Source organism: Aquamicrobium sp. LC103, from assembly GCF_001014615.2.
Taxonomy (GTDB): Bacteria; Pseudomonadota; Alphaproteobacteria; order Rhizobiales; family Rhizobiaceae; genus LBCQ02.
Genome location: NZ_LBCQ02000007.1, coordinates 1 through 55,851 on the forward strand (window position 1 = coordinate 1; position 55,851 = coordinate 55,851).

53 protein-coding genes, 2 tRNA genes and 2 riboswitches (1 of these 57 only partly in view) are annotated in these 55,851 nt (G+C 65.7%); of the genes, 32 read left to right on the forward strand and 23 right to left on the reverse strand.

Annotated features, from left to right (window positions below; genetic code table 11):
- The first annotated feature begins 233 nt into the window (after positions 1–233).
- Positions 234–584: a cupin domain-containing protein gene (locus XW59_RS14480; RefSeq protein ID WP_047146350.1), complete on the forward strand. Its 351-nt coding sequence runs from the start codon at positions 234–236 to the stop codon at positions 582–584.
- A gap of 55 nt (positions 585–639) precedes the next feature.
- Here the strand turns inward: XW59_RS14480 and XW59_RS14485 are convergent, their stop codons facing one another.
- Positions 640–1,896, reverse strand: coding sequence for a cytochrome P450 (locus XW59_RS14485; RefSeq protein WP_047146349.1), 1,257 nt, complete (start codon positions 1,894–1,896; stop codon positions 640–642).
- 83 nt (positions 1,897–1,979) lie between these two features.
- Here XW59_RS14485 and XW59_RS14490 point away from each other — a divergent pair, with 83 nt between their 5' ends.
- From XW59_RS14490 to hupB, 5 genes are all read left to right on the forward strand, one after another.
- Positions 1,980–3,083 (forward strand): FAD-dependent oxidoreductase, encoded by a 1,104-nt coding sequence (locus tag XW59_RS14490; RefSeq protein ID WP_047146348.1) that lies wholly within the window; start codon positions 1,980–1,982, stop codon positions 3,081–3,083.
- Between the two features lie 151 nt (positions 3,084–3,234).
- Positions 3,235–3,867: an ATP-dependent Clp protease proteolytic subunit gene (locus tag XW59_RS14495; protein ID WP_047146347.1), complete on the forward strand. Its 633-nt coding sequence runs from the start codon at positions 3,235–3,237 to the stop codon at positions 3,865–3,867.
- A gap of 293 nt (positions 3,868–4,160) precedes the next feature.
- Positions 4,161–5,435 carry an ATP-dependent Clp protease ATP-binding subunit ClpX gene (gene clpX, locus XW59_RS14500; protein WP_047146346.1) on the forward strand — a complete coding sequence of 425 codons (1,275 nt, stop codon included), beginning with the start codon at positions 4,161–4,163 and terminating at the stop codon, positions 5,433–5,435.
- A 229-nt stretch (positions 5,436–5,664) separates the two neighbouring features.
- Positions 5,665–8,073 carry an endopeptidase La gene (gene lon, locus XW59_RS14505; protein ID WP_047146345.1) on the forward strand — a complete coding sequence of 803 codons (2,409 nt, stop codon included), beginning with the start codon at positions 5,665–5,667 and terminating at the stop codon, positions 8,071–8,073.
- A 194-nt stretch (positions 8,074–8,267) separates the two neighbouring features.
- Positions 8,268–8,540, forward strand: coding sequence for a DNA-binding protein HupB (gene hupB, locus XW59_RS14510; protein WP_047146344.1), 273 nt, complete (start codon positions 8,268–8,270; stop codon positions 8,538–8,540).
- A gap of 143 nt (positions 8,541–8,683) precedes the next feature.
- Here the strand turns inward: hupB and XW59_RS14515 are convergent.
- Positions 8,684–8,759: transfer RNA gene (locus XW59_RS14515), tRNA-Val, on the reverse strand.
- Between the two features lie 218 nt (positions 8,760–8,977).
- Between XW59_RS14515 and XW59_RS14520 the strand changes: the two genes are divergently transcribed.
- Positions 8,978–9,054, forward strand: a tRNA-Asp gene (locus tag XW59_RS14520).
- 226 nt (positions 9,055–9,280) lie between these two features.
- Positions 9,281–9,925 (forward strand): 5,6-dimethylbenzimidazole synthase, encoded by a 645-nt coding sequence (gene bluB / locus XW59_RS14525; protein WP_047146343.1) that lies wholly within the window; start codon positions 9,281–9,283, stop codon positions 9,923–9,925.
- 508 nt (positions 9,926–10,433) lie between these two features.
- On the opposite strand, the gene XW59_RS14535 is transcribed toward bluB, so the two are convergent.
- The 9 genes from XW59_RS14535 to XW59_RS14580 all read right to left on the reverse strand — a co-directional run bounded on the left by XW59_RS14535 (position 10,434) and on the right by XW59_RS14580 (position 18,513).
- Positions 10,434–11,111, reverse strand: a complete 678-nt coding sequence (locus tag XW59_RS14535; protein WP_047146402.1) for a hypothetical protein — start codon at positions 11,109–11,111, stop codon at positions 10,434–10,436.
- 249 nt (positions 11,112–11,360) lie between these two features.
- Positions 11,361–11,600, reverse strand: coding sequence for a PepSY domain-containing protein (locus XW59_RS14540; RefSeq protein ID WP_052958196.1), 240 nt, complete (start codon positions 11,598–11,600; stop codon positions 11,361–11,363).
- A 629-nt stretch (positions 11,601–12,229) separates the two neighbouring features.
- Positions 12,230–13,237: a nicotinate-nucleotide--dimethylbenzimidazole phosphoribosyltransferase gene (gene cobT / locus XW59_RS14550; protein WP_047146341.1), complete on the reverse strand. Its 1,008-nt coding sequence runs from the start codon at positions 13,235–13,237 to the stop codon at positions 12,230–12,232.
- A 20-nt stretch (positions 13,238–13,257) separates the two neighbouring features.
- On the reverse strand, positions 13,258–14,022 hold the full coding sequence (cobS, locus tag XW59_RS14555) for an adenosylcobinamide-GDP ribazoletransferase (RefSeq protein ID WP_047146340.1): 765 nt from the start codon (positions 14,020–14,022) through the stop codon (positions 13,258–13,260).
- Between the two features lies 1 nt (position 14,023).
- Positions 14,024–15,337: a cobyrinate a,c-diamide synthase gene (locus XW59_RS14560; protein WP_047146339.1), complete on the reverse strand. Its 1,314-nt coding sequence runs from the start codon at positions 15,335–15,337 to the stop codon at positions 14,024–14,026.
- Positions 15,334–16,140, reverse strand: a complete 807-nt coding sequence (gene cobA / locus XW59_RS14565) for a uroporphyrinogen-III C-methyltransferase (RefSeq protein ID WP_047146338.1) — start codon at positions 16,138–16,140, stop codon at positions 15,334–15,336. The genes XW59_RS14560 and cobA overlap by 4 nt, the downstream gene beginning before the upstream one ends.
- Positions 16,137–16,898 carry a precorrin-4 C(11)-methyltransferase gene (gene cobM / locus XW59_RS14570; protein ID WP_047146337.1) on the reverse strand — a complete coding sequence of 254 codons (762 nt, stop codon included), beginning with the start codon at positions 16,896–16,898 and terminating at the stop codon, positions 16,137–16,139. Before cobM ends, cobA begins: the two co-directional genes overlap by 4 nt.
- Complete coding sequence (locus tag XW59_RS14575) at positions 16,895–17,293, reverse strand: cobalamin biosynthesis protein (RefSeq protein WP_246666098.1); 399 nt, start codon at positions 17,291–17,293, stop codon at positions 16,895–16,897. Before XW59_RS14575 ends, cobM begins: the two co-directional genes overlap by 4 nt.
- On the reverse strand, positions 17,272–18,513 hold the full coding sequence (locus XW59_RS14580) for a bifunctional cobalt-precorrin-7 (C(5))-methyltransferase/cobalt-precorrin-6B (C(15))-methyltransferase (RefSeq protein WP_047146335.1): 1,242 nt from the start codon (positions 18,511–18,513) through the stop codon (positions 17,272–17,274). Before XW59_RS14580 ends, XW59_RS14575 begins: the two co-directional genes overlap by 22 nt.
- Before the next feature lies 1 nt (position 18,514).
- Between XW59_RS14580 and XW59_RS14585 the strand changes: the two genes are divergently transcribed.
- Positions 18,515–19,282 (forward strand): cobalt-precorrin-6A reductase, encoded by a 768-nt coding sequence (locus XW59_RS14585; protein WP_047146401.1) that lies wholly within the window; start codon positions 18,515–18,517, stop codon positions 19,280–19,282.
- On the opposite strand, the gene XW59_RS14590 is transcribed toward XW59_RS14585, so the two are convergent.
- The 7 genes from XW59_RS14590 to XW59_RS14620 are packed head-to-tail and all read right to left on the reverse strand — an operon-like array spanning position 19,246 to position 27,522.
- Entirely contained in the window at positions 19,246–20,010 is a 765-nt protein-coding gene (locus XW59_RS14590; RefSeq protein WP_047146334.1) for a precorrin-3B C(17)-methyltransferase, read from the reverse strand. The genes XW59_RS14585 and XW59_RS14590 overlap by 37 nt on opposite strands.
- The gene (locus tag XW59_RS14595; protein ID WP_047146333.1) at positions 20,007–20,744 is read right to left on the reverse strand and encodes a precorrin-2 C(20)-methyltransferase; all 738 of its coding nucleotides are present in this window, start codon (positions 20,742–20,744) and stop codon (positions 20,007–20,009) included. Before XW59_RS14595 ends, XW59_RS14590 begins: the two co-directional genes overlap by 4 nt.
- On the reverse strand, positions 20,741–21,376 hold the full coding sequence (locus XW59_RS14600) for a precorrin-8X methylmutase (protein ID WP_047146332.1): 636 nt from the start codon (positions 21,374–21,376) through the stop codon (positions 20,741–20,743). Before XW59_RS14600 ends, XW59_RS14595 begins: the two co-directional genes overlap by 4 nt.
- Complete coding sequence (gene cobG / locus XW59_RS14605; RefSeq protein WP_047146331.1) at positions 21,373–22,713, reverse strand: precorrin-3B synthase; 1,341 nt, start codon at positions 22,711–22,713, stop codon at positions 21,373–21,375. The genes XW59_RS14600 and cobG overlap by 4 nt, the downstream gene beginning before the upstream one ends.
- Positions 22,710–26,045 (reverse strand): cobaltochelatase subunit CobN, encoded by a 3,336-nt coding sequence (gene cobN / locus XW59_RS14610; protein ID WP_047146330.1) that lies wholly within the window; start codon positions 26,043–26,045, stop codon positions 22,710–22,712. Before cobN ends, cobG begins: the two co-directional genes overlap by 4 nt.
- 5 nt (positions 26,046–26,050) lie before the next feature.
- Positions 26,051–27,088: a cobalamin biosynthesis protein CobW gene (gene cobW / locus XW59_RS14615; protein ID WP_047146329.1), complete on the reverse strand. Its 1,038-nt coding sequence runs from the start codon at positions 27,086–27,088 to the stop codon at positions 26,051–26,053.
- Positions 27,085–27,522, reverse strand: coding sequence for a DUF1636 family protein (locus XW59_RS14620; RefSeq protein ID WP_348639319.1), 438 nt, complete (start codon positions 27,520–27,522; stop codon positions 27,085–27,087). Before XW59_RS14620 ends, cobW begins: the two co-directional genes overlap by 4 nt.
- A 38-nt stretch (positions 27,523–27,560) precedes the next feature.
- Positions 27,561–27,765: riboswitch (cobalamin riboswitch) on the reverse strand.
- Between the two features lie 60 nt (positions 27,766–27,825).
- Positions 27,826–28,024, forward strand: a riboswitch (cobalamin riboswitch).
- A 33-nt stretch (positions 28,025–28,057) separates the two neighbouring features.
- Here XW59_RS14620 and XW59_RS14625 point away from each other — a divergent pair.
- The 7 genes from XW59_RS14625 (at position 28,058) to XW59_RS14655 (ending at position 33,532) form a co-directional block, all read left to right on the forward strand.
- The gene (locus XW59_RS14625) at positions 28,058–28,237 is read left to right on the forward strand and encodes a CbtB-domain containing protein (protein WP_047146328.1); all 180 of its coding nucleotides are present in this window, start codon (positions 28,058–28,060) and stop codon (positions 28,235–28,237) included.
- 15 nt (positions 28,238–28,252) lie between these two features.
- Positions 28,253–28,999 (forward strand): CbtA family protein, encoded by a 747-nt coding sequence (locus tag XW59_RS14630; RefSeq protein WP_047146327.1) that lies wholly within the window; start codon positions 28,253–28,255, stop codon positions 28,997–28,999.
- Complete coding sequence (cobU, locus tag XW59_RS14635) at positions 28,992–29,507, forward strand: bifunctional adenosylcobinamide kinase/adenosylcobinamide-phosphate guanylyltransferase (protein ID WP_246666099.1); 516 nt, start codon at positions 28,992–28,994, stop codon at positions 29,505–29,507. Before XW59_RS14630 ends, cobU begins: the two co-directional genes overlap by 8 nt.
- 1 nt (position 29,508) lies before the next feature.
- The gene (cobO, locus tag XW59_RS14640; protein WP_047146325.1) at positions 29,509–30,123 is read left to right on the forward strand and encodes a cob(I)yrinic acid a,c-diamide adenosyltransferase; all 615 of its coding nucleotides are present in this window, start codon (positions 29,509–29,511) and stop codon (positions 30,121–30,123) included.
- Between the two features lie 116 nt (positions 30,124–30,239).
- Positions 30,240–30,497: a hypothetical protein gene (locus tag XW59_RS14645; RefSeq protein WP_047146324.1), complete on the forward strand. Its 258-nt coding sequence runs from the start codon at positions 30,240–30,242 to the stop codon at positions 30,495–30,497.
- 318 nt (positions 30,498–30,815) lie between these two features.
- The gene (locus tag XW59_RS14650) at positions 30,816–32,225 is read left to right on the forward strand and encodes a DEAD/DEAH box helicase (protein WP_047146323.1); all 1,410 of its coding nucleotides are present in this window, start codon (positions 30,816–30,818) and stop codon (positions 32,223–32,225) included.
- Between the two features lie 83 nt (positions 32,226–32,308).
- Positions 32,309–33,532 carry an MFS transporter gene (locus tag XW59_RS14655; RefSeq protein ID WP_082137627.1) on the forward strand — a complete coding sequence of 408 codons (1,224 nt, stop codon included), beginning with the start codon at positions 32,309–32,311 and terminating at the stop codon, positions 33,530–33,532.
- Here the strand turns inward: XW59_RS14655 and XW59_RS14660 are convergent.
- Entirely contained in the window at positions 33,513–34,487 is a 975-nt protein-coding gene (locus XW59_RS14660) for an alpha/beta fold hydrolase (protein WP_047146321.1), read from the reverse strand. The genes XW59_RS14655 and XW59_RS14660 overlap by 20 nt on opposite strands.
- A 5-nt stretch (positions 34,488–34,492) precedes the next feature.
- The gene (locus tag XW59_RS14665) at positions 34,493–35,305 is read right to left on the reverse strand and encodes an SDR family NAD(P)-dependent oxidoreductase (RefSeq protein ID WP_047146320.1); all 813 of its coding nucleotides are present in this window, start codon (positions 35,303–35,305) and stop codon (positions 34,493–34,495) included.
- 241 nt (positions 35,306–35,546) lie between these two features.
- Between XW59_RS14665 and XW59_RS14670 the strand changes: the two genes are divergently transcribed.
- The 6 genes from XW59_RS14670 to XW59_RS14695 all read left to right on the forward strand — a co-directional run bounded on the left by XW59_RS14670 (position 35,547) and on the right by XW59_RS14695 (position 39,996).
- On the forward strand, positions 35,547–36,581 hold the full coding sequence (locus XW59_RS14670; RefSeq protein ID WP_047146399.1) for a cysteine synthase A: 1,035 nt from the start codon (positions 35,547–35,549) through the stop codon (positions 36,579–36,581).
- The gene (locus XW59_RS14675; protein ID WP_047146319.1) at positions 36,581–37,324 is read left to right on the forward strand and encodes an alanyl-tRNA editing protein; all 744 of its coding nucleotides are present in this window, start codon (positions 36,581–36,583) and stop codon (positions 37,322–37,324) included. Before XW59_RS14670 ends, XW59_RS14675 begins: the two co-directional genes overlap by 1 nt.
- A gap of 11 nt (positions 37,325–37,335) precedes the next feature.
- Entirely contained in the window at positions 37,336–38,187 is an 852-nt protein-coding gene (gene sseA, locus XW59_RS14680; protein ID WP_047146318.1) for a 3-mercaptopyruvate sulfurtransferase, read from the forward strand.
- A 1-nt stretch (position 38,188) separates the two neighbouring features.
- Positions 38,189–38,722 carry a GNAT family N-acetyltransferase gene (locus XW59_RS14685; protein WP_047146317.1) on the forward strand — a complete coding sequence of 178 codons (534 nt, stop codon included), beginning with the start codon at positions 38,189–38,191 and terminating at the stop codon, positions 38,720–38,722.
- Positions 38,723–38,842: 120 nt separating this feature from the next.
- A complete protein-coding gene (locus tag XW59_RS14690; RefSeq protein ID WP_047146316.1) occupies positions 38,843–39,397 on the forward strand; it encodes an OmpA family protein in 555 nt (184 codons plus the stop codon).
- Positions 39,398–39,522: 125 nt separating this feature from the next.
- Positions 39,523–39,996, forward strand: coding sequence for a DUF1203 domain-containing protein (locus tag XW59_RS14695; protein WP_047146315.1), 474 nt, complete (start codon positions 39,523–39,525; stop codon positions 39,994–39,996).
- A 145-nt stretch (positions 39,997–40,141) separates the two neighbouring features.
- Here XW59_RS14695 and ald read toward each other — a convergent pair whose 3' ends face one another.
- Entirely contained in the window at positions 40,142–41,257 is a 1,116-nt protein-coding gene (gene ald / locus XW59_RS14700; protein WP_047146314.1) for an alanine dehydrogenase, read from the reverse strand.
- Between the two features lie 154 nt (positions 41,258–41,411).
- Between ald and XW59_RS14705 the strand changes: the two genes are divergently transcribed.
- From XW59_RS14705 to XW59_RS14720, 4 genes are all read left to right on the forward strand, one after another.
- Positions 41,412–41,879 (forward strand): Lrp/AsnC family transcriptional regulator, encoded by a 468-nt coding sequence (locus XW59_RS14705; protein WP_047146313.1) that lies wholly within the window; start codon positions 41,412–41,414, stop codon positions 41,877–41,879.
- An 89-nt stretch (positions 41,880–41,968) separates the two neighbouring features.
- Positions 41,969–43,252 (forward strand): NAD(P)/FAD-dependent oxidoreductase, encoded by a 1,284-nt coding sequence (locus XW59_RS14710; protein ID WP_047146312.1) that lies wholly within the window; start codon positions 41,969–41,971, stop codon positions 43,250–43,252.
- Positions 43,253–43,382: 130 nt separating this feature from the next.
- Positions 43,383–45,362: a bifunctional 2',3'-cyclic-nucleotide 2'-phosphodiesterase/3'-nucleotidase gene (locus XW59_RS14715; protein ID WP_047146311.1), complete on the forward strand. Its 1,980-nt coding sequence runs from the start codon at positions 43,383–43,385 to the stop codon at positions 45,360–45,362.
- A 55-nt stretch (positions 45,363–45,417) separates the two neighbouring features.
- The gene (locus XW59_RS14720; RefSeq protein ID WP_047146310.1) at positions 45,418–46,161 is read left to right on the forward strand and encodes a sulfite exporter TauE/SafE family protein; all 744 of its coding nucleotides are present in this window, start codon (positions 45,418–45,420) and stop codon (positions 46,159–46,161) included.
- Positions 46,162–46,174: 13 nt separating this feature from the next.
- Here the strand turns inward: XW59_RS14720 and XW59_RS14725 are convergent, their stop codons facing one another.
- Positions 46,175–47,434 carry a cyclopropane-fatty-acyl-phospholipid synthase family protein gene (locus tag XW59_RS14725; RefSeq protein ID WP_047146309.1) on the reverse strand — a complete coding sequence of 420 codons (1,260 nt, stop codon included), beginning with the start codon at positions 47,432–47,434 and terminating at the stop codon, positions 46,175–46,177.
- Between the two features lie 362 nt (positions 47,435–47,796).
- Positions 47,797–48,519, reverse strand: coding sequence for a GntR family transcriptional regulator (locus XW59_RS14730; RefSeq protein WP_246666100.1), 723 nt, complete (start codon positions 48,517–48,519; stop codon positions 47,797–47,799).
- A gap of 125 nt (positions 48,520–48,644) precedes the next feature.
- Between XW59_RS14730 and XW59_RS14735 the strand changes: the two genes are divergently transcribed.
- The 6 genes from XW59_RS14735 to XW59_RS14760 all read left to right on the forward strand — a co-directional run.
- Positions 48,645–49,637 carry an ABC transporter substrate-binding protein gene (locus XW59_RS14735; RefSeq protein WP_246666108.1) on the forward strand — a complete coding sequence of 331 codons (993 nt, stop codon included), beginning with the start codon at positions 48,645–48,647 and terminating at the stop codon, positions 49,635–49,637.
- A 64-nt stretch (positions 49,638–49,701) separates the two neighbouring features.
- Positions 49,702–50,535 (forward strand): ABC transporter ATP-binding protein, encoded by an 834-nt coding sequence (locus tag XW59_RS14740; RefSeq protein ID WP_047146306.1) that lies wholly within the window; start codon positions 49,702–49,704, stop codon positions 50,533–50,535.
- Between the two features lie 7 nt (positions 50,536–50,542).
- Positions 50,543–51,388 (forward strand): ABC transporter permease, encoded by an 846-nt coding sequence (locus XW59_RS14745; protein WP_246666109.1) that lies wholly within the window; start codon positions 50,543–50,545, stop codon positions 51,386–51,388.
- Between the two features lie 22 nt (positions 51,389–51,410).
- Positions 51,411–53,150 carry an L-arabinonate dehydratase gene (araD, locus tag XW59_RS14750; protein WP_047146304.1) on the forward strand — a complete coding sequence of 580 codons (1,740 nt, stop codon included), beginning with the start codon at positions 51,411–51,413 and terminating at the stop codon, positions 53,148–53,150.
- Positions 53,151–53,194: 44 nt separating this feature from the next.
- Entirely contained in the window at positions 53,195–53,917 is a 723-nt protein-coding gene (locus tag XW59_RS14755) for a ribonuclease activity regulator RraA (RefSeq protein ID WP_047146303.1), read from the forward strand.
- A gap of 516 nt (positions 53,918–54,433) precedes the next feature.
- Positions 54,434–55,851 carry the 5' portion of a hypothetical protein gene (locus tag XW59_RS14760; RefSeq protein ID WP_052958194.1) on the forward strand. 250 nt of this gene lie beyond the right edge of the window, so the window shows 1,418 of its 1,668 coding nt (coding positions 1–1,418); its start codon is at positions 54,434–54,436; its stop codon lies off the right edge, out of view.

A 55,851-nucleotide genomic window follows, 5' to 3' on the forward strand; every position in this document is an offset into this window, starting at 1 on the left:
ATATGGCTTGGTGCGTCCTTCGAGGCTCGCTGCGCTCGCGCCTCAGGATGAGGGCGGCGGTGCTGGAACCCGCTGCGCAGTGGGTTCGATGCGTGCCGCTTGATCCCGGGCAGCATGTCTGGCGCAGGCCGGCTGTGGATTTCGAGCCCGCGAAGATATGGCTTGGTGCACGTCCTCCCTCATCCTGAGGTGCGAGCGCAGCGAGCCTCGAAGGACGCACCGGAAACACAGCGATGACAATCTCAAGATTTCTCACTCTCGACGTCTCGCAAGCCGTCGTGGAGGATGGAGCACCCGCGCTCGGTCGAATCATCTCCGGCGATCCCAGATTCCGTACCTGGAACGTCGAGGAAGCCGAGGGCGGGCTCTATGCCGGCATCTGGGAAGCGACGCCCGGCAAATGGCGCATCGAGTATGAGGAATGGGAGTTCTGCCACATCCTTTCGGGCGTCTCGGTGATAGCCGAGGAGGGTGGCGACGCGCGCACGGTCAGGGCCGGCGACAGTTTCATCCTGAGGCCCGGCTTCAAGGGAAGCTGGGAAGTCATTGAAACGACTCGCAAGGAATATGTGATCAGGCTGTAGGCGAGTTCATCTTGGGCGGCGATTGTTTACCTCAAGGTGTTTCGCGGCCCGGCTCTCACCACGCCACGGTCAGCCTTTCCAGCCCGTGGAAATGATAGATGTCGCGATAGCTCGGCTCTTCGGCGAGACGCAGGCGGGGAAGCCGCTCGAAGAGCACGGCGAGCGTGACCTGCATCTCCAGCCGTGCCAGCGGGGCGCCAACACAGAAATGGATGCCGGCGCCGAAGGAAACGTTCTTCTGGTCCGGCCGCCCCGGCAGGAACGCGCGCGGCGTCTCGAAGGCCCTGGGATCGTTGTTGGCCGCGCCGAGCAGCAGCGCGACCTGCTCGCCGGGTTTCAGGCGGGCGCCGCCTTCCAGCTCGACTTCCTCATAGGCATAGCGCGTGAACATGTGCAGCGGCGCGTCGTGGCGCAGGCATTCCTCGACCGTCGCGGCAGCGGCCTCGGGCGAGGCGAAGAAACGGCGCGGGTCGCCGCCTTGCGCGAGGATCGACCGCACGGCGTTTCCGGTCTGGTGCACGGTCGCCTCGTGACCGGCGTTGAGAAGCAGGATCGCCGAGGAGACGAGTTCGTCCTCGGAGAGCTTCTCGCCGCTCTCATGCGCCGCGATCAACACGCTGAGCAGGTCGTCGCCCGGGCTTTTGCGGCGCTCGGCGGCGTGAAAGCGGATGAATTCTGAAAACGCCTTCGCAGAGGCGTTGGCCTGCTCCTCGGTCGCGCGCGTCGGCTGGTGCATGTACATGCGCACCATGTCGTTGGACCAGGCGACGAGCTGCGGGCCGGTTTCGGCGGGCACGCCCATCATCTCGGCGATGACGGTCGCCGGGATCGGGGTCGCGAAGTCGGGAATGAGATCCGCCGAACCTTCACCCTCGAAACGGTCGATCAGCTCGTTCGTCAGCTTCTCGATGCGCGGCCGCAGGCGTTCGACCTGGCGGGAGACGAAGGCGCGGTTGACCAGCGTCCTGAGCCTCGTATGGACCGGCGGCTCCAGTTCGAGCATCGAATGGGCCTCGGCCCGGTCGAAATCGGCGAGATGGGCACGTCCGCCTTTCCGCAGGACATTCGCCATGTAGCCGCCGGGCCGCTCGCGGCCGAAGCGCCGGTCGCGAAAAAGGCGGTTCACGTCGTCGTAGGACGACAGGCACCACATGCCGTAGTCCTCCCACAAGAAGACCGGGCAGTGGCGATGGAAGAAAGCATATGCCTGGTAGGGATCCTGCACGAATTGCGGGGTGTGCGGATCGAGCCGGACGCGGCGCGTCGCAAGGTCGGCCTGGATATAGGATGGAATATCTGTCGAATTGCTCATCCTTGCTCCTTAGCCCGACTTGTTATCCCGGTTCCAGCCCGTATGTTGCCGCGACAGGCAGGCAACGGGAAGCGGAGCGGCGAATGCGGATCATCGTGGTGGGGGCGGGTATCGCGGGACTGTCGACGGCCTGGGCGTTGACTAAGCATGGCCATGAGGTCGTGCTTCTGGAGCAGGGGACGATCCCGAATCCGCTTGCCGCCTCCGGCGACTACCACCGCATCATCCGTCGTGCCTATGGCGCGACGACCGGCTACGGCAAGGCGATTACCGAGGCCTACCATGCCTGGGACGAGCTTTGGACCGATCTCGGCCAGAGCCATTACGACGCGCGCGGCTTCATGTGCGTGTCGCGCGAGGAGGGCGACGAGGCGGAGACCTATCTCGACGGTTTGAAGGCCGGCGGCTATGCGTTCGAGCTGGTCGAGCCGGACGAGGCGGCGCGTCGCTGGCCGTTCCTGGAACCCGGCAGTTTCCGCTACGCCTTCGTGTCGGAGGAAGGCGGTGCGCTGCATTGCCGCCGCATCGCAACCGGGATCGCGGAATGGCTGCGGGCGAACGGCTGCGACGTGCGGGAGAATGCGCGCGTCACGGCGGTCGATGCGGAGGCCGGCTCGGTCGAGATCGCCGACGGACAGGTGCTGGAGGCCGATCGTGTCGTCGTCACCGCCGGCGCCTGGGTGCTGAAACTCTTTCCGGAGCTGGCCGGCACGCTGACCACCTACCGCACGGCGGTCGTCTATCTCGATCCGCCGGCCGACCTCAGGGAGGCCTGGGAGGCTGCTCCCGTCATCCTCGACGTCGGCGGCGGGACCGACGGCTACATCATCCCGCCGTCCGGCGAAGGGCGTCTGAAGTTCGGCTCGGGCCTGCACAAGAGGAAAGCGGACGATCCTAACGCGGATCGCGTGGCTGCCGAAGGCGAGGGCGAGGCGATCCGCGACCTCTTCCACCCGCCGATGGCACGGCTCCGCGAATATACCGTGAGGGAAGTGATTACCTGCGCCTATACGTTCACCGACGATAAGCGCTTCTTCTGCACGCAGAAGGGCAGGGCGCTGGTGGTTTCGGCCTGCTCCGGTCACGGCTACAAATTCGGCGCGGCAGTCGGCCGGCGCGTGGCCGAAGCCGTGCAGAGCGGAAAAGGGGCCGACCTGGCGGCTTGGCTGCGCGCCGAAACCGTCTGAAACGCCGCTCGCGAAGCGGTTTCGCCGCGCAGCTTCGGCGGCGCCTCCGTCGGGCTTGCACAAGCGGGAGCCGGCATCCTATTTAACAGATGATCTGGAACCACGATTCTGCCGTCTGGCGCGCGAATCCCACCTGACAAAGGGACTATCGATGAAGCACCCCCTGGAAACCGCAATGAATCTCGTGCCGATGGTGGTCGAGCAGACCAATCGGGGCGAGCGCGCCTACGATATCTTCTCGCGACTGCTCAAGGAACGCATCATCTTCATCACCGGCCCGGTCGAGGACGGCATGGCGACGCTCGTCTGCGCGCAGCTCCTCTTCCTGGAAGCGGAGAATCCGAAAAAGGAAATCTCCCTCTACATCAATTCGCCCGGCGGCGTGGTGACGTCCGGCATGGCGATTTACGACACGATGCAGTTCATCAAGCCGGCCGTCTCGACGCTCTGCATCGGTCAGGCGGCATCGATGGGCTCCCTGCTGCTGACGGCGGGCCACCCGGACATGCGTTTCGCCACGCCCAACGCGCGCATCATGGTTCACCAGCCTTCCGGCGGCTTCTCCGGGCAGGCCTCCGACATCGAGCGCCACGCCCAGGACATCATCAAGCTGAAGCGTCGCCTCAACGAGGTCTATGTCAAGCACACCGGCAAGGATTACGAGACGATCGAACGGACGCTCGACCGCGACCATTTCATGACCGCCGACGAGGCGAAGGACTTCGGTCTCATCGACAAGGTGATCTCGTCGCGCGAGCTGATCGAGGGCGCGCCGGCCACTTGATGGAGGCCGTCCTGCGAAAGGTGACCATTTTTTGAGGACGGTGCGCCAATTCGGTCACAATTTGCTGTTCCCACGGGGCATGCCCCGCTCTACGTTAAGCCTCTGTTGAGTTTCGGCGGCTTAGCTTTTACTGGGGATTTGCGAGCCGTCAGGGCCGTTTGGGGTATGTATTTCGTTCGCAAACGGTTTCACTGGAATGGGAAGGCATTGGCAGGGATGCGTTCCCGCCATAGAGTTGAGCCTGCGGATCGGCGGTACCGGCCGGTTCGGACAGTGCCGAAAGGACTTGAAATATGAGCAAGATCAGCAACGGTGGCGGCGATTCCAAGAACACGCTGTACTGCTCGTTCTGCGGCAAGAGCCAGCACGAGGTCCGCAAGCTGATCGCGGGCCCGACCGTGTTCATCTGCGATGAATGCGTTGAGCTGTGCATGGACATCATCCGCGAGGAGAACAAGACCTCGATGGTGAAGTCCCGCGAGGGCGTGCCGACCCCGCAGGAAATACTCTCCGTGCTGGACGATTACGTGATCGGCCAGCCCTATGCGAAGCGCGTCCTGTCCGTGGCCGTGCACAACCACTACAAGCGCCTCGCCCATGCCGGCAAGAACAACGACGTCGAGCTGGCGAAATCGAACATTCTGCTGATCGGTCCGACCGGCTGCGGCAAGACGCTGCTTGCGCAGACGCTCGCCCGCATCATCGACGTGCCGTTCACCATGGCCGATGCGACGACGCTGACGGAGGCGGGTTATGTCGGCGAGGATGTCGAGAACATCATCCTCAAGCTGCTGCAGTCGGCCGACTACAACGTCGAGCGCGCCCAGCGCGGCATCGTCTACATCGACGAGATCGACAAGATCAGCCGCAAGTCGGACAACCCCTCGATCACCCGCGACGTTTCGGGCGAGGGCGTCCAGCAGGCGCTGCTGAAGATCATGGAAGGCACGGTGGCCTCGGTTCCGCCTCAGGGCGGCCGCAAGCATCCCCAGCAGGAATTCCTGCAGGTGGACACGGCCAACATCCTGTTCATCTGCGGTGGCGCCTTCGCCGGCCTCGACAAGATCATCTCCGACCGCGGCCGCAAGACGTCGATCGGCTTCGGCGCGACGGTCGCCTCTCCCGAGGATCGCCGCACCGGCGATCTGTTCCGTCAGGTCGAGCCGGAGGATCTGCTGAAGTTCGGCCTCATCCCGGAATTCGTCGGCCGCCTGCCTGTCCTGGCCACGCTCGAGGATCTCGACGAGCCGGCGCTGATCCAGATCCTGACGGAGCCGAAGAACGCGCTGGTGAAGCAGTACCAGCGGCTGTTCGAGATGGAGAATGTCGAGCTGACCTTCCACGAGGGCGCGCTCTCGGCGATCGCCAAGAAGGCGATCGAACGCAAGACCGGCGCGCGCGGCCTGCGCTCCATCATGGAAGCCATCCTGCTCGACACGATGTTCGAGCTTCCGGCGCTCGAGGGCGTTCAGGAAGTGGTGATCTCCGAAGAGGTGGTGCAGGGCAACGCCCGTCCGCTCTACATCTATGCGGAGCGTGAGAAGGAAAAGGGAAGCGCAAGCGCCTGATCGAGACCCCGGACGGCGCCCTCGCGGCGCCGTTTCGCTGTCATCGGATGTGCGTTTCCTTCGCTCTTGATCTTTGCCCTCGGTGACGCCAACTAAGCAGTGTCGGATCGTCCAGGTGATCCGTGCTGACAGCCCGCCGAGTTCTTCGGCGGTAGGCGGAAAGCCCGACGGTCGCTAATATGAGATTCGCGGTTGGCCCAAGAGCGGCCGCGAAATGAAAGGTTGGACAATGACCAAATCAACCCGGTCTTCAGGCGCAGGCGTGTTTGCGGTCTTGCCGCTTCGCGACATTGTTGTTTTCCCGCATATGATCGTTCCGCTCTTCGTAGGGCGCGAGAAGTCGATCAAGGCGCTTGAAGAGGTGATGGGCGCCGACAAGCAGATCCTGCTTGCCACGCAGAAGAACGCCGCCGACGACGATCCGTCCGCGGATGCCATCTTCGACGTCGGCACGCTCGCCAACGTTCTCCAGTTGCTGAAGCTTCCCGACGGCACCGTGAAGGTGCTGGTGGAAGGCACCGCGCGCGCGCGGATCGAAAGCTTCACCGACCGTGAGGATTTCCATGAGGCGCAGGCCGTGACGCTGGCCGAGCCGGAGGAAGAGGAAGTCGAGATCGAGGCGCTCGCGCGCTCGGTGGTTTCCGACTTCGAGAACTACGTCAAGCTGAACAAGAAGATTTCGCCCGAGGTGGTCGGCGCGGCCAGCCAGATCGACGACTATTCGAAGCTCGCCGACACCGTCGCCTCGCATCTCGCGATCAAGATCGCCGAGAAGCAGGAAATGCTCGGCACGCTCTCCGTGCGCGAGCGGCTGGAAAAGGCGATGGGCTTCATGGAAGCCGAAATCTCCGTGCTCCAGGTGGAGAAGCGCATCCGCTCGCGCGTCAAGCGCCAGATGGAGAAGACCCAGCGCGAGTACTACCTCAACGAGCAGATGAAGGCGATCCAGAAGGAGCTCGGCGAGGGCGAGGACGGCCGCGACGAGGCCGCCGAACTCGAGGAGCGCATCAAGAAGACCAAGCTGTCCAAGGAAGCGCGCGAGAAGGCCGATGCCGAGCTGAAGAAGCTGCGGACGATGTCTCCGATGTCGGCCGAGGCGACCGTCGTGCGCAATTACCTCGACTGGCTGCTTTCGATCCCGTGGGGCAAGCCGTCCAAGGTCAAGAAGGACCTCGGCTACGCCCAGGAAGTGCTCGATGCCGATCATTTCGGCCTCGACAAGGTCAAGGAGCGCATCGTCGAGTATCTCGCGGTGCAGAGCCGCCAGAAGAAGCTGAAGGGCCCGATCCTGTGCCTCGTCGGACCTCCCGGCGTGGGCAAGACCTCGCTGGGCAAGTCGATCGCCAAGGCGACCGGCCGCGAGTTCATCCGCATGGCGCTCGGCGGCGTGCGTGACGAGGCCGAAATCCGCGGTCACCGGCGCACCTATATCGGCTCGATGCCCGGCAAGGTCATCCAGTCGATGAAGAAGGCGAAGAAGTCCAATCCGCTCTTCCTGCTCGACGAGATCGACAAGATGGGCATGGACTTCCGCGGCGATCCGTCGTCGGCGCTGCTGGAGGTGCTGGATCCCGAGCAGAACTCGTCCTTCATGGATCACTATCTGGAGGTCGAATACGATCTCTCGAGCGTGATGTTCGTGACCACGGCGAATACGCTGAACATCCCGCCGGCCCTGATGGACCGCATGGAGATCATCCGCATCGCCGGCTACACCGAGGACGAGAAGGTCGAGATCGCCAAGCGGCACCTGCTGCCGAAGGCCGTGCGCGACCACGCCCTGCAGCCGAAGGAGTTCTCCGTCACCGACGAGGCGCTGCGCGCGGTCATCCAGACCTACACCCGCGAGGCGGGCGTGCGTAACCTCGAGCGCGAGCTGATGAAGCTGGCGCGCAAGGCGGTGACCGAGATCCTGCGGACCAAGAAGAAGTCAGTGAAGGTGACCGAGAAGAACCTCGCGGACTATCTCGGCGTGCCGCGCTTCCGCTTCGGCCAGGCCGAGGGCGAGGATCAGGTCGGCGTCGTCACCGGGCTTGCCTGGACCGAGGTCGGCGGCGAGCTGCTGACGATCGAAGGCGTGATGATGCCCGGCAAGGGCAGGATGACGGTGACCGGCAACCTGCGCGACGTGATGAAGGAATCGATCTCGGCGGCGGCTTCCTACGTCCGCTCGAGGGCGATCGACTTCGGCGTCGAGCCGCCGCTCTTCGACAAGCGCGACATCCACGTGCACGTGCCGGAAGGCGCGACGCCGAAGGATGGCCCGTCGGCGGGCGTGGCGATGGCCACCGCTATCGTCTCGATCCTGACCGGCATACCGGTCCGCAAGGATATCGCCATGACCGGCGAGATCACGCTGCGGGGCAGGGTGCTGCCGATCGGCGGTCTCAAGGAGAAGCTGCTTGCAGCGCTTCGCGGCGGCATCAAGAAGGTGCTGATACCGGAAGAGAACGCCAAGGACCTCGCCGACATTCCCGACAACGTGAAGAGCGGGCTGGAAATCGTTCCGGTCAGCCGCGTCGGTGAGGTGCTCCAGCATGCCCTGGTGCGCATGCCCGAGCCCATCGAATGGGTCGAGCCGGTCGATGCGCCGGCCCCGGCGGCCGAGGAGGCCGGAGCGGCACAGCTCGCGCACTGACGCTGCGTCAAGGCGAATTTTGCGGAAAGGCCGGGTCGAAAGCCCGGCCTTTTTGCTTCAAACCCGCAGAAAACCGGGAAAAACCGGGCGTTGAAGGCATATTCCCGCTTGGTTGCCCCACCCCTTTTCCCTAAACTTCGTCTCCTGCCGGTTGAGTCGAAAATCCGGCCTTTCACAGGGAAGGGAAGTTTTTTATGAACAAGAACGAACTCGTATCCGCCGTCGCCGAAGAAGCGAAGCTCTCCAAGGGAGATGCGCAGTCTGCGGTCGACGCGGTGTTTTCCGCTATCACGACTGAACTCAAGAAGGGTGGGGACGTCCGTCTCGTCGGCTTCGGCAACTTCTCGGTTTCCAAGCGCGAGGCTTCGACCGGCCGCAACCCGCAGACCGGCGCGGAAGTGAAGATTCCGGCCCGTAACGTGCCGAAATTCTCGGCCGGCAAGGGCCTCAAGGACGCGGTCAACTAAGATCGCGCATCCCTAACCTTCAAAAAGCCGGGCCTGTCCCGGCTTTTCTTTTTTGGGCCGATGAAATCGGCACGCGCTGTTCCACGAACGCGCGACGCCGGAAAGCGGCGGGCGGAGGATGTCTCGGAATGTCGCGGAAAGGATGGTGGGCGATGAGAGACTCGAACTCCCGACATCTTCGGTGTAAACGAAGCGCTCTACCAACTGAGCTAATCGCCCATCCTTGGCGGGGACGTTTAAGCGGTTAGCCGTTGTTCCGCAAGGGGCTTTCAGCGGAAAGAAGCTGCCGCAACGGCCGGTTTCACACGGCTGTGGAGAAGGTTTCGAACATCCACGCGAGAATGTCACAAATTGCGTCAGAGTGTGCTTGACACTCCACGGAGAACCACTTAATTCACGCCCACGACGAACGGCGCTGCGGCGCGAACGTCCAATGCGCGGGTGTAGCTCAGTCGGTTAGAGTGCCGGCCTGTCACGCCGGAGGTCGCGGGTTCGAGCCCCGTCACTCGCGCCATTCTTTTCAAGGGGTTGGCGAAAAGCCTCTGAAAAAGTTTCAACTCTTTTCCGATCCGAGTTTCAACTTTTTGTATTGGTTCTGTTCCGAGGCAAGGCGACGGCGGTCATGCTCGCCGGCTGGCTCATTGGTGCCTACACGTGGCTGACCGGCAGACCGCCGCCGTGAAGAACGCAATGGCTACCCATCCGCTGGCGTCATTCAGATATTCTCACTACCATAGGGCATGGAGAAATCGCTGCCTGTCCCTGTCTTTACGCAGGCGTTCCGTTATCAGCTACGTGAACTGTTCCTCTGGCGCCGGGATGTTCGGCACTTTCAGTCGAGTCCAATTGCGCCGGATGTACTCACGCACCTGCTTGAACTGACTCACTTGGCACCGTCTGTGGGCCTGAGCCAGCCCTGGCGCTTCGTGCTCGTGGATGACCCGCAACGGCGTGCCGCAATCGTTGAGAACTTTGAAGTCTGCAATGCACAAGCCTTGAGGAGCGAGCCTACTGAGCGGGCTCCTGCCTATGCCAAGCTCAAACTGGCCGGCTTGCAGGAGGCTCCAGTTCATCTGGCGGTGTTTGCCGATGACAGCACACCGCAAGGTCATGGCCTGGGGCGGCGCACCATGCCCGAGACGATGCGCTATTCAACCGTGATGGCCATTCATACCCTGTGGCTGGCGGCGCGGGCCGAGGGTATTGGGGTCGGATGGGTGTCGATTCTGGATCCCGCCGCCGTGGCCACGACCCTGGATGTGCCATCGCACTGGGCCTTCATCGGCTACCTGTGTCTGGGCTATCCCGCTCACGCCGACGACACACCGGAGCTTGAACGCCAGGGCTGGCAGGCAAGGACACCGTTGCAGATACTGCGGCGCTGACCCTGGCTACCGCCTCGATTCCGTATCCGCAGCCTACACCGGATGAATACCTAAAGTATGTTTCGCTGAGAAGTGATTGCCCCGCTGCCGAAAGGTGGCGGGGCTTCTTTTGTATTGGGGAGAGGTGAGGCCCGCCGTGGGTAAGGGGACAATCCAAGCGTTCATCGACAGCCGCGACACCTTGTCTGAGTGGTGGCAAAAACCCAGCCTGCGCCCATCAGGCTGATCTTGATATGCTGGCCCTGCGTGACCTGCTCGGGCCAGATCACGGCTCCATGCATGACGCGCTCGTGCCGAAGCTGAAGTGCTCGAATGCGGCTCCAAGAACATCGGCCTGAGACTGCATCCGCCGACGGACAGCTCCGTCATGTGGATCAATGGGAAGATGGTCGGCAAAGTGGGCAGGTAGGTTCCCCCGGCCTGTCACGCCGGAGGTCGCGGGTTCGAGCCCCGTCACTCCCGCCATTCTTTTCAACCAAATGGTGACGAGACCTTTCGAAATTTGCCGCTACCTTGAAGCAGGGTCGGCGGCTTCCGTGGTTTGCTCCCCGGCGGCTCCCAGGCCCATCCCGCCACCGCCTGCACCCATTCCTCCGCCACCTCCGCCGCCGCCGCGACCGGCGCCACCTTCGCTTCTGCCGCGGCCTCCCGAGCTCGAGGGGCGCGCGGGACCCTGAAAGGGCACTTCGAGATCGGAGGGAACCGGTGCGAGGTCCAGTGCCTCCCGAATGAAATTGCGGAGCGAAACGACGAGCAGATCCGTTCGCACCGGCTGGCCGGCGACCAGTTCACGCGCGGCCCGCTCGGCCAGTCGCACCTGCTCCTCGGTGCCGAGCAGGATGATGTCCGACAATGCCGCTTCCACCGCGTCGCGTATGCGTCGCGATCGCTCGGAACCACTCGAAAGGTCCAGGCCTTCGGCGCCTTCCTCCGCTCGTTTCGCCCGCAGATCCCTGAGATGGGTCGGATCGACCGTCAGCGTTCCGGTAAACGACCCGCCGAGCGTCTTGTAGGCCGCGATGAGCGTCTTCAGGCGCTCGTTGATCTGTCGGTTGACGCGTTCGCGCCGCTGCTGGATCGTGAACATCATGATCAGCCGGATGCCCATGCTGATCAGCGTGAACAGGGCAATGCCCACGAGCGTGAACAGCAGCCCCTGCCAGGAAGTGAAGTCAAAGCCGCGCACATCTGCCTCCAACCGACGGCATTCATCCGATCTGGAAATCTATATAGCTGCCGGCCCATGAGGAAGCCCGCAGGGGGTGACGTTTCCAAGCGCAGCGTCACAGGGGACGGAGGATCGTCTTTGACGCGGTCTCCAAGGTCGGGAGCGCGCATCGACCGTGCGTTCGAGGAAGCAGCCAGACAAAACGAAAAAGGCTCCGGTCTGAGCCGGAGCCTTGCTGGCGCATAAGGCTTGCGAGAGACGCGACGCCTATCTCACAGCCGCTCCCGTCTTGGGGTCGATCCTGATCTCGGCCTTGGCGCCGTTCTTCATGAAATATTCGATCTCGTAGTAGCCGCGGTCGTTCCAGTCGACTTCGTCGATATATTCGACGTCCGGATTTTGCTCGAGTTCGGCGATGATCTCGGACAGCTTGGCCCCTTCCGGAGGAGCGGCATATGCGCTGAGCGAGGCCAGGATCATGAGAGTGGAAGCGATGATGAAGCGCATGATGAGCTCCTCGTTGGAGTTTCGGACGGGCCCCGCGCCCCTATGGAAGATTCAATCCTGGCTAGAAGATCACACACGGCGCCGACCGACAAGCAAGCGCGCTTGTGCGCATTCCAGAATTTTCTTGAGTTCCGGCCCTTTCGGCCGGCATGCGGCCGCCAAAGCGAAATGCGGCCGGCCGCATTTCGCTGAACTCATATCTTCCGGACTGATCGGGATACTCGTCTGGAATGGCGGTTACGCTCTCGAATCAATGGCCGGCTCCGACGACGGCCCCTACGGCTGCTCCCCCGAGGCCTCCGACCACGGCTCCGCTACTTCCTGCGATAGCCGCGCCGGCCAGGGCGCCGGAGCCCGCACCGATCGCCGCACCGGTGGCGGTTCTCATGGCGGGGGTCGATCCGCAACCGGCGAGCGATAGCGCCGCGAGGGACACGATTAGAAATCGCGACATGTGTGTCTCTCCTGATGTGTGACTTGCGCGGAAAGTGGGAGCTCTAGGTTAACTTTTCCTTTCCAGGATAGCGAATGACGACCGAAACCAGCGCAGGCAGGCGATATGACGCTTCGCCCGGCTGACGAACCGACAGGGGGCTGATTGCGATGAGCCTCCTGGAGAGGGAGGGCTTTCAGGCCGTCGAGACGCCGGCCTCGGCGAAGCTCGCCATGCCGGTGTGACAGGCAAGCGCGGAGCGCAGGACATTGACCGCGAGGCAGGCGCCCGAACCCTCGCCGAGCCGCATGCCGAGGTCCAGCAGGGGATTTAGCCGCAAGGCGTCGAGAAGCCGCCGGTGGCCCGCCTCCGCCGACATATGGGCGCTGACGGCGTGCGCGAGGCCTTCCGGATGGAGGCGCGCCAGCGGCGCCGCGGCGGCCGTGCAGACGAAGCCGTCGAGCAGCACGGGGATGCGGTGATGGCGCGCGGCAAGCACCGCTCCGAGGATCGCCGCAAGCTCCCTGCCGCCGACGGCCGCGGACAGCGACAGCGGATCGCTGGAGGAGCCGGCATGCAGGGCAAGCGCGGCGTCGACCGCCTCGGCTTTTCGTCTCAGCCCGGCATCGTCGACGCCGGTTCCGCGCCCGACCCAGTCGCCGCCGCCGCCGAAGAGCGCGGCAGCGAGGGCCGCCGCCGCCGTGGTGTTGCCTATGCCCATCTCGCCGAGGCAGAGGAGGTCGCCGTCAGGAGAAACCGCCTCGTAGCCAGCCGAGACAGCGGCGAGAAACTCCGCCTCGCTCATCGCCGCGCCGGAGGTGAAATCCTTCGTCGGGCGCTCGATCTCCAGCGAAACCACCTTCAGTTCCGCTCCCGCGGCGCGCGCGAGCTGGTTGATTGCGGCACCCCCGGCGGCGAAATTGGCGACCATCTGCGCCGTCACCTCGGCCGGGAAGGCCGAGACGCCTCGCGCCGTCACGCCGTGAGAGCCGGCGAAGACGATGACCTCGGCCTTGTCGAGCCCGGGCACCGGCCGGCCCTGCCAGCGGGCCATCCAGATCGCCAGCTCTTCCAGTCGCCCGAGGCTGCCGAGCGGCTTGGTGAGCACGTTCTGCCGCGCCGCCGCCTCGGCCGCCGCTTCGCCGTTTCCGGCGGGCAGCTTGAGACAGGCGTTGCGCAATTGGGACATCGACGAAAAGGACACGGGGAAACCTCTTTGGTTGGTCAGGGCTGGGCAAGGAAGGCGCAGGCGGCGAAAAGCACGATGATTTCCGCGCCTTGCTGAAGGGTGCCGAGCACGTCGCCGGTCCGTCCGCCGATCTGCCGCCGGGCGAGGGCGGCCAGCAGCAGGAACCAGGCGGCGAGCGCGATGGCGGCGAGGATCGCCGGCCCCAGGCCGAGCGCCGCCAGGCTTGTCGTACCGAGCGCGAGGGCGCCGGTTGCGGCCGGTTTCGGAATGGCGCCGATCCCCGCGGAAAGGCCGGTCGGCCGGGCGGGCGGCAGATGCCGCATGAAGGCGGGGAAGAGCGCCCGCGAGGCGCCATGCGCGGCGACCAGCGCGCAGAGCACGCCGCCGGGATCGGCAAGGGCAGCGAGCGCCGACCAGCGCGCCAGCAGCGCCAGCGCCAGCGCCACGACGCCATAGGTGCCGATGCGGCTGTCCTTCATGATCTCCAGCTTGCGCTCACGCGTCGCGCCGCCGCCGAAGCCGTCGGCGACGTCGGCCAGTCCGTCTTCGTGGAGGCAGCCCGTCGCCAGCAGGATCGCGGCAAGCGTCGCGACCGCGCACAGGGCCGGCGGGAGCCCGCCGATCCCGGCCGCCCAGAACACGCCGCCGCCGATCCCCGCGACCGCCAGCCCCGCGACCGGGGACGCCCATTGCGCCGCCGCGAAATCCCGTGCCTGCGCATGGGCGGGCGGCACCGGCAGGCGCGTGTAGAAGGCGAGGCAGGCTGTCGCGTCGCGGACGAGGGCTGCAAAGGCGGTCATGTCAGCTCCGCGCGATCGCGTGGAAGAAGGTGCCGGTGACGTTCCCGCGCCGCCCGCCGGAAGTGCCGAGCACGTTGCCGAGTCCGTCCGCAATGTCTGCGAGAGGCGCGTCGCCTCCCGGCTCGACGACGCGCGCATAATGGAACTCGTGGCCACGGACGGTCTCGCCTTTCCTGCCGATCGCGCAGTCGAGGCGCAGCCGCGCCTGGCGGTAGCCGAGATTCATCCTGCGCTGCGCGAAGCTCGTCGAATGGCCGAGCAGGCCGAGCATGGCGTGGCGCTCGCCCGCCGCGTCCTCCAGGATTTCACCGAGAACCATGAAGCCGCCGCACTCGCCATGGACGGGTTTCGAAGCCGCGAAACGCGCGGTCAGTGCCTTGAAATCGACCGCCTGCGCGATCCTGCCCGCGTGGAGCTCGGGATAGCCGCCCGGCAGCCAGCAGACGTCGCAGCTCATGTCCGGTCCTTCGTCGGCGAGCGGTGAGAACGGCAGGATTTCCGCGCCCGCCCGGCGCCATTGCCGCGCCAGGTGCGGATAGAGGAAAGTGAACGCCGTATCGCTGGCCAGGGCGATGCGCTGCCCGGGCGGATCGATCGCGACTTCGGTCTCGCCGGCGGACAGGTCGAAGGGCGCGGCAAGGGAGGTGACCGTATCGAGGTCGATCGAGGCCTCCATCACGTTCGCAAGCCTTTCGATGAAGGCTTCGAGCCCGGCATGCTCGCTTGCCTGGACGAGGCCGAGATGCCGTTCCGGCAGCGCCATGTCGGGATTGCGAAGGATCGAGCCGACCACCGGCAGGCCGAGCTCCTCGATCGCCTCGGCCGCATAGGCGCGGTGGCGCTCGCTGCCGACGCGGTTGAGCACCACACCGGCGATGCGCACCTCCGGATCGTAGCAGGCGAAGCCCTTGGCGATAGCCGCGGCCGTCTGGGACTGTCCCGAAACGTCGAGCACCAGCACCACCGGCAGGCGGTAGCGGCGGGCAAGGTCGGCAGCCGAACCCGATCGACCGGTTTCGCTGCGGATTCCGTCGAAGAGCCCCATGGCGCTTTCGAGGATCACCAGATCCGCGTCCCTGGAAATCTCCGCCGCGAACCCGTCGAGCAGGGCGGGACGCATCGCCCACGAATCGAGATTGACGCCAGCGAGCCCTGTCGCCGCCTCATGGAAGCCCGGATCGATGTAGTCGGGGCCGGATTTTGCCCCGCGCACGGAAAGCCCGCGCCGACGGAGCGCCCGCATCAGCCCGATCGTGACGCTGGTCTTGCCCGAGCCCGAGCGCGCCGCGCCGATGATGAAGCCGCGCGCGCTCATCCGGCCTCCACCTGCCGCGCGAGGCCGAGAAGTTCGGAGCGCATCCGCACGATCTCGCCGACGACGATGATTGCGGGGGATTCGAAGCCGTGGGCGCTGGCTTCCGCCGCCAGCGAGCCGAGCGAGGAGATCAGAACGCGTTCCTGGGGCGTCGTCGCCGACATGATGAGGGCGGCGGGCGTGGACGGCGTCAGGCCGCCCCTGGTGAGCGCATCGGTGATCCGGGCGAGGTTGCTCATGCCCATATAGACGAGGATCGGTTCGCCGGTCTTGGCGAGCGCCGCCCAGTCGACGTCCTCCTTGCCGCCGGCCGCGTGCCCGGTCGCGAGGATGATCGCCTTGTTGGTGCCGCGCATCGTCGCTGGAATGCCGGCGCTGGCAAGCGCGCCGAGCGCGGAGGTCACGCCGGGCAGAATGCGGAAGCCGATGCCGGCGCGTGCCAGCGCCAGCGCTTCCTCGCCACCACGACCGAACACGAACGGGTCGCCACCCTTCAGCCGCAGCACGCGCTTGCCCTGGCGCGCGAGCTCGATCAGCAGCCCCGTGATCTCGTCCTGGCTGGCCGAAGCCTTGCCGCCGCGCTTGCCGGCATGGACCAGTTGCGCCGATCGGGCCGTTTCGACGACCGAAGGTTCGACGAGCGCGTCATAGACCACCGCGTCGGCGGAGGCGAGCGCATGGATCACGTCGAGCGTTAGGCAGCCGGCATTGCCGGGCCCGGCGCCGGCGAGCCAGACATGGCCCGGCTCGAACGGCGTGAGATGCGGTATCAGCCGCGCAATCGCTTCCTGCACGACGCTCATGTCCCGCGTCCCCTGAAACGACGCTGATAGGTTGGATCGTAAAGGGCGCTCTCGCGAAAATTCTCGGCTGCGAGGCCGGGCCCGACGAAGATGATCGCCGTGCGCTCGATCGGGTCGGCGGCGGCGAGGCCTGAAATCGTGCCGAGCGTGCCGCGCATGATCCGTTCCCGCTCCCAGGAGGCATGCGCGACGATCGCGACGGGGCAGTCCCGCCCGTAGAGCGGCATCAGCTCCTCCACCACCCGTTCCAGCGCATGGATGGCGAGGTGGATGGCGAGCGTCGTCCCGCTGGCGCCAAAGGCTGCGAGGCTTTCGCCGTCCGGCATCTTCGAAGCGCGGCCTGAAACACGGGTGAGCACGAGGCTCTGCGCGACTTCTGGAATGGTGAGTTCGCGGCCGAGCGCTGCGGCTGCTGCCGCGAAGGCGGGAACGCCGGGCGTGAGCGTGTAGGCAAGGCCGAGCCGGTCGAGCCTGCGGATCTGCTCCGCGACCGCGCTCCACATCGAAAGATCGCCGGAATGAAGCCGTGCCACGTCCTTTCCCGCCTTGCTGGCTGACGCGAATTCCAGCTCGATCTCGTCGAGCGACAATGGCGCCGTGTCGACGATGCGGGCGCCCTGCGGGCAATAGGCGAGAAGCTCCGCCGGCACGATCGAGCCGGCATAAAGGCAGACCTCGCAGCGGGCGATGAGATCGCGCCCGCGCACGGTGATGAGGTCGGCCGCGCCAGGGCCGGCGCCGATGAAATGAACCGTCATGAGGCGTCTCCGCTGGTCGCAATCGCGCAAGCGACGTCATTGAGAATGATGCGGGGGCCGAGCAGGCGGCTTTCCGGCCCGGCGGCGGAGAGCGCCGCGGCCTCGGAAAGCGAACCGACCCCGGTGGCGGCGACCGCTTTCGGTGAATGTGTGATCGTCCGCGGCGTTTCGAGTTCGGCCTGCTCGACCAGCACGAGCGGCAATCTCAACCTTTCCGCGGTAGCGGCGATCGCCATCTCGTCCTTTTTGATGGAACCGGTGGCGAGGGCGGAAAGGTCTTGCCGCGAACGCCCGTGGTCTTCCAGCGCACGATCGATCGCGGCGAGGACCGCGTCCGCCGCGACATTTTTCCGGCAACCTATTCCCGCGACGATCATGGCTTCACCCACATCCATTGCGTGACTGGCATCGCCTGCCGCCACGCCGTCATCGAGCCGACGGGTCCGGCGCGCGAGATGCCGATGCGGATCAGATCGCCGCCGAGCCTCGCCTGCCGGGTGAGGAACAAGGCCTCGGTCTCCAGCGTAACCGCGTTCGCCACCAGCCGCCCGCCGGCCCGCAGCGCGCCGATCGCCGCGTCGAGAACGCCTTCGTCGGCCGCTCCTCCGCCGATGAAGACCGCGTCGGGCGGTTCAAGCCCTTCCAATGCGGCCGGCGCATTGCCGTGCCTCACGTCGAGCAAGGGCACGCCGCAAGCGGTCGCGTTGCGCGCGATGCGTGCGGCACGCTCGGCGTCGCCCTCCACGGCGATCGCGCGCAGCGACGGGTCGGCAAGCATCCATTCGATGGCGACGGAGCCGGAACCCGCCCCGACGTCCCAGAGCAGCTCGCCATGCCGAGGCGCGAGCGAGGAGAGCGTGACGGCGCGGATTTCGCGCTTGGTGATCTGGCCGTCATGCTCGAAGAGAGCGTCCGGCAGGCCGGCGGCCAGCGTCAGTATGCGCGGGTTTTCCGACGCCTCGACTTCGATCGCGACGACGTTGAGCGGATCGGCCGCGCCGGCATCGAACGTGTCCGCCCGGTGGACGGTGACCTTTTCCCCCTTTCCGCCAAGCGCTTCCAGGACGGTCATCCGCGATCGGCCGAAGCCGGCCTCGCGAAGCAGGGCGGCGATCATCGCGGGCGCTTCTCCGTCCGAGGTGAGCGCGATGATCCGCCGGCCCGGATGCAGCTCCGGCCGCAGGAGGTCGAGAGGCCTGCCATGCAGCGACGTGGTCGCGACGTCCTGCAGCGCCCAGCCGAGCCGCGCGGCGGCAAGGCTGAAGGCGGAAGGGGCGGGGATGAACGTCATCTCCCGCGCAGGCACGAGGCGCGCCAGCGTGGTGCCGACGCCGAAATGTAGCGGGTCGCCGGATGCGAGCACGCACACCGCCTTGCCGCGCAGCGCGAGCACGTCTCTCATCGAGGCGTCGAAGGGAACGGGCCAGCGATGTGCTTGTCCGTGGACGAACGTTTCGGCGAGCGTCAGATGACGCTTGCCGCCGAAAACATGCTCCGCCGCCGCGATCGCCCGCCGCGCATTCTCGCCGAGACCGGCCATGCCATCTTCCCCGATGCCGACCACCGTCAGCCATTTTTCCGTTGAAGCGGATGCCGCTTGGTCAATAGAAGGCATGATGACCCACCGCATCCTGATACTCGGAGGCACGACCGAGGCGCGCCAGCTCTCCCGCCTTCTCGGCGAGGACGGGCGTTATGACGTCACCCTGTCGCTCGCCGGGCGCACGAGGGCGCCGGCCGCGCACGCCGTTCCGGTGCGGGTCGGCGGTTTCGGCGGCGCGGAGGGCCTTGCCGGCTATCTGCGTGAATACCGCACCGACATACTCGTCGACGCCACCCATCCCTTCGCGGCGCGCATTTCGGGAAACGCCGCCGTCGCGGCCGCGCTCGCCGGCGTCCCGCTGCTCGTGTTGCGACGCCCGGAGTGGCGGCCGGTCGAGGGCGACCGCTGGATCGAGGTCGACGGCGTCGCGCAGGCCGTCGCCGCGCTCGGAACGGAGCCTCGCGGCGTCTTCGTGGCGCTCGGCCGGCAGGAACTCGCGCCGCTCGAAGCCGCGCCGTGGCATCGCTACGTGATCCGCAGCGTCGATCCGGTGGAGCCGCCTCTGGCGCTGCCCGCCGCTACCTACCTCCTCGCGCGCGGACCGTTCGGGCTCGACGACGAACTGGCCCTGTTCGAAAGGCACCGCGTCGAAGCCGTGCTCGCCAAGAATTCCGGCGGCGAGGCGACCTATTCCAAGCTCGAGGCGTCGCGCAAGCTCGGCATCGAAGTGTTCCTGGTGCGCAGGCCCGCGCTGCCGGAGGTTGCGTCGGCGGCCACGCCCGTCGAAGCGATGACGATGGTTTCTCATCTCGCCGTCTCCCTCGCGAAGCGGGGCGTATAGACGAGCGGTGGCCTGTCCTCGCGGGCGATCAGCCGCGTTTCCGCCGAGCCGATGATGACGCAGGTCGCCATGTCCGCGCTTTCGGCGCATGCCTCGGCAAGCGCGGTCGTTTCGATGCGCTCGTCGGGCCGTCCGGCCGCGCGACCGAAGACGACGGGCGTCGCGGCCGGCAGAATTGCGCGCAACAGCTCGAACGCCCTGCCGAGCTGCCACGGCCTTGCCCGGCTGATCGGATTGTAGAGCGCGATGACGAAGCCGGCCTCGGCGGCCGCCGCGAGGCGCCTTTCGACCAGTTCCCACGGCTTCAGATTGTCGGAGAGCGAGATGGCACAGAAATCATGCCCCAGCGGTGCCCCGATCCTTGCCGCGACCGCCAGCATCGCCGTTACGCCAGGGACGATGTCGAGCTCGATCTCCCGCCAGGCCACGGGACCTTGCTCGATCGCTTCGCAGACGGCGGCCGCCATGGCGAACACGCCCGGGTCGCCACCGGAAACGACGGCGACGGTGCGCCCCGCTGCCGCGAGGCCGAGCGCTTCCTTCGCACGGGCCAGCTCCTCGCGATTGTCGGAGGCATGGCGGCGCTGGTCGGCGCGCAGTTCCAGCCGATCGAGATAGGGCTTGTAGCCGAAGAAGTCGCCGGCCGCCTCCATTGCCGAGCGCGCCTGCGGCGTCACCTGGTCCGGATTTCCGGGGCCGAGCCCGATGATGAAGAGCCGTCCGCTCATATCCGACCGTTCCAACCCGGCACGAGCACGATCGAGAAATAAGGCGCATCGTCGTCGGTCTTTTCGGCGAGCGGCAGCGACAGCGTCTCCTCCATCGTGCCGCGCTCGACATAGACGGCGCGGTCGAGCTTGCCGGCCGCCTGAAGCGCACGGCGAATCTTCGGAAGATTGCGGCCGACCTTCATGACGATCGCGGCGTCCGCCCTGCCGAGCCATTCGGCAAGCTTGGCTTCCGGCATGGTGCCCGGCAGAACCGTCGTCGCGTCGTCCCCCTGCGCGATCGGCAGCCCGGTCTGCGACCAGCAGCCCGACATGGCCGTGACGCCGGGGATCACCTCGGTCCGGAAGCGAGGCGCGAGCCGCACGTGCAGATGCATGTACGAGCCGTAGAAGAGCGGGTCTCCCTCCGACAGAACCGCGACCGTGCGGCCCTCGGCCAGATGTTCGGCGAGGTTTAGCGCGGATTTGTCGTAGAAGGCGGCGATCTGCCTCCTGTAATCCTCGCTGTCCTTGTCGATCTCGGTGGTGACCGGATAGAGCAGGGGAAGCTCGATCAGGCCGGCCGGCAGATGCGCGGCGACGATCCGGCGGGCATTGCCGTTGTTGCCGCGCTTGGCGAAATGCGCGAGCACGTCCGCCTCGCGCAGCGCCCGCACGGCCTTGAGTGTCAGGAGTTCGGGATCGCCCGGCCCGGTGCCGACGCCGATCAGCCGTCCCTTGCTGTCCGAAGTCACAGGCCAGCCCTCGCGATCGCGTTGACGGCGGCGGCCGTCATGGCGCTGCCGCCCATGCGGCCGCGCACGATGGCGAAGGGAACGCCGTGATCTCCCTCGGCCAGCGCCTCCTTCGATTCGGCCGCGCCGACGAAGCCGACGGGCATGCCGATGATCGCGGCGGGCTTCGGCGCGCCGTTGCGGAGCAGGTCGAGCAAATGGAAGAGGGCGGTGGGCGCATTGCCGATCGCCACGAGCGCGCCTGCCAGCCTGTCGCGCCAAAGTTCGAGCGCGGCGGCCGAGCGCGTATTGCCGATGCGGACTGCCAGGTCGGCCGTGCGTGGATCGGAAAGCGTGCAGACGACCTCGTTGTCGGCGGGAAGCCGCGCCCGGGTCACCCCATGCGCCACCATCTGCGCGTCGCACAGGATCGGCGCTCCGGCCCGCAAGGCGCCGCGGGCGGCGGCGGCGAAGCTGGGCGAGAAGACGAAATGGCTTGCGGCTTCGACCTGCCCGCAGGCATGGATCATGCGAACCGCGACCTCCGCCTCCTCGGCGGAAAAGCGCGCCAGGTCGGCCTCGGCCCGAATGATGGCGAAGGAGCGCTCGTAGATCGCCCTGCCGTCGGTGATGTAGTCATATGCGGATTTCATCTTGGCTGGCCGAACTCCTCGTCGTCCCGCAGCGGCTCGAGCCGTGCCAGGACATCTGCAAATGTCTCGCTGGTTTTTCTGCCGTCGCGGCATGCCTGGGCGATGCGTGCGAATGCGGGCGCGATCCCGCGCTCGTCCGCTCGCGCAAGCGTGCGCGCTTGCGCGGCAGCCGAAACCTCGAAACGTGCGCCGGCCGCGGCGCCGACGATCGTGAGCGTCGGGCCGGACGGCCGTGCGCAGCGTTTTTCGCAACCCGAGACGTGGAGCCGGAACGAGCCGTCGAGCATCGCGCCATGCGCGTCGGCGATCCCGGCGGCGATTTTTCGCGCCGCGAAATGACCGGCGTGACAGGCCGGCGCGCCGGGACAGGCGGCGATCGAGAGCCGCGGATCGCCGGGCTCGACGATCATGCCGAGCCGCGCGGCCATTTCCCCCATCTCATCAAGCCGCTCTTCCGCGATGCCGAGCATGAGGATCGCGTGTGCGGGCGCGAGCCTGATCTCGGAAGCGCCGAGACGCGAAGCGCGGTCGCACAGCCCGATCAGATCGGCGGCCTCGGTCTGACCGAATTCGAGGCCCAGGCCGAGCGCCGCGTTGCCGTTGGAGAGCGCGAAGCGGCCGATCGGGACGGGGGAGGCTTTTATGGGGATTTCCGCCGGTGCTGGTGCCGGTCGCGGCCCTCGCGCCAGCGCGGCAATGTCCGCATCGCCGAGATCGCGGCCACGCGCGCTCTTTCCCCTGGCGGCGATACGCTCCAGAAGCGTTTTCACGGCATGCGGGGCGTCGGCGGAATTCATAACCCCGACCGGCCGGCAAGTCCTGCCGTCGCCGCCGGTCGCCAGCAGCCAGCGATCCGCGGACCTGTCGAGCGCGAGAAGCCGGATGTCGGCGGCGAGGCCGTCGAGCGTCAGCGATCCGTTGCCGTCGACGATGACCGAGACCTTCGGCCCGAGGCGGGCGGAGAGGCCGCCGGTCGAGACGAGGGAACGTATATTGGCGGCAAGCTCCGCCGTCGCCGGGTTCTCCTTCGGATCAAGCTCTGCCAGCGGGCTCGTCTCGACCGGAACGCCGGTTCGCGGCCGAATTCCCAATGCCGCGACGTCGCCGGCGAGAAGCACGGCGCTCTTTTCCGTCAATCCGCGCACCTGCAGGCTGCCGCGCGAGGTGATTTCGACGATGCCGTTGCCGTGTCTGGCGGCCGCCTCCGCAATTCCCGCCAGGATGTGCGGTAAAAATCCCGGTTCGAGGGGATTGAGCCGGACGAGCAGGCCGTCGCCGGTCAGCATCGGGGCGGAAAGGCTGGGGCAGGCGCCACGGGCCAAGGGCGAGCTTATCATGCCGCTTCCCTTTGTCCTGCCTCGGCGATCAGTTCGGCGAGGTCGTTGTCGACCGAATTGCGCAAGGGCTGCCACAGTCCGCGCCGGCGTGCGTCGGCGAAGCGCTGCGCGATGGCGCGCGCGGCCGCAGGGTTCTGGTCGAGGAGGAAGGCGCGCACGCGCTCGTCTCCCAGATAGGCGTCATGTACCGCCTCGATGAGGGCGGCGGGAATCGCGTTGGTCGTCTCGGCGAAACCAACGAGCCGGTCCACCGTCTCCGCGAATTCGGAGGCGCCGCGCGGGCCGTGGCGCAACTGGCCTTCGATGAAGCGGGGATTGACGGCGCGGGCGCGCACCACGCGCGCGACGGCCTCGGCGACCGACCGGGCCCTGGGACGCTGCGGATCGGTGGTGTCGAGAGCGATCAGATCGGCGTTCCTGCCGAGTGCCGCCGCGGCGGCCGCGAAGCCGCCGATGAAGGCGACGTCGGCGGAACCTTCCAGAATGTCCCTGCCGGGGTCGTCGCCGGCATGGACAAGCAGGTCCGCCGCCCCGATGCGCGCGGCGAAGGCGCCCGGCGCCGCTTCTCCTTCACCGTCGGCGCCGCCATAGGCGTGCGAGGTCGCGTCGAGAAAAGCGCGGCCGAGCTCTTCGCGCTCTTTCCATCTTCCGTCTTGCAGCAGTTCCTCGATGCCGGCGCCATAGGTGCCGGGCGAGGTTCCGAAGATGCGCTGCGCGCGCTTGCCGGTCCGGCGCGTCTCCTCGGCGAGCGAGTTCTCGCCGGGCAGCTCCTCGCGGGCTGCGACGGCCGCGACGGCCGCGTCGATAAGCGCGATCTGCGTCGGGAACATATCCCGGAAAAGGCCGGAAATGCGGAAGGTCACGTCGATTCGCGGTCTGCCGACGGAGGCGGTCGGCAGCACCTCGATGCCGGTGACGCGACCGGTGGCCGCGTCCCATTGCGGCCGGCAGCCCATCAGCGCGAGGCCCTGCGCGATCTCCTCGCCGCCGGTGCGCAGCGAGGCGCTGCCCCACAGGTCGAGCACCAGCGAGCGCGGCCAGTCGCCATGGTCCTGCAAGTGGCGGCGCAGCACCTCGTCGGCCGCCAGACGGCCGAGTTCGAAGGCGGTCGGCGTCGGCATGGTGCGTGGATCGGCGGCGAAGAGATTGCGTCCCGTCGGCAGGACGTCGAGCCTTCCGCGCGCGGGCGCGCCCGCTGGACCGGCCGCGACGTGGCGGGCATCGAGCGCGTCGAGCAGTGCCTTGCGCTCCGCCGCGGCGCTCTCGATGCGCGCGGCGTCGGCTTCCTCAGCCTGGGCCCGGCCGAAGACGTGCAGGCCGTCCTTGATCGCCATGTCCTTCAGGTCGCACAGCCATGCGTCGATACGCACCAGCGCTTCCTCGGCGCTTTGCTGTTCCGCGACACCGGCTTCGCCGGCGAGGCTACTTCGGCGCGCCGTCTCGACGATGAGGGGCGCGAGGCGTTCGCGCCGCCGCCGGTCGAGCCCTTCGGCCTGCGCGTATTCGTCGACCAGCCGTTCCAGTGCCTGCTGGTCCTCGTCGAGTCCCGCGCCGACCAGCGGCGGCGGAAGGTGGCCGAGCGTGACGGCGCCGATCCGGCGCTTCGCCTGCGCGGCCTCGCCGGGATTGGAGACGATGAAAGGGTAGACGACCGGGAGCGGCCCGGTGACGATCTCGGGAAAGCAGCTTTGCGAGAGGGCGACGGTCTTTCCCGGTAGCCATTCCAGCGTGCCGTGCGCGCCGACATGGATGATGGCGTGACTTGCCAGCGTGTGACGGAGCCAGAAGCCGAAGGCGAGCAGCTCGTGGCGCGGCGGCAGCGACGGGTCGTGATAATCGGCCCTGCGGTCCTCGGAGCGCCCGCGATCCGGCGCCAGCGCGACCGTGACCTTGCCGAAGCGCGCGGCGCGGAAGCGGAATTCGCCGGCGGGCAGCTCGCCCCACGCGTCCGTGACCGCCGCCTTCGCCGAATCAGGCAGCTCGCCGAACCGCTCATGGTAGGCGGAAGCCGAAATCCCTTCCTCGCCTCGTTCCAGAAGCCGCAGGAGCGCGCGCGGCGTTTCAGGAACGTTCTCAATGCCGTAGTCGGCTTCCCTGAGGTCGTAGAGCATGGCGATGACGCTTGCCGGAACGTCCAGGCCGACGGCATAGCCGGCCCGGCCCGGCGCGCCGGGATAGTCCGGCATCAGAATCGCGATGTTGCGCTCGGCGCGCGGGCTGCGTTGCAGCGCGACGAGGGCGACGACCCGGTCGGCAACCTGCTCCACCCGGTCCGCCTCCGACGCGTTCGTCTGTCCGCGAAACCCCAGCGCGCGGTCCACCTCGCTTTCAGCCTTGAAGGAAATCGCGCCGGCGAGAATACGGCCGTCGAGTTCCGGCAGCACGACATGCATGGCGAGGTCGGCGGGCGCCAGCCCGCGCTGGCCCCTCTCCCACGCCTCGCGCCGTGTTGTGGCGGTGACGGCCTGCATCACCGGAACGCCGATGCGATCGAAGAGCGTGCGTCCTTCGCCGTCGGCGGCGGAGGCGAAGGCGGTCGCCGCGACGATGGCCGCGGGCGACAGATGGGCTGCCGCATCCTCGACGAACCGTGCCACCGCCTCGTCCTTGAGGCTCGAAACGAAGATCGGCGTGGCGAACAGTCCGCGCCGCCGCAACGCCGCCGCCAGCGCATCGATGGGGGCTGCATCCGCGGCAAGCAGCATCGAGCGGTAGAACAGGATCGGCACCACCGGCGCGCCCGTCGGGATGGCGGCGGCGATGGCGTCGAGATCGACAACACCGCCGTTCGGATCATGGAAACCCGCCTGGGGAAGGGCGCGCGCTTCGCCAGGCTCGCCACCACCGCCGGCATGGGTGGCGAGTCGCTGGAGAAGGCCCGCCATGTTCTCCGGTCCGCCCTCGCGGAAAAAGGCGAGCAGGCGCTCGAGTTCTTCGCGCGGCAGGGTCGAAAGCGCGGCCAAACGTTCATCCGCCTCCCGCCCTTCACCGGGCAGCAACGCGAGCCGTATGCCGCGCTCCCGCGCCAGCGCGGACAGCCGGTCGCAGCCATAGCGCCACCATTCGTAGCCGCCGAGCAGGCGCACGAGGATCACCTTGGCGTGCGCCGCGACGCCGTCGAGCCAGAGATCGACCGACATCGGATGGCGCAGGTCGCGCAGCGCGGCGAGCCGCATGGAGGGAAGGGCGCCTTCGGCCTTCCATGCGGCAGCAAGCCCGGCAAGGTCGCTGTCGGTGAAGGAAAGCGCCACCATATCCGCCGGCTCCTGCCGCAGATCGACGGGCTCGACCAGATCGTCGAGCGTCGCGGAGGTGGTGGCGAGAAGGTGCATCGTCCTCAGCCGGCCAGGATCGTTTCGATCGCAGCGCGGTCGAGACCCTTGAGGCCGATCACCACGAGGCGCGTCCCGCGAGCTTCACCAGACGCCCAAGCGCGGTCGTAATGATGCTGCACGCGCGGTCCGACCGCCTGCAGGAGAAGACGCATCGGCTTGCCGTCGACGTCGGCGAAACCCTTGAGCCGCAGCACATTCTCTTCCTCGGCGGCGCGCGCGATCCTCGCGGCGAGATCGTCGGGGTCGGTGATCGCCGGCATTTCGACGACGAAGCTGTCGAAATCGTCATGCTCGTGGTCGAGCATGCCGTCGTGATGCGTCCTGCGGTTTTCGATGTCGTCCTCGACCGCCAGTCCGAGGCCGAGCAGGATCGAGGCGTCGACCTTGCCGTTGGCGGCGGGAACCACCTTGACCGCGCGGGCGAGATGCGCCTCCACGAGCGCGCCGGCCCTGGCCCTCGCGGCATCGTCCAGAAGGTCGCTCTTCGACAGGATGACGAGGTCGGCGCAGGCGACCTGATCCTCGAACACCTCCTCGACCGGATCGTCATGGTCGAGCGTCTCGTCGGTGGCGCGTTGCGCGGCGAGCGCGTCCATGTCCGAGGCGACCCTGCCTTCGGCGAGCGCCGGCCCGTCGACCACGGCGATCACGCCGTCCACCGTCACCCGTCCCTTGATCGCCGGCCACTGGAACGCCTGCACCAGCGGCTTCGGCAAGGCGAGGCCCGAAGTCTCGATCAGGATATGGTCGACCTTCGGCATGCGCGAAAGGATCTGGTCGAGCGCCGGCACGAAATCATCCGCCACGGTGCAGCAGATGCAGCCGTTCGCCAGTTCGACGACGTTTTCCTCCGGGCAGCTCTCGATGCCGCAGCCCTTGAGGATTTCGCCGTCGATGCCGACATCGCCGAACTCGTTGACGATGATGGCGAGGCGCTTGCCCTTGGAGTTTTCCAGCACGTTGCGGATGAGCGTGGTCTTGCCGGCGCCGAGGAAACCGGTGACGACGGTGCAGGGGATGCGGTCGAGCGAAGCGGTCATGGCTTTTCCTTCTGGAAATCGAGCGGAGGAATGCGGGCGATCAGCCCGCGCTTGAGGCAGTCGGGACGGCCGCGCCAGGGCAGCAGGCCGTCCTGCGAGGTGCGGAAGAGCTTCGCCGCCTCGATGAGGTCCGGCGCATTGTCGGTCGTCAGCTCGCCGAAGACGTAGGTCCAGGCGCCGGGCTTGGCCAAGCCCGCGCTCAGCCTGCGCTTGCAATTGCCGAGGCACTCGACCTCGCGGATCTCTATGTCCGCGTCGTCGAGCCTTTCCCTTGCGTGCTGCGCCAGGCGCTCGCCGGGACGAGGTCGCACATCCGAGCCCGACGCGTCGCGGCAGGAGCCGCAGACGAGAATCGTCACGGTCTCGGGTGATTCGGTCTCGGGTGGATTTTCCGCTTGCGGATTCCGGACGGAAGGCAGTTGGTCGAAAGGCACGTCGCCACGCTCCTTGCCCGGGTCACCCGCCAGGCATCTAGGATTGATCGGTCGACGGCAGGTCTCCTGGCTTGCGGGTCGTCGCCTGCAACCGCCTTCCCGGAAATTTTCCAGTGGCAGTGGGGGTTGCAGGCTCGCCGCTTACAGTTGCGGGGACAGCCGCGGAGTTGAGCAGAAGCTCGCACCGCGTTCCCTCTTAGCTCCTCCCTTTGCGGAGAGGAGACCGTCGCCAGGCATTTAGGCTTCGCCGGCCGCTTCTGTCAACGCGGTCGGAAATCCGTTTGCGGCGGAAACGATTTCGATTATGCTCCACCCGTCGTCGGTTCCCGTAAGGGACGAAGAGGGAATACGGTGCGGGCTTTTCGCCCAATTCCGTTGCTGCCCCCGCAACTGTAAGCGGCGAGCTCGTTTCGAATGCCACTGAGGCCGTTGCCTCGGGAAGGCGGAACACCAGAGCACCGACCCGCGAGCCAGGAGACCTGCCGTCGACAATGACAACTCCAGGTCCCTCGGGTGGAGGGAGGAAGGAAACGGCATGAACACCACTTCGAACGCAATCGGTGCGTCCGCCTCCGCGCAATCGCGCTTCTTCCAGCTCGGCCTTTCGGCCCTGCTCGGTCTTTTCGTCATAGGGTTCGTGGGTTTTGCCCACATGGACCTGGCGCACAACGCCGCCCACGACTACCGCCATTCCATGGCTTTCCCCTGCCACTGACGAAGAGATTTCGAGATGACTGTTTTTCGCAACGTCGTGTTCGTCGCGGCGATCGCCGGGCTTGTCGCGGGACTGGTGCTTGCCGCCATGCAGGCCTTTTCCACAACGCCTCTCATCGTCGCAGCCGAGGCTTATGAAGGCGGCGGCGGGGCCCATGATCACCCGAATGACCACGATCATGCCGAGACCGGCGGGGAGGCGGCGCACTCCCATGACCATGGCGAGGAAGCCTGGACGCCCGAGGACGGTTTCGAGCGCGAGTTCTACACCGCCGCCGCCAATGTGGTGACGGCGATCGGCTTCGCGCTCGTGCTCGTCGCGGTTTCCGAATTCGCCGGTGGCATCGCCTCCTGGCGCCAGGGCCTGATGTGGGGTTTTGCCGGCTTCGCGGTCTTCACGCTGGCGCCCGGCCTCGGCCTGCCGCCGGAGCTTCCCGGAATGCCCGCCGCCGATCTCGCCGCCAGGCAGGCATGGTGGATCGGAACTGTCGCCGCCACCGCCGCCGGCCTTGCGCTGATCGTCTTCGGCCGCTCCGTCGCCCTTGCCGCGCTCGGTGTGGCGCTGATCGTCGCGCCCCATATCGTCGGCGCGCCGCAGCCCGAAAGCCACGACACCGCCGTGCCGGCCGAACTGCACCACCGCTTCGTCGTCGCGGTGACGGTCACAAACCTCTTGTTCTGGCTGATCCTGGGCGCCGTCGCAGGCACCGTCCGCCGGCGTTTTTCGGTCTCGCTCGGCGATGCGCGGGGCAGCCTTGCGTGACCGCCGGCACCTGACCTTCCTTCTCGGAGGCGCGCGTTCCGGCAAGAGCGCCTATGCCGAGAAGCTGGCCTCGGGCTTTCCCGCGCCGTGGTTCTACATCGCCACGGCGCAGTCCTTCGACGACGAGATGGAGGAGCGGATAGCCGCGCACAAAGCCAGGCGCGACAATGGCTGGAAGACGGTCGAGGCACCGCTCGATCTCGCCGGCGCGCTCCAGGATGTGCCGGCGGGCAGTCCCGTGCTGGTCGATTGCCTGACCCTGTGGGTCAGCAATCATCTCCTAGCCGAAAGCGATCTCCGCGCGGAATGCGAACGGCTGGCGACGGTTCTGGCGAAGCCCAGGGGTCCGTGGTTCGTCGTCGCCAACGAGGTGGGGCTGGGGATCGTTCCCGACAATGCGCTCGCACGCCGGTTCCGCGATGTTGCGGGCCGCCTGAACCAGCACGTCGCCGAAGCCGCCGACCGGGTGCTCTTCATGGTGGCGGGCATGCCGATGCAGGTGAAATGACATGAAGGAAATCGACGCCGCAACCGCGGAACGCCATCGCGCCAAGATGGAAAAGCGCAAGGCCGTGCAGGACGCCGAGGTGGCGGGGAAGACGATCGAGAAGGGACTTCTGATCGTCAACACCGGACCCGGCAAGGGCAAGACCACCGCTGCCTTCGGCCTCGCGCTGCGCATGCTCGGCCACGGCCGCAGGGTCGGCGTCGTGCAATTCATCAAGGGCGCGTGGCACACCGGCGAGAAGGACGCGTTCGCGGCCTTCGGCGACAAGGTCTCGTGGCATGCCATGGGCGAGGGGTTCACCTGGGAGACGCAGGATCTCGCCCGCGACACCGCCGCGGCGCAGGCCGCATGGTCGAAGGCGAAGACGCTGATGGAGGACGAGACGATCAGCCTCGTCGTCCTCGACGAACTGAACATCGCGCTACGCTATGGTTATCTCGATCTCGCGGAAGTGGTCGAGGCATTGTCCTCGCGACGGTTCGACCTGCATGTCGTCGTCACTGGCCGCAACGCCAAGCCGGAACTGATCGACGCCGCCGACCTCGTCACCGAGATGGGCGCGGTGAAGCACCATTTCTCGGCGGGCGTGAAGGCGCAGCAGGGCATCGAGTTCTAGCCGGCCTTCGGTCGGTCGGGCCAAAAGTCGGGCTCGATCAAGTGCTGCTGCAGCTTCAGGTTGCTCGTGGTGCCGGTATGGGGTCTACTGCGCGGACGCAGATCACGGAGGCGAATATGAGCGAGAATGCGGTGGGCTTCCCCTATTGGAAGGCCGTATGTTCCTTCATCCTCGATTTCCTGACCGCCTTCTTCCTATTGGGCTTCGCGGTGGCCTGGCTGACCGGAAATCTCGCCGACGGCAGTTTCGCCTTGAGCGGCGCGCCGGCGTTGATCTTCTTCGCCAGCATCGTCGCCTATTTCATCGTCTTCAATCGCTTTTTGGGCGGAACGATATGGCGGCGGATTTTCGGAGTCGCGCCGGTCCGCTCCTGAATTCATTTTGCGCTGCACAACAAATCGTTTGCTTTTCGGGGCGAACTGCCCCATATGCGGCGTCATAGGCGCTTGGGCCGGATCTGCCGGCTTTCCTTCGAGGACTGGTTGCGTCTGTTTCTCCCCTTTCCGGATTTGACGGCAAGCGGTGAATGAGCCCCGCAGCAAACGCATGCGGGCACGACAGCGCAGCCGAGCGGAAAAGTTTCCGCCGCCTTGTCGTTCATGAAAACACCGAACGCGGCAGGTTGCGCCCTGCCGTCGCTATTTTTGCGGCCCGGCTCGAAAGCCGTGGGCCTGCACGAAAGAAGAAGAATTTTGACAAACGAGAACACTGAAATTTCCGCCGACAACGGCAATTCGCAAGGTTTTGCCGAGCTCGGCATTACCGGTGCGCTGTTGAAGGCCACGCACAATGCGGGCTTCCTCGATCCGAAGCCGATCCAGGAGCAGGCGATCCCCGCCCAGCTCGAGGGCCGCGACATTCTCGGCATCGCGCAGACCGGCTCCGGCAAGACCGCCGCCTTCAGCCTGCCGATCCTGGCGAAGATCGTCACCCTCGGCGACAAGCGCGGCAGGAAGACCTGCAGGGCGCTGATTCTGGCGCCGACGCGCGAGCTTGCCGTGCAGATCGAGGAAACCATCCGCACCCTCGCAAAGGGCCTCCACATCTCCACCGCGCTGGTGCTCGGCGGCGTTTCGCGCCACAGCCAGGTCAAGCGCATGGCGCAGGGCGTAGACGTCTTGATCGCCACGCCGGGCCGTCTCACCGACCTGGTGCGCGAGGGCGAGATCAACCTTGCCGAGACGCGCTGGCTGGTGCTCGACGAAGCCGACCGCATGCTCGACATGGGCTTCATCAACGACGTCAAGCGCATCGCCAAGGCGACGCATCGCGACCGTCAGACGGCGCTCTTCTCCGCCACCATGCCGGCCGAGATCCAGTCGCTGGCGCACGGCCTTCTGAAGGACCCGGTGCATGTCGAGGTCGCGCCCCAGGGTACGACCGCGGGTGAGATCCGCCAGAGCGTCGTGTTGGCGCGCACCAAGCAGAAGCGAAAGATCCTTTCCGACATGCTCGCCGACGAGGCGATGAGCTCGGTGATCGTGTTCGCCCGCACCAAGCACGGGGCCGACCGCGTTACCCGCGATCTGGAGCGCGACGGCTTCGAGGCCGCCGTCATCCACGGCAACAAGTCGCAGAACGCGCGCCAGCGCGCGCTCAACGGCTTTCGCGACGGCAGCGTGCGCATCCTCGTGGCGACCGACATCGCCGCGCGCGGCATCGACGTGCCGGGCATCAGCCATGTCGTAAATTTCGACCTGCCGGACGAGGCCGAAAGCTATGTGCACCGGATCGGCCGCACCGGCCGCAACGGCGCCGACGGCGTCGCGATCACGCTTTGCGACCCGTCCGAAAACAGCAAGCTGCGCCAGGTGGAACGCATCATCCGCATGAAGCTGCCGGTCGCGGCTTCCCATCTCGACCAGCCCGATCCGGTCGCGCCCAAGCGCGAGCCCGGCGCGCCGGTTCGCCGCGAGGCGGCCAACGATGCCGGGGGCAGGCAGGGCGCGGACGAGCGCGGCAACGGCGATGGTAATCGCGGAAAGCGCTTTCGCAACAAACCGTTCGGCCAGAAGAGCTTTTCCGCCAAGCCAGGCAAGAAGCCGTTCCGCGCAAAACGGCGTCCGGCGGGCAACCGCCGTCCTGCCGACAAGGCAGCGTGATTGCGCATAACGATCTTATGATCTAAGGCGTTTCCCTGTCGGCCGTTTCGGCCGTCCAAGAACAACATACGGGGAAACGCCTGATGGCCGGACTTGCCGCGCTAGCGATCGGCTATGTGCTGTCGCAATTCTATCGCTCGTTCCTGGCAGTCCTGACGCCATCGCTGACGAGTGAGCTCGGCATGAGCAATGCGGAGCTTTCCGCCGCCTCGGGCGTTTGGTTCGCCAGTTTCGCGGCGATGCAGTTCGTCGTCGGCGTATCGCTCGACCGATACGGTCCGAAACGGACGGCGGCCGTCATCCTCGCCTTTGGCGGCGGCGGCGGAGCGCTGCTCTTTGCGGCAGCCGGCGCGCCATGGACGGTGACGGTGGCGATGGCACTGATCGGCATCGGCTGCTCGCCGGTGCTGATGGCCTCGGTCTACATCTTCGCCCACACCTATCGCCCGGCACAGCTCGCGATCCTGACCTCCTGCTTGGTCGGTTTCGGCACGGCCGGCAACGTCATCGGGGCCGCGCCGCTGGCGGCGGCGGCCGAAGCCTTCGGTTGGCGGACGGTCATGGCGGGACTGGGCGTCTTCACGCTGCTGACCGCGTTCGCCATCCTCGCCTTCGTCCGCGACCCGGCAAAGCTCGAGCATGGCGGCGCGGGCTCCGGCTTCGCCGGCTATCTCGAGCTCTTCAGGCTCAAGGTGTTGTGGCCGATCCTGCCGCTCATCGCGCTCTGTTATGCGCCGGCCGCGGGCATTCGAGGCCTGTGGGCGGGGCCATATCTTTCAGACGTCCATGGAGCCGATGCGCTGCTCATCGGCCAGGTCACGTTCTTCATGGCGCTCGCGATGGTCGTCGGTTCCTTCGCCTATGGGCCGCTCGACACGATCTTCGGGACGCGCAAATGGGTGGCCGTCATAGGCAATGCGCTGGGTGTCGTCGCGCTCGTCTTCCTGGCGCTCAACCCGATGAGCACGATCGTGACGACCACGGTCGTGCTTGCCCTGATCGGCATCACCGGCGGCAGCTACGGCTTGCTGATGGCGCATGGCCGCGCCTTCCTGCCGGCGCATCTGACCGGGCGCGGCGTCACGCTGCTCAATTTCTTCTCGATCGGCGGGGTCGGACTGATGCAGTTCGCGACCGGCGGCGTCTTCGAGGCGACCGCCCCTGCCGGCGAGCCGCTTGCCGGCTACACCGCGCTCTTCTGGTTCTATGCCGCGATGCTCGCTCTGACCGTGCTGGTCTATCTTCTCGCGCGCGATGCCCGGCCGGAAACGGCGCAGCCCGTGAAGGTCAGCGAGGCAACGAACTGATCCATTGTGAGACGCGGCCCGCAACCAGGGCGTTGGTCGAAGGGGAAAGCGCATCGCCGGCGATGACGTGGTGCACGGGGTCGTCGGAGCCCTCCACAACCATCGTCTCATGTGGGCCGCCCCAGCGCTCCGCCACGCGGCGCGTCAGCTCGGGGACGACGACGCGATCGGCATCGGAGAAGATGAAGAGGGCCGGCATTTCGACTTCCTCGACGGGCGCGTCGCGTGCGAGCTCCGTGGCGGCGGCCATCGGTAGAAGCGCGGAGACGGGATAGGTCGTCGTCCATCCCTTGCCATGCAATTCGTTGAGCGGTTCGAAGCTGCGTTCCGCGCCGATGACCAGCTCGGCGATCTGTCTGCCCCAGGGCATGGTGAGCAACCACGCGCCGGATGCCTGGATGCCGTAATTGGGCGAGATTAGCACGATGCCGGCAACGTCCTGCATGAGCTCGGGCCGGGTTGCCGCCCAGGTGGCGAGGCTTCCGCCGGTCGAAGTGGCGATGACGACGACGTTTTCGCCGATCGCGCGGCCGATGGCGAGCGCTTCGGCGGTGTCGTTGATCCAGTCGTTGAGTGACGCCCGTCCCATCGCCGCGCCGTCCTGGGCGTGACCGGTGAGCCTTGTGAAGAAGAGGTTGGCGTTCAGTTCCGCCGCGATCTCGTCGGGTACCGGCCGGATTTCGCTTTTGGAGGCCGAAAAGCCGTGGATATAGACGATGGAAAGCGGCGTTTTCGCCTGCGATCCCGGATCGGCCCAGACGATCTCCTTGCCGAGGTCGTCGCGAATGCCTTCGACCTTTCCCTCCGATTCGGCGATGAACGCGGCCGGATTGCCGTCGATCGCCGAGGCGTCGAAGGTCACCTCCGTGTCGGCGGCGATGCGCGGCCCCGCGAGATAGATCGCCGCGAGGGCGGCCGCAATCACGAATGCAGAAATGAGCAGCCTGCGGAGCATCTATCTCATCGCCTGCGTTTCCGTCCGTACAGCCGTTTGTCCCATCCCGTTGCCTTGCGAATGAGATGATAGGTCAGGGATTGCGGAAGCAGCGATAAAGCCTTGGTCGCCCAGGTGAGCCTGCGGGGAAACGCGACCTCGAAACCGCCACTGCGAAGCCCCTGCGTCAGGCGCCGGCTCGCCTTCTCCACCGGCATCAGCGCCGGCATCGGAAATTTGGAATTGGCGGTCAGCGGCGTGTTGATGAAGCCGGGATTGACGATCTGCAACCGGATGTTGAGCTTGTCGAAATCGTAGCGCAGAGATTGCGCCATGTTGTTCAGCGCCGCCTTCGAGCTGCCATAGGCGCCGGCGGAAGGCAGGCCGAGATAGGCGGTCACCGAAGCGACGATCGCAACATGGCCGAAGCCCCGGTCGCGCATGCGGTCCGCCACCGGCACCAGCCCGTTGATGACGCCGAAGAAATTGACGTTGAAGGTGGAGACGAAATTGTAGGTCTCCAGCCTCTCGCCACGCGTGGCGGAATAGATGCCGGCGTTGAAGACGGCGAGCGCGATCGGGCCGATCGCGCCTTCGATCGCGGCGACCGTGCGCTCCATTTCCTCTTCCGCCGTCACATCGCAGATGAAGGGAACGATGCGGCCCGGCAGTCCCGAGGCTTCCGCAGCAAGCGTGGCGAGCTTGTCCTCGTCGCGCGCCGTGGCGGCGACGACGTAACCTTCGCGCGCGAGATCGAGCGCGAGCTGGCGGCCGAGGCCCGTACTCGCGCCGGTGATCCACGCCGCTCCATCCTTCGGATCAGCCCTGTAGAGCGTCATGAGTGTTTCCGCTTCCCCTCGACGATGTCCGGCGGACTCGCCGCCGGATCGATTTTCTCCGACGCACTTTTCCCCACATGAGCGAGCGAATGCAATGCATGTCGCTGACAATCTGATCCTCCAAACGTGGGGTTGCGTAGTTGTAATTGCTCAATTGTCGGGTTGCGACGAATATCTGACCTTGAAAGGCGGCGCCTGCGTTTCTAGGGTCGCGCGGAAGAACGCAACAAGGATGAATCCCATGTACGGATCGGTGATCGACGTCATCGGCAACACGCCGCTGATCAGACTCAAGCGTGCCTCGGAGGAAACCGGCTGCGAGATCCTCGGCAAGGCCGAGTTCATGAATCCCGGACAGTCGGTCAAGGACCGCGCCGGCCTTTTCATCATCCGTGACGCGGAGAAGAAGGGGCTTCTGCGGCCTGGCGGCGTCATCGTCGAAGGCACGGCCGGAAATACCGGTATCGGCCTGACCGTCGTCGCCAAGGCGCTGGGCTACCGCACGGTGATCGTGATTCCGGATACACAGAGCCAGGAGAAGAAGGACGCGCTGCGCATTCTCGGCGCCGAGCTGATCGAGGTGCCGGCGGTGCCCTACAAGAACCCGAACAATTACGTGAAGGTGTCGGGCCGGCTGGCCGAACAACTGGCGAAGACCGAGCCGAACGGCGCGATCTGGGCCAACCAGTTCGACAATGTCGCCAACCGCGACGGCCATGTCGAGACGACCGCCGAGGAGATCTGGAACCAGACCGGCGGCAAGGTCGACGGCTTCGTTTCCGCCGTCGGCACCGGCGGCACGCTCGCCGGCGTCGCCGCGGGGCTGAAGGCCAAGAGCAATGCGGTGAAGATCGCCATCGCCGACCCGCTCGGGGCCGCGCTGTTCAGCTACTACACGAGCGGCGAGCTCAAGGCGGAGGGCAGCTCCATCACCGAGGGCATCGGCCAGGGCCGCATCACCGCCAATCTCGAAGGTTTTTCGCCCGACTTCTCCTACCAGATACCCGACGAGGAGGCGCTGCCGATCATCTTCGACCTGGTGCAGGAGGAGGCGCTCTGCCTCGGCGGGTCGACGGGCATCAACATCGCCGGCGCGATCCGGTTGGCGAAGGATCTCGGCCCCGGCCACACCATCGTGACGATCCTCGCCGACTATGGCACGCGCTACCAGTCGAAGCTCTTCAATCCGGAATTCCTGCGCGGCAAGAACCTGCCGGTGCCCGGCTGGATGGAAGCGAAGACGGAAATCTCAGTGCCATTCGAAGAGGTCGCGTGATGCCGTTCAGGACCGAGGCGCTCTTCCGCGAGGACGCCTATCTGAAAAGCACCGAGGCGAGCGTCGTCGGCATCAACGATCGCGGCGGGATCATCCTCGACCGCACCGTCTTCTACGCGACCTCCGGCGGCCAGCCGGGCGATGTCGGCGTCTTCCGCCGCGCCGGTGGCGAGGCCATTGCGGTCGCGGCGACCGTGACGGGTGAGACGAAGGACGAGATCATCCACGTACCCGCCATGGGCGAGGCGCTGCCCGAAATCGGCGAGAAGCTGGCGCTCGAAATAGATTGGGAACGCCGGTTCAGGCTGATGCGCATGCACACCGCCTGCCATCTGCTGACGGTCGTCTGTCCCTATCCGATCACCGGTGCGTCCGTGAGCGAGGATGACAGCCGCGTCGATTTCGACATACCCGATGCCGGCTTCGCCAAGGAGGAGGTGACCGAGCGGCTGATGGAGCTGGTCTCGGCAAATCATCCGGTCTTCACGCGCTGGATTTCGGACGACGAGCTTGCCGCCAATCCCGGTCTGGTGAAATCGAAGAGCGTGCGTCCGCCGGTGGGCAACGGCCGCATCCGCCTCGTCTGCATCGGCGAGGAGGCGGCAGTGGACAGCCAGCCCTGCGGCGGCACCCATGTCGCGGCCACGGGGGAGGTGGGCGAGATTCATATCGGCAAGATCGAGAAGAAGGGTCGCGAAAATCGCCGCTTTCGCATACGCTTCGGCCAGATGCCCGCAAACTGACTGGAAGTTCCATGCCCGATCAAAGCCCTTATGTCGTCAGCCCCGACTGGCTGCAGGAAAAGCTGGGGACGCCGGGCCTCTCCATCGTCGACGGTTCCTGGTATCTGCCGGCGCAGAACCGCGATCCCAAGGCCGAATACGATGCCGCGCACATTCCGGGCGCGGTGTTCTTCGACCAGGACGAGGTCGTCGATCCCGACGCCGAACTGCCGCACACCTTGCCGAAACCCGAGCTTTTCGCCCAATTCGCCGGTTCGATGGGGCTTACCGTCGACGACACGATCGTCGTCTATGACGGCCCCGGAATGTTCAGCGGACCGCGCGTGTGGTGGATGTTCCGTGCCATGGGCGCGAAGAACGTCTTCATGCTCGACGGCGGTTTCGACCGCTGGAAGGCGGAAGGGCGGCCGGTGACCGATGAACCGACCAGGACCGCGCCGTCCTTCTTCGACGCGAAGTTCGACAAGGGGCGCGTCGCCAGCCTCGATCAGATGCGTGCGATCGTGGAGAACCGCGATAGTCAGATCGCCGATGCGCGGTCTCCGGGCCGCTTCGCCGGCGCTGATCCCGAGCCGCGTCCGGGCATACGCTCCGGCCACATGCCCGGGGCGAGGAACGTGCCCGTCGCCTCGCTTTCCAGGGGCGGAAAGCTGTTGCCGGTCAGTGAGTTGAAGAAGGTTTTTGAAAGCGCGGGCCTCGACCTCTCGAAGCCGGTCGTCACCTCCTGCGGGTCGGGCGTGACGGCGGCCGCGATCTCGCTGGCGCTCGCCTCGGTCGGACACGAGGACAATCGCCTCTACGACGGCTCGTGGACCGAGTGGGGCGGTCGCGACGATACCCCGGTCGTCACCGGCAAGGATTGACATGACCGCGCGTGGCGGCGGGCCTCTCACGGCCCGCATCACCCATCTCGAAATGCTCGCGCCGCCCGCCGCGCGTGTGCCGATGCCGCTTGGCCCCAGGCTCGCCGTGATGCGCGCCAGGGAAATGCCAGCGGCTTTCTACCGCTATCTCTATGAGCAGGTCGGCAAGCCCCATCACTGGCTGATGCGCCGCGACCTCGGCGAGGAGGCCCTGCTGGCGGAAATTCAGGCATCGACGACCGAAATCCAGGTGCTCTATGTCGAGGGCTCGCCGGCCGGCTTCTTCGAGCTCGACCTGAAACCCTTGCCGGAACACGCGGAAATCCAATATTTCGGCCTGACGCCGGATTTCCAGGGCAGGGGGCTCGGCAGGTTCTTCCTGTCGGAGGCGATCTTCGCGGCATGGGCTTATCAGCCCGGCAAGGTGATCATCCATACCAACACGCTCGACAGTCCGCGCGCGCTGCAGCTCTATCAGCGCATGGGCTTCTCGCCCTACGCCTTCTCCGAGGAGAAGGTCGAGCCGTGGCGGTAGGCCTTTCCTGTTTACCAATATGAACGGCGGCCGACGCGGCCGTTCAGCAATGTTTCAGCATGTTCCTGCCAGTTTCGTGGCGATCTCGATCCGCTACGAACCCGAAGGAAGGAACATCCCATGAAGCGCAGAACATTGCTCGCCGGATTGATCGCGGCGGCAGCCATGCCGGCCGCGGCGCTCGCCCAGGCGACGACGCCGTCGGAGAACCAGATCATGCGTCAGCTGGAGGCGGCGCCCCGCAGGCGCGTGCGGCCCGAGGAGCGCGTCACCGTCCAGGAGTTCAAGCGCCGGCCGGAACTGCGCCGCGCCGCACCGTCGATCGAAATCCAATCGATCAATTTCGAGTTCGGCTCGGCCGAGATATCGCGCTCGCAATACGGCAAGGTCGAGCAGATCGCCCGTGCCCTCGAACGCATCCTCTCGCGCCGGCGCAACGTGCGGGTCCTCATCGAAGGACATACGGACGCGGTCGGTTCGGCCTATTCGAACCAGATACTCTCCGAGCGTCGCGCCGGATCGCTCAAGCGGGTTCTCGTACGCCATTTCGGCATCCCGGCGCGGGCGCTGGAGACCGTCGGCTACGGCGAGGAGTTTCTGTTGGTGCCGACGCAGAACGAGAATTGGGAGAACCGCCGGGTGACCTTGCGCCGCATCGACGATTTCGTCCGCTGACATCCGGTCTGGAAGCCAATATCGCCCGCCCGGATGACGGGCGGGCGGTAAGGCAGGTTTCGGGTGGCGAAGGGCGACGAGCAGGGTCAATCTCGCGGCATCGCTTCTCACCATGAGGAAACACCATGTCGCTGTTTCGTTTCATCGCCATTCCAACGCATGAAGCGCGCGCCTATCGGCGCGGCGAAGCCGATGCCTACGGAATGAAACCGGAAAGGAAAACGTCCGACGGTTCGGGCGTGCCGTGCCGCCACTGCCTGCGCAACGTGGCCGCCGGCGAGGACTATCTCGTCCTCGCCTACCGGCCTTTCCCCGCGCTGCAGCCTTATGCGGAAACCGGGCCGATCTTCCTGCACGCGCGGGAATGCGACCGCGCCACGGAAACCGACGTGCTGCCGCCGATGTTCCGCGCCACGCCCGACTACATTCTGCGGGGCTACAGCGCCGAGGATCGTATCGTCTATGGTACCGGCGGGGTCGTTCCGACGCACCTTATCTGCGGTCGCGCGCATGAACTCCTCGAACGCGAGGACGTGGCCTATGTCCACATGCGCTCCGCCCGCAACAATTGCTACCAGCTCAGGATCGAGCGGGCGTAAAGGCAATCACCGATGCGACATCAAGCGCTCGCTCGAAAGGACGGGCGGCCCACTTAGATGCGTCCCAGCCATGAAAAAGCCCGCCGGCGGTGCAGGCCGGCGGGCAGGGGAGCCCGCGCGGAGGAGTGCGCGGGAGGTAACTCGATCAGGCGGCAAGCACGGCCTTGGGCTCGACCATGTCGTAGCCGAGCGCTTCGGCGACGGCGGCGTTGGTGATGCGGCCCTTGTGGACGTTGAGGCCGTTGCGCAGATGCAAATCGTCGACCAGCGCCTTCAGGCCCTTGTTCGCAAGCTGGAGCCCGTAATGCAGCGTCGCATTGTTGAGCGCCTGCGCCGAGGTGACGGGAACCGCGCCCGGCATGTTGGCGACACAATAGTGGATGATGCCGTCGACCTCGTAGGTCGGCTCGGCATGGGTGGTCGGGTGCGAGGTCTCGAAGCAGCCGCCCTGGTCGATGGCGACATCGACGAGCACGGACGCCTTCTTCATGCCGGAAAGCATTTCGCGCGAGACCAGCTTCGGGGCAGCCGCGCCCGGAATGAGCACCGCGCCGACCACGATGTCGGCCGAGAAGCACTCGTCCTCGAGCGCCTCGACCGTCGAATAGCGCGTATGGACGCGGCCGTTGAAGATGTCGTCGAGCTGGCGCAGGCGCGGGATCGAACGGTCGATGATGGTGACGTCGGCGCCCAGGCCAACCGCCATCTTCGCCGCGTTGAGGCCGACGACGCCGCCGCCGATGACCGCCACCTTGCCCGGCAGCACGCCCGGCACGCCGCCGAGCAGCACGCCGCGTCCGCCATTGGCCTTCTGCAGCGCGGTCGCGCCGGCCTGGATGGCGAGGCGCCCGGCCACTTCCGACATCGGCGCAAGCAGCGGCAGGCCGCCACGGTCGTCCGTCACCGTCTCGTAGGCCACGGCGGTAACGCCGGAGGCGAGCAGGCCCTTGGTCTGCTCCGGGTCGGGCGCGAGGTGGAGGTAGGTGTAGAGGATCTGGTTCTCGCGCAACTGAGCCCATTCGCCCGGCTGCGGTTCCTTCACCTTCACGATCATGTCGGATTTGGCGAAGACCTCCTCGGCCGTCTTGGCGATCTTGGCGCCGGCCGCCATATAGGCGGCGTCATCCGCGCCGATGCCCGCGCCCGCGCCGCTCTCGACCAGCACGTCGTGGCCGTGGGTGACGTATTCGCGCACCGATCCGGGCGTCAGCCCGACGCGATACTCGTGATTCTTGATTTCCTTCGGACAACCGACACGCATTCCTTGCCTCCGCGCTCTGGATTTTATCGTTGTGTCAATAAAACGGATTAGAGCACGAATCGCTGCGCAGGTGTTTGCTTAGGCGGTTGCCGAATGCGGCCGATTTCGTTATTTCTTCGGAAAAGAATAGCTTCCTTCGAAGGAAATACGACAAATGGCCTTGGACAGGATCGATATCGCCATTCTGGAAGCTCTCCAGAAGGACGGGCGAACCACCAATGCGGCACTTGCCGAGAAGGTGGGGCTGTCGCAGTCTGCCTGCTCGCGCCGGCTCGACATATTGGAAAAGTCGGGCGTCATCAAAGGCTACCACGCCCGGCTTTCCAATGCCGCGCTCGGCCACAAGATGACGGTGATCGTCCATATTTCCCTGTCTGGCCAGTTCGAAAAGACGCTTTCCGATTTCGAGGCCGCGGTGAAGCGCTGTCCGAACGTCCTGTCCTGCCATCTGATGTCGGGCGAGTATGATTATATCCTGCGCATCGCGGCGAAGGACCTGGAGGACTACGAGCACATCCACCGCGACTGGCTGACCGCGATGCCGCATGTCGTCAAGATCAACTCCTCCTTCGCGCTGCGCGAGGTGATCGACCGGCCGAATGTAGGGATGATGGGCGAATAGGCGGCGGCTGCCAGGGTGCTCCGCTTCGCGGCCTGTTTCCGTCCCATTAATGCATTGCGTCCTTCGTCGTTTCGCCATAAGCCGGGATCATGCAACCTGCCCAAGATGCTCATCATGTCGTTATCGTGGGTGCCGGTTTCGGTGGGCTGGAGGTCGCGCGTGGCCTCGCCGGCGCGCCGGTCCGCATAACGATCGTCGATCGGCGCAATCATCATCTGTTCCAGCCGCTGCTCTACCAGGTCGCAACCACGACGCTTGCGACCTCCGAGATCGCCTGGCCGACGCGGCATCTTTTGCGCAACCGCCGCGACGTCACCACGCTTCTCGGCAAGGTGGTCGGCGTCGACCGCGCTGCCAAGCGCGTGCTGTTGGAGGATGGCGGCGCGCTTGCCTACGACACGCTGGTGGTGGCGACGGGGGCACGCCACGCCTATTTCGGCCATGACGAATGGGAGCCTTACGCACCGGGGCTGAAGACGCTGGAGGACGCGACGACGATCCGCCGGCGCATCCTGCTCGCGTTTGAGAAGGCGGAGCGGGAAAGCGATCCGGAGCGCCGGCGCGCGCTCCTGACCTTCGTGATCATCGGCGGCGGGCCGACCGGCGTCGAGCTTGCCGGCACGATCGCCGAGCTCGCTCACGACACTTTACGGGGCGAGTTCCGCAACATCGACACGCGCGAGGCGCGCGTGGTGCTGGTCGAGGCGGGCGATCGCGTCCTTTCCAGCTTCGTGCCGGAGCAGTCGGACTATGCCCTCCGCGCGCTGAGACGTCTCGGCGTCGAGGTGGAACTCGGCACGCCGGTTTCCGAATGCAATGCCGACGGCGTCGTCTTCGGCGACCGGCATCTGCCCGCCAAGACCATCATCTGGGCGGCCGGCGTCGCTGCTTCTCCCGCCGCCGAATGGCTGGAGACGGCAGCCGACCGTGCCGGCCGGGTAATGGTCGAACCGGACCTGACGGTGGCCGGCGAGCCGGAAATCTTCGCCATCGGCGACACCGCGCATGTCGCGACGCCGGACGGCAAGTTCGTGCCGGGCGTCGCCCCCGCCGCCAAGCAGCAGGGCCGGCATGTCGCGGCCACCATCAAGGCCAGGTTGAAGGGCGACGCCACGGCGCGCCCGTTCCGCTACAGGAACGACGGCAACCTCGCGACGATCGGAAAGCGCGCGGCCGTCATCGATTTCGGCTGGATCAAGCTGACCGGACGCCTCGCCTGGTGGCTTTGGGGTCTCGCTCACATCTACTTCCTGATCGGCCTTCGCAACCGGCTGACGGTCGCCCTGAGCTGGTTGTGGATCTACACGACCGGCCAGCGCAGCGCCCGCCTGATCACCCAGGGCGACGAGCGGACAGAGGCGCGGCGGCGATAGTTTTCGCCCCGGCCTTGGCCGGTGAATTGTCACTCGCCGGTCATCTATTCCTGCTGGACTTGCGCGGATTTCGGCGCAAAGCTCGTTCCTTCGGGACCGTTTCAGAGTTCCATCCAGCGGGGAGACCACAATGACCGAACTGCTTCAGTCCTTGTCGCGGCGCTCGTTCCTGGCAGGCTCGGCCGCCGCCGGCGCCCTCATCATGCTGCATCCGTTTTCGGCGCGCGCGCAGGCGAACCAGGCGCATCTGCGCATCATGGAAACGACCGACATCCATGTGAACCTGCTGCCCTACGACTACTACGCCGACAAATCCAACGACACGATGGGCCTGTCTCGCACCGCCTCGCTGATCGACGCGGTGCGCAAGGAGGCCACCAACTCCATGTTGGTCGACAATGGCGACTTCCTGCAGGGCAGCCCGATGGGCGACTACATCGCCTATGAAAAGGGCATGAAGGAGGGCGACGTCCATCCGATCATGAAGGGCATGAACGTGCTCGGCTACGACTGTTCGACGCTGGGCAATCACGAGTTCAATTACGGACTGTCCTTCATGGACAAGGTGCTGGCGGGCGCGGACTTCCCCTTCGTCTGCGCCAATCTGGTGCGCGGAACCGAGCTGGCGGCAAACCCGCGCGACGACAAGCTCTACCTCGAGCCCTACGCGATCCTCGACCGCAAGGTGAAGGACGGCGCCGGCGCGGAGCACCTGATCAGGATCGGCATCATCGGCTTCGTGCCGCCGCAGGTCATGATCTGGGACGCGAAGAACCTCACCGGCAATGTGGCGACCCGCGACATCGTCGAGGCGGCGAGGGCCTGGGTGCCGCAGATGAAGGAGGAGGGCGCCGACATCGTGATCGCGCTCTCGCATTCGGGCATCGACGTCAAGCATGGCGAGATGATGGAGAACGCCTCCTTCTTCCTGGCGGGCATCGAGGGGATAGACGCCGTCTTCACCGGCCACCAGCACCTCGTCTTTCCCGGACCGAAGGATTTCCACGGGCTGGAGGGTGTCGATGCCGAAAAGGGCACGCTGCAGGGTACGCCCGCGGTGATGGGCGGCTTCTGGGGGTCCCATATGGGGCTGATCGACCTGCTGCTCGAGCGCGACGGGAATGCCTGGAAGGTGGTTTCGGCGACCTCCGAGGCGCGGCCCATCTTCGAGCGCGTCGACAACAAGAACCAGCCGAAGGTCGCGGACGACCCGCGCATCGTCGACGCGCTCAAGGAAGATCACGAGGCGACGCTGGCCTATGTCCGACGGCCGGTCGGCAAGACCTCCGCGCCGCTTTATTCCTATTTCGCGCTGGTGGCCGACGACCCGTCGGTGCAGATCGTCAGCCAGGCGCAGACCTGGTATATCGAGGACCTTCTCAAGGAGACGGAGTGGAAGGACCTGCCGGTGCTCTCGGCAGCCGCGCCCTTCAAGTCGGGCGGCCGCGGCGGTCCGGACTACTACACGGACGTGCCGGCCGGAGACATCGCGATCAGGAACGTCGCCGACCTCTATCTCTATCCGAACACGGTGCGCGCCGTCGTCATCACCGGCGCGCAGGTGAAGGAGTGGCTGGAAATGTCGGCCGGCATCTTCAACCAGGTCGAGAAGGGCAAGGCCGACCAGCCATTGCTCAATCCCGACTTCCCATCCTACAATTTCGACGTGATCGACGGGGTGACCTACAAGATCGACCTGTCGCAGCCACCGAAATACACGACGAAGGGCGACGTCGCCAATGCGGAGGCGAGCCGCATCGTCGACCTGATGTTCGACGGCAAGCCGATCGATGCGGAAGCGAAATTCGTCGTCGCCACCAACAATTACCGTGCCGGTGGTGGCGGCAATTTCCCGGAGATCGACGAATCGAAAGTCGTGTTCGAGGCGCCCGACACCAACCGCGACGTCATCGTGCGCTATATCGTCGAGCAGGGAACGATCAATCCATCGGCCGACGCGAACTGGAACTTCGCTCCGGTCGAGGGTGCGACCGTGATCTTCGAAACCGGACCGAAGGCCAGGCAGTTCATCGCCGAGGTGGAGGGCGTGAAGATCGAGGAAGCGGGCGAGGGCGAGGCGGGTTTTGCCCGCTACCGGATCACGCTGTAGCCATCTTGCGGGACTTGGAAGCGCGCGCCATCATGGCGGCCGGAGGGAGGCCGTCATGATTGATTCCGGTGTCTTGGTCGCGGTCGGCCTCACATTCCTGCTCGCCGGGATGGTGAAGGGCGTGATCGGGCTCGGTTTGCCCACGGTCAGCCTGGCGCTGCTGACGGCGACGCTGGGCCTGCCACAGGCCATGGCGCTGCTGCTGGTGCCGTCCTTCGCCACCAATCTCTGGCAGGCGCTCTCGGGCGGCAACGGCAGAACGATCCTGCGCCGGCTGTGGCCCTTCCTGGTGATGGCGACGGTGACGGTCTGGGTGGGCGCGCTCGCGCTCACCCGCGCCGATCCGGCACTGCTTTCCGGGCTGCTCGGGGTGCTGCTGGTGGTCTATTCGGCAATCAATCTCGCCGGCGCCCGCGTCACCGTGCCGGCCGCGCACGAGGCCTGGCTGGGGCCGGTTTTCGGCGCCACCAACGGCGTGCTCACGGGAATGACCGGCTCGTTCGTGGTTCCCGGCGTCATGTATCTGCAGGCGATCGGCCTGCCACGCGACATGCTCGTCCAGGCGATGGGCATACTCTTCACGCTGTCGACCGCCGCGCTTGCGCTTGCGCTGGGTGGCAGCGGGCTGCTGAATGCCGAACTCGGCACGCTTTCGGCCGCTGCGCTGGCACCGGCGCTCGCCGGCATGGTGCTGGGGCAGAAAATCCGCGGCCGGCTTTCCGAAACGGCGTTCAGGCGGGTGCTCTTTGTCGGGCTCTTCATTCTCGGTCTCTACCTGACGGCCGACCTGTTCGGGTGATGCGGTCGCCCTGTCACGAAGCCTTGTAGATCACCTGGCGCACGTCGATATATTCGGCGCGGAATCCGGCCTCGCAGTAGTGCAGGTAGAACTCCCACAACTTGCGGAAGCGCTCGTCGAACCCCAGCGGCACGATTCGTTCCCAGGACTCCCAGAAACGCTTGCGCCATTCGGCGAGCGTGCGGGCGTAGTCCTGCGGAAAGATGCGCTCGCGCGCGAAGGTCAGCCCATGGGCCGAGCCGAGCGACTTCAGGATCGAAGGCGTCGGCAGCATGCCGCCGGGAAAGACATGGCGCTGGATGAAATCCGGCCGGGCGCGATAGCGGGGGAAGGCGTCCTCCTTGATGGTGATGATCTGCAGGCCCGCCGTGCCGCCGGGCTTCAGGCAGTCCTTCACCTTGCCGAAGAAGACGGGCCAGTATTTTTCTCCCACCGCCTCGAACATCTCGATCGAGGCGACGCGGTCGTACTTTCCCGCTTCGTCGCGATAGTCCTGGAACTTGATGTTCACCCTGTCCGAAAGGCCGGCGCGCGCGATCCGCTCCGTGGCGAAATCGTGCTGCTCGCGGCTGATGGTCAGGCCGGTCACGCGGCAGCCGATCTCCTTCGCGGCGAATTCGGCGAACCCGCCCCAGCCGCAGCCGATCTCCAGCACATGGTCGCTTGCTCCGATGCCGGCATCCTGCGCCAAAGCGCGGTATTTCGCCGCCTGGGCGCTTTCCAGATCGTTGGCGCCGGTGGAGAAGATGCCCGAGGAATAGGTCATCGAGGGATCGAGCCAGTGCCGGTAGAATGCGTTGCCGAGATCGTAATGGGCGGAAATGTTCCGTTTCGAGCCCGAGCGTGAGTTCTGGTTGAGCCAGTGGCGGACGCGCTGGAACGCACCGGCGAGCCAGCTGGCGCCGCCCGCCACCTTTTCGCCCGCCTCCTCGTTGACGACAAAGAGCTCGAGGAAGGTGGTGACGTCGGGACTTTCCCAGTCGCCGTCCATATAGGATTCGGCGACGCCGATCGTCGCGCCGGAAAAGGCCCGGCCCGGCAGCTTCCAGTTCCTGAGGATCACTTGCGCGTCGGGACCCGGACCGTTGCCGCCGACCTTGATGACGCGGCCTTCGGGCGTGCGGATCGTCAGCGAGCCATAGGGAATATCCATGGCAACGGAAAGAATCATGCGCGCGCGCGCCGGCAGGCCGCGCGTCATTTCCGCGAAATTCGAACGGTTGAGCGCAACGGCTTCGCCGGTAAGCCTTTCGTGCTTCGCTTCCATCGCCATGCGCCCTCCCTGCGCCTCGGGAAATCAACCCAGTTCGGCGGGCGCGAAAGTGACCGCCTCGGCGAGGCCGACCGTTGAAGCGGCTGCTTCAAGAGCCGGGCATCCGTCGCCAAGGCGCCTTATGCTCCCGACGAATTTTCGCCACAATCTTCCACGGCGGCGGGCAAAATCGCAAGAGGGCAGGGCGTCGGCACCGATCATGCAGGCGAAAGAGGGAGAACGGTTTGTGGAAAAGTAGGCCGGCTGGGCTTCGATGAGCCAGAGAAATACGAATGTTCGATTCCCTCGCGCCGTTCGACGCCAGATCGCCCTGAAAATGCGACGGGATCGGGAAAACCGCGGAGGTAAGACGCCGCCCGAAGCTAGCTTTCGATGCCCTGGCTGGACATCGTGGCGCGCGCCGTCCGGCTGACCGTGGAAACGAACCCCGGATTTTCCGAAGCCATCGTCGCGATGAGCGCGATGGTGCCCGAAAGGTGTTTCCGCAAGGCGGAGGCCGCGGCCTCGGGATCTTCCGTTTCGACGGCATCCACTATGGCAATGTGGTCGGTCAGCACCGACTGCATCTTGCCTGGACGCGGCAGGTTGAGCCTGCGCAGCCGGTCGATGTGAACGGCATGGCGGCGCACGATCGGCCAGAGCATCGATATGTCCGCGGCTTCGTATAGCGCCTTGTGGAAACGTCGATCCTCATCGTCGAAGCACTCGAAATCTTCCGCCTCGCAGCAGCGCGCCTGCTTGGCGATGATGCTCCTGAGGCGCTGGATCAGGTCCGGATCGGGTGCCGCCGCAATCTTCTGGATCGCTTCGATCTCGATCGCCGACCGCAGGAAATGCGCCTGCCGCGCCTGTTCGGGATCGATCGGCGAGACCACCGTGCTCGACTGCGGAAATATCTGGACCAGCCCTTCGTCGGCAAGCTGCTGGAGCGCGTCGCGCACCGGGGTCTGGCTGACGCCGAACTCCATCTGGATCGCCGCGCGGGAGAGCACGCTCTGCGGAGCAAGCTCCAGCCTGAGGATTCGATTGCGGAGGATTTCCGCAATCTGGGGGGCAACCTGCCTGGTTCTATCGAGCGCGATCATCAGCATTTCCATAGCTACTGACTCGTTCGTAACACAATCCCGTTGATTGACACACTAATATATTAGTGCTTTTGTTGTTCGACCTTCGATGGGACCGGGGGCGAAAGGGAGGAACGATGAAAACAATGACCCGAATGGTGCTGGCTGCCGCGCTGTTTGCCTCGATGGGCACGGCTGCACTCGCCCAGGCCAAAACAGACATCTCCATCACCAGGCAGCCTGGTATTCTCTATCTGGCCAGCCACGTCATGGAGACGCAGGATCTCATCGAGAAACATGCGGCCAAGGCCGGACTCGATGGCGTGACCGTGGAGTGGCGCATGTTCAGCGGCGGCGGCGCGCAGACCGATGCCCTCCTTGCCGGCCAGGTCGACGTGGTGAATACCGGCACCGGCAACCTGCTCCTGCTGTGGGACCGGACCAACGGCAATGTGAAGGGCATCACGGCGAGCTCGGCGCAGCCTGCTCTTTTGGTCTCGGTGAACCCGGATATAAAGTCGCTGGAAGATTTCGGCGCTGACGATCGTATCGCGGTCCCGACCGTCGGTGTCTCCACCCAGGCCATTCTGCTCCAGATGGCGGCGGCGGAGATGTTCGGGGAAGACCAGATTCGGCATTTCGACCCGATGACGGTGCAGATGGGGCATCCCGACGCGCTGGCCGCGCTCTCCAATTCGCAGCACGAGGTGCGGAACCACTTTTCCTCGCCGCCCTTCCAGTACATCGCCCTGAAAAACGGCGCCCATCAGGTTGCGTCCTCGCGCGATATCATAGGAGGTCCGCTGACGCAGGCGACCTTTTTCACGACGGTGAGCTTCGCCGACGGCAATCCGGTCATCGTCCAGGCCATCCGCGACGCGACGGAAGAGGCGATCGACTTCATCAACGAGGACATCGAAGGCGCGCTGCAGATGTACAAGGACATCTCCGGCGATCAGACCCCGCTCGAGGATCTGATCGGAATCATGCAGCAGCCGCACATGATGGACTTCATCATGAAGCCGCAGGGGACGATGCGTTTCGCCGAGCATCTCCACAAGATCGGCACGCTGACGAAAATGCCGGAGAGCTGGACGGACTACTACCTTCCGGCGTCGGCCGACCTCGACGGCAATTGATCCTTAGTTTTGCGCCAAGCGGCCGGGCGGATGCCCGGTCGCATTCCCAATAGGTGAGACCGAGATGCTGGCAATTTCCGATCCCGCCGCCGCTCGCACGGCGCAGGGAGACGCCGCGAACGCGGCGCTTGTAGACGTGAGAAACGTCACGCTTCAATACAAGACGAGCAGCCTTCTGGTGACCGCCACCGACGATGTGAGCTTCACCGTCGACCAATCCGACCGTTTCGTGCTGCTCGGGCCCTCGGGTTGCGGGAAATCGACGCTGCTGAAGGCGATCGGCGGCTACATGAAGCCGACCGTCGGCTCGATCGCGGTCAATGGCCGGCCGGTCTCGCGGCCTGGTGCCGACCGGATGATGGTCTTCCAGGAATTCGACCAGCTCCTGCCGTGGAAGACCGTGCTCCACAACGTCATGTTCCCTCTGCTCGCGACGCGTCGCTTGCCGAGGAAGGAGGCGGAGGAGCGCGCCCGCCACTACATCGACAAGGTCAAGCTGACGCGCGCCGTCGACAGCTATCCGCATACGCTCTCGGGCGGCATGAAGCAGCGCGTCGCGATCGCGCGCGGCATGGCGATGCAGCCCGACGTCCTTCTGATGGACGAGCCCTTCGCCGCGCTGGACGCCCTGACGCGCCGCCAGATGCAGGACGAACTGCTCCAGCTTTGGGATGAAACCCGGTTCACCGTGATCTTCGTGACGCATTCGATCGCCGAGGCGATCAAGATCAGCAACCGGATCCTGCTGTTGTCGCCGCATCCGGGGCGGGTCAAGGCCGAGGTCCGCAACGTCGATTCCATTAAGGCGGATCATGCCGAGGCCGGCGCGCTCGAAAAGCGCATCCACGATCTGCTCTTTTCCGAAACCATCGAGGAGCCGGGCCATGTCCAGCGTTGAATTCGTCATGGCGGACGAGGCGGGCGGCGGCCGCGGCGGGCACATATCGCAGGTCGAGCGCAAATTGGGCGCGTGGGAGCTGTTGTGGCGCGTCGGTGCCGTCCGCAAGACGCTCATCATCTTGGTCCTGGCCGGTGCATGGCAGCTCTATGCGACCTACCTCAACAATCCCCTGCTTTTCCCGACGCTGACGGACACGCTCGAAGCGCTCTACCGCCGCACCATGGACGGGACGCTGCCGGCGCGCATGTGGACCACGCTGCAGATCCTGGTCTCCGGCTACGTCATCGGAACGCTGCTCGCAGCGGTGCTGACCGTGCTGGCGATCAACACGCGGATCGGCACGGACTTCCTCGAGACGATGACGGCGATGTTCAATCCGCTGCCGGCCATCTCGCTCCTGCCGCTGGCCCTCATCTGGTTCGGCCTGGGCCCGGCGTCGCTCGTCTTCGTGCTGATCCATTCCGTGCTGTGGGCGGTCGCGCTCAACACGCATACCGGCTTCACCAGCGTTTCGCAGACATTGCGCATGGTGGGCGCGAATTACGGGCTGCGCGGCCTTCCCTACGTGACGAAGATACTGATCCCCGCGGCGTTCCCCTCGATCCTGACCGGTCTCAAGATCGGCTGGGCCTTCGCCTGGCGCACGCTGATCGCGGCGGAGCTCGTCTTCGGCGTCTCATCCGGGCAGGGCGGCCTTGGCTGGTTCATCTTCGAGAACCGCAATCTGCTGCGCATTCCCGATGTTTTCGCCGGCCTGCTGACCGTCATCATCATCGGCCTGATCGTCGAGAACGTGATCTTCCAGACCATCGAGCGCAACACCATCGCCCGTTGGGGCATGAAGGGCTGACCGGCCGCTCAGGAAAGACGACATGACACGAAATAGAAAGACGCCTGCTTCCCTCCGCTCGGCGCGGTGGATGGCTCCGGACGACCAGCGTTCGTTCGGTCATCGCTCGCGAACGATGCAGATGGGGTATGATCCGGTCGACTGGGAAGGCAAGCCGATCATCGCGATCCTCAACACCTGGTCCGACGCGCAGCCCTGCCACATGCATTTCAAGGACCGTGTCGAGTGGGTCAAGCGCGGCATTTTGCAGGCGGGCGGCTTCCCGATGGAACTTCCGGCGCTGTCCTTGTCGGAGAATTTCGTCAAGCCGACGACCATGCTCTACCGCAACATGCTGGCGATGGAGACCGAGGAACTGCTGCGCAGCCATCCGATCGACGGCGCGGTGCTGATGGGCGGATGCGACAAGACCACGCCCGGTCTGGCGATGGGCGCGACCACGATGGGCCTGCCCTTCATCTTCCTGCCTGCGGGGCCGATGCTGCGCGGCAATTACGCCGGAAAGTATCTCGGCTCGGGCACGGACGGTTTCAAATATTGGGACGAGCGCCGCGCCGGCACGATCTCGAAGGAGGAATGGCAAGGCATAGAGGGCGGCATCGCGCGCTCCTACGGCCACTGCATGACGATGGGAACGGCGAGCACCATGACGGCGATCGCCGAGGCGATGGGGCTGACGCTGCCCGGCGCCTCGTCGATCCCCGCCGCCGATGCGAGTCACCAGCGCATGTCGACGCAGTGCGGCCGGCGCATCGTCGACATGGTCTGGGAGGACCTGACGCCGGAGAAGATCATCACGCCGGCGGCGGTGAAGAACGCCGTGACCGTCGCCATGGCGACCGGCTGCTCGACCAATGCGATCATCCACCTGATCGCCATGGCAAGGCGGGCGGGCGTGCCGCTCGCGCTGGACGATCTCGACCAGGTCGGACGCACCACGCCCGTCCTCGCCAACATACGCCCCTCCGGCACGACCTATCTGATGGAGGATTTCTACTATGCCGGCGGGCTGCGCGCGCTGATGCGCCAGCTCGGCGACAAGCTCGATTCTTCCGCCATCACCGTCACCGGCAGGCCGCTGACGGAGGGCCTCGATCAGGTGAAGATCTGGAACGAGGACGTCATCCGTCCGCTCTCCAACCCGGTCTATCACGAGGGCTCGCTGGCGGTGCTGAAGGGAAATCTCTGCCCCGACGGCGCGGTCATCAAACCGGCTGCCTGCGACCCGAAGTTCCATCGCCACACCGGCCCGGCGCTGGTCGCCGACAGCTATCCGGAACTGAAGAAGATCATCGACGATCCGGACCATCCGATGACGCCGGATACGGTTCTGGTGCTGCGCAATGCCGGCCCGCAGGGCGGCCCCGGAATGCCGGAATGGGGCATGATCCCGATGCCCAAGGCGCTGCTCAAGCTCGGCCTGCGCGACATGGTGCGCATTTCCGACGCGCGCATGTCGGGCACTTCCTTCGGAGCCTGCGTGCTGCATGCCGCGCCCGAGGCCTATGTCGGCGGGCCTCTGGCCCTGCTGCGCACCGGCGACATGGTCGAGCTCGACATTGCCGCCCGCCGGCTCGACATGCTGGTGAGCGAGGAGGAACTGGCGCGCCGACGCGCCGAATGGACGGCTCCCGAACCCCGTTACCAGCGCGGCTACGGCTTCATGTTCTCCAAGCACATCGAGCAGGCCGACAAGGGCTGCGACTTCGACTTCCTCAGGACCGAGTACGGCCGCGCGGTCGACGAGCCCGTGATCTTCTGAGACGGCACCGGCCGCTCCGCCATCAAACACGCTGCGAGGCATCCATGACCGACTACATTCTCTCCGACGGGACACGCGCCAAACTGATGAAGGTTTCCACCGCCTCGGCGGCGACCGCGCTCTACAAAAGGGGCTTGCGCAACCAGTTCATCCAGGGCGTTTCGCCGGTGAACTGGAAGGGCGTCAACATGGTCGGCCAGGCCTTCACCCTGCGCTACATCCCGGCGCGCGAGGACCGCAACCCGATCGAGGTGTTCCGCAATGCCGACCATCCCCAACGCGTCGCGATCGAGACCTGCCCGCCGGGCTGGATCCTGGTGATGGACAGCCGCAAGGATGCGCGCGCGGCCTCGGCCGGCTCGATCCTCGTGACGAGGCTGGCTGTCAGAGGAGGCGCGGGCATCGTCTCCGACGGCGGTTTCCGAGATGCCGAAGGCATCGGCCTGCTCGACATGCCCGCCTATCACCAGCGGCCCTCCGCGCCGACAAACCTCACGCTGCACGAGGCGCTCGACATCAACGTGCCGATCTCCTGCGGTGACGCGCCGGTGTTTCCCGGCGACGTGCTTCTGGGCGACGGCGACGGCGTGATCGTTATTCCGGCCCATCTCGCCGACGAGATCGCGGCCGAATGCGCAGGCATGGAAAGCTTCGAGGACTTCGTGCTCGAGCAAGTCCAGCAGGGCGCCAGGATCATCGGCCTCTATCCGCCCACGACCGAAAAGGCCCAGGCCGATTATGCCGAATGGCGCAAGAAAGGCCTTTGAAGCCATTTCGACGAACCGTTGAAAGCCTGTCCCGAAAAGCCGTGCGCCTGACGCCAGACTTCTGATCGCAGGCGAATTGGGCCGCCGCCAAGGCCAGCTTCGCCTCCGGTCCGGCCCATGGCCCTTACCGTGAATTCAGCGTTGAAACGTCCAGGCCCGTCGCGCGTGCCTGGACGGTGGCGGAAGCATGTTTCGAGGACCATGCGGCGATCAGCCGAAAACAGCGCCTGGCCTTCCTGAATGCCATCTCTCCCGCGCACGAGCTACTCGGACGAACAGGGCTGCCCGGGGGGAAATGCTCGGACAAAGCCGCAGGATCCGATCTGCAGCGAAATGAATCGCATACATGTATGCACGATCGCGGCGGGGACGGGCAGGGAAAATCAAGAAATTGCAGGCTTTCCCGTGCATTTATCCGTCATCTGGCGCATGGCCAGTGTTTCAAATTCAGCGTTGCGTCCATTTGATTGTATACATAAGTCGTGATATTGTATTGCAATTAAAGGGAGGAAACCAATGCTTCATTCGCCTCGCGAGGACAGCGCCGAACAGCTCGTTTCAGTGCACAATCCGGTTGGCTATCCTCCGAAGGTGACCCGCAAAAGCGCGGCGGACCGGCCTCCGACCCTGGAAGGAAGGGTCGTTTACCTGATCGATAGCCGCTTCGACGATTCGGCCGAGCTGCTGAAGCAAATCCAGATCTGGTTTGCCGCCCATATGCCCGGCGTCGAGACGCGGCTGCGTTCGATGGCCAGCACCTATGCCAAGGACGATCCGCAACTGTGGGAAGAAATCCGCGACCATGGCGCCGCGGCGATCATCGGCGTCGGCCATTGCAGCACATGCGCCCCTGCCGTCAGCACCCATGCGATCACGCTGGAGACCAAATACGGCGTGCCGACGGTTGCCGTCCACACCGAGAAATTCGACCGGGTGGTCCGCTCGGTGACCAAGATGGGCGGTCTTCCACAGGCGCCGCTGGTCTTCGTCCCCCAGCCGGTGATGGGCAAGAGCGCCGAGGAACTGCGCGCCTATGTCGATGGCAACGATCCCGTGACCGGCAAGCCCGTGATGCGGGAGATCGTCGAAGGGCTGACCGTCGGCCTTGCCGCGGGGGATGCGGATGCCAGCTCCGACCGGTCGACACCTCGTCTGGTGGAGCCGGACACGGAGGACAACCTCCACGCGGCCTTCCTTCGCAACGACTGGACCGACAAGCTGCCGATCGTTCTGCCGACCGAGTCCAGGGTTGCGGACATGCTTGCCGCGACCAGCCGCAAGCCGGACGAGGTCGTCGGCCGCATGCAACCCACGACCAATCGCGGCCTGTGGGAATATACGGTCGAGAAAGTCGCCGTGAACGCCGTGATGGCGGGAGCCGATCCGGAATATTTTCCAGTCATTCTAGCGCTCGCCGCGGCGCAGGTCTCCGCACGCGGTTCGACCTCGAGCTCGGCGTCGGCGATGGCGGTGGTAAACGGGCCGATCCGTCACCAGATCGGCATGAATTGCGGCGTCGGCGCGCTTGGCCCCTACAATCACGCCAACGCCACCATCGGCCGTGCCTTCGGCCTCCTGTCGCAGAATTTGCAGGGCGGTTCGGTTCCCGGTGAGACCTTCATGGGCTCGCTCGGCAGCAACTACACCTACAACAATTTGACCTTCGCCGAGAACGAGGAGCGCAGCCCCTGGGAGCCGCTTCACGTACAGAAAGGTTTCAATGCCGGCGACAGCACCGTGAGCATCTTCCACGGTTGCCGCACGACGACATTCAGCCTGGGCCTGCGTGCTACCTATTGGCGCGAGCATGTGCGCGACATGCTGCTCGGCACCGATGCCATTACCGCGCCGGTGCTCGTGCTCGACCCGATCTGCGCGCGCCAGTTCGTCGACCGAGGCGGTTTCGTCGACAAGTCCGCGCTCATACGCTGGCT

What these genes read in the sequence shown, in the direction of transcription:
- XW59_RS14560 (WP_047146339.1), bottom strand. Translation starts at nt 15,337, where the DNA reads ATGAGCGCGCGCGGCTTCATCATCGGCGCGGCGCGCTCGGGCTCGGGC.
- cobW (WP_047146329.1), bottom strand. Translation starts at nt 27,088, where the DNA reads ATGACCGCTTCGCTCGACCGCATCCCCTGCACCGTCGTCACCGGTTTC.
- XW59_RS14690 (WP_047146316.1), top strand. Translation starts at nt 38,843, where the DNA reads ATGAAGCGCAGAACATTGCTCGCCGGATTGATCGCGGCGGCAGCCATG.
- XW59_RS14710 (WP_047146312.1), top strand. Translation starts at nt 41,969, where the DNA reads ATGCAACCTGCCCAAGATGCTCATCATGTCGTTATCGTGGGTGCCGGT.
- XW59_RS14575 (WP_246666098.1), bottom strand. Translation starts at nt 17,293, where the DNA reads ATGGATGTGGGTGAAGCCATGATCGTCGCGGGAATAGGTTGCCGGAAA.
- cobO (WP_047146325.1), top strand. Translation starts at nt 29,509, where the DNA reads ATGAAGGAAATCGACGCCGCAACCGCGGAACGCCATCGCGCCAAGATG.
- clpX (WP_047146346.1), top strand. Translation starts at nt 4,161, where the DNA reads ATGAGCAAGATCAGCAACGGTGGCGGCGATTCCAAGAACACGCTGTAC.
- ald (WP_047146314.1), bottom strand. Translation starts at nt 41,257, where the DNA reads ATGCGTGTCGGTTGTCCGAAGGAAATCAAGAATCACGAGTATCGCGTC.
- XW59_RS14540 (WP_052958196.1), bottom strand. Translation starts at nt 11,600, where the DNA reads ATGCGCTTCATCATCGCTTCCACTCTCATGATCCTGGCCTCGCTCAGC.
- XW59_RS14490 (WP_047146348.1), top strand. Translation starts at nt 1,980, where the DNA reads ATGCGGATCATCGTGGTGGGGGCGGGTATCGCGGGACTGTCGACGGCC.
- XW59_RS14660 (WP_047146321.1), bottom strand. Translation starts at nt 34,487, where the DNA reads ATGCTCCGCAGGCTGCTCATTTCTGCATTCGTGATTGCGGCCGCCCTC.
- XW59_RS14745 (WP_246666109.1), top strand. Translation starts at nt 50,543, where the DNA reads ATGGCGGACGAGGCGGGCGGCGGCCGCGGCGGGCACATATCGCAGGTC.
- cobA (WP_047146338.1), bottom strand. Translation starts at nt 16,140, where the DNA reads ATGAGCGTCGTGCAGGAAGCGATTGCGCGGCTGATACCGCATCTCACG.
- XW59_RS14585 (WP_047146401.1), top strand. Translation starts at nt 18,515, where the DNA reads ATGACCCACCGCATCCTGATACTCGGAGGCACGACCGAGGCGCGCCAG.
- XW59_RS14740 (WP_047146306.1), top strand. Translation starts at nt 49,702, where the DNA reads ATGCTGGCAATTTCCGATCCCGCCGCCGCTCGCACGGCGCAGGGAGAC.
- XW59_RS14725 (WP_047146309.1), bottom strand. Translation starts at nt 47,434, where the DNA reads ATGGCGATGGAAGCGAAGCACGAAAGGCTTACCGGCGAAGCCGTTGCG.
- XW59_RS14715 (WP_047146311.1), top strand. Translation starts at nt 43,383, where the DNA reads ATGACCGAACTGCTTCAGTCCTTGTCGCGGCGCTCGTTCCTGGCAGGC.
- XW59_RS14695 (WP_047146315.1), top strand. Translation starts at nt 39,523, where the DNA reads ATGTCGCTGTTTCGTTTCATCGCCATTCCAACGCATGAAGCGCGCGCC.
- cobS (WP_047146340.1), bottom strand. Translation starts at nt 14,022, where the DNA reads ATGACCGCCTTTGCAGCCCTCGTCCGCGACGCGACAGCCTGCCTCGCC.
- cobG (WP_047146331.1), bottom strand. Translation starts at nt 22,713, where the DNA reads ATGATAAGCTCGCCCTTGGCCCGTGGCGCCTGCCCCAGCCTTTCCGCC.
- XW59_RS14625 (WP_047146328.1), top strand. Translation starts at nt 28,058, where the DNA reads ATGAACACCACTTCGAACGCAATCGGTGCGTCCGCCTCCGCGCAATCG.
- XW59_RS14665 (WP_047146320.1), bottom strand. Translation starts at nt 35,305, where the DNA reads ATGACGCTCTACAGGGCTGATCCGAAGGATGGAGCGGCGTGGATCACC.
- XW59_RS14705 (WP_047146313.1), top strand. Translation starts at nt 41,412, where the DNA reads ATGGCCTTGGACAGGATCGATATCGCCATTCTGGAAGCTCTCCAGAAG.
- cobN (WP_047146330.1), bottom strand. Translation starts at nt 26,045, where the DNA reads ATGCACCTTCTCGCCACCACCTCCGCGACGCTCGACGATCTGGTCGAG.
- XW59_RS14730 (WP_246666100.1), bottom strand. Translation starts at nt 48,519, where the DNA reads ATGATCGCGCTCGATAGAACCAGGCAGGTTGCCCCCCAGATTGCGGAA.
- araD (WP_047146304.1), top strand. Translation starts at nt 51,411, where the DNA reads ATGACACGAAATAGAAAGACGCCTGCTTCCCTCCGCTCGGCGCGGTGG.
- XW59_RS14630 (WP_047146327.1), top strand. Translation starts at nt 28,253, where the DNA reads ATGACTGTTTTTCGCAACGTCGTGTTCGTCGCGGCGATCGCCGGGCTT.
- XW59_RS14655 (WP_082137627.1), top strand. Translation starts at nt 32,309, where the DNA reads ATGGCCGGACTTGCCGCGCTAGCGATCGGCTATGTGCTGTCGCAATTC.
- XW59_RS14590 (WP_047146334.1), bottom strand. Translation starts at nt 20,010, where the DNA reads ATGAGCGGACGGCTCTTCATCATCGGGCTCGGCCCCGGAAATCCGGAC.
- XW59_RS14755 (WP_047146303.1), top strand. Translation starts at nt 53,195, where the DNA reads ATGACCGACTACATTCTCTCCGACGGGACACGCGCCAAACTGATGAAG.
- lon (WP_047146345.1), top strand. Translation starts at nt 5,665, where the DNA reads ATGACCAAATCAACCCGGTCTTCAGGCGCAGGCGTGTTTGCGGTCTTG.
- XW59_RS14645 (WP_047146324.1), top strand. Translation starts at nt 30,240, where the DNA reads ATGAGCGAGAATGCGGTGGGCTTCCCCTATTGGAAGGCCGTATGTTCC.
- bluB (WP_047146343.1), top strand. Translation starts at nt 9,281, where the DNA reads ATGGAGAAATCGCTGCCTGTCCCTGTCTTTACGCAGGCGTTCCGTTAT.
- XW59_RS14495 (WP_047146347.1), top strand. Translation starts at nt 3,235, where the DNA reads ATGAAGCACCCCCTGGAAACCGCAATGAATCTCGTGCCGATGGTGGTC.
- XW59_RS14580 (WP_047146335.1), bottom strand. Translation starts at nt 18,513, where the DNA reads ATGCCTTCTATTGACCAAGCGGCATCCGCTTCAACGGAAAAATGGCTG.
- XW59_RS14735 (WP_246666108.1), top strand. Translation starts at nt 48,645, where the DNA reads ATGACCCGAATGGTGCTGGCTGCCGCGCTGTTTGCCTCGATGGGCACG.
- XW59_RS14485 (WP_047146349.1), bottom strand. Translation starts at nt 1,896, where the DNA reads ATGAGCAATTCGACAGATATTCCATCCTATATCCAGGCCGACCTTGCG.
- hupB (WP_047146344.1), top strand. Translation starts at nt 8,268, where the DNA reads ATGAACAAGAACGAACTCGTATCCGCCGTCGCCGAAGAAGCGAAGCTC.
- XW59_RS14720 (WP_047146310.1), top strand. Translation starts at nt 45,418, where the DNA reads ATGATTGATTCCGGTGTCTTGGTCGCGGTCGGCCTCACATTCCTGCTC.
- XW59_RS14600 (WP_047146332.1), bottom strand. Translation starts at nt 21,376, where the DNA reads ATGAAATCCGCATATGACTACATCACCGACGGCAGGGCGATCTACGAG.
- sseA (WP_047146318.1), top strand. Translation starts at nt 37,336, where the DNA reads ATGCCCGATCAAAGCCCTTATGTCGTCAGCCCCGACTGGCTGCAGGAA.
- XW59_RS14685 (WP_047146317.1), top strand. Translation starts at nt 38,189, where the DNA reads ATGACCGCGCGTGGCGGCGGGCCTCTCACGGCCCGCATCACCCATCTC.
- XW59_RS14670 (WP_047146399.1), top strand. Translation starts at nt 35,547, where the DNA reads ATGTACGGATCGGTGATCGACGTCATCGGCAACACGCCGCTGATCAGA.
- XW59_RS14480 (WP_047146350.1), top strand. Translation starts at nt 234, where the DNA reads ATGACAATCTCAAGATTTCTCACTCTCGACGTCTCGCAAGCCGTCGTG.
- XW59_RS14675 (WP_047146319.1), top strand. Translation starts at nt 36,581, where the DNA reads ATGCCGTTCAGGACCGAGGCGCTCTTCCGCGAGGACGCCTATCTGAAA.
- cobM (WP_047146337.1), bottom strand. Translation starts at nt 16,898, where the DNA reads ATGACGGTTCATTTCATCGGCGCCGGCCCTGGCGCGGCCGACCTCATC.